Annotated in this window: 50 protein-coding genes; 19 read left to right on the top strand and 31 right to left on the bottom strand. The window is 58.3% G+C overall.

Features of this window, described 5'->3' with window-relative positions; translation table 11 throughout:
- Positions 1-11: 11 nt before the first annotated feature.
- From ACR0NW_RS03205 to ACR0NW_RS03190, 4 genes are all read right to left on the bottom strand, one after another.
- Positions 12-887 carry a LysR substrate-binding domain-containing protein gene (locus tag ACR0NW_RS03205; RefSeq protein WP_480448884.1) on the bottom strand — a complete coding sequence of 292 codons (876 nt, stop codon included), beginning with the start codon at positions 885-887 and terminating at the stop codon, positions 12-14.
- Positions 888-1,234: 347 nt separating this feature from the next.
- Entirely contained in the window at positions 1,235-1,579 is a 345-nt protein-coding gene (locus ACR0NW_RS03200; protein WP_170650746.1) for a DUF427 domain-containing protein, read from the bottom strand.
- Positions 1,580-1,641: 62 nt separating this feature from the next.
- Positions 1,642-3,432 carry an aminopeptidase P family protein gene (locus tag ACR0NW_RS03195; RefSeq protein WP_480448885.1) on the bottom strand — a complete coding sequence of 597 codons (1,791 nt, stop codon included), beginning with the start codon at positions 3,430-3,432 and terminating at the stop codon, positions 1,642-1,644.
- Between the two features lie 72 nt (positions 3,433-3,504).
- Positions 3,505-4,671, bottom strand: a complete 1,167-nt coding sequence (locus ACR0NW_RS03190) for an alpha/beta hydrolase (protein ID WP_480448886.1) — start codon at positions 4,669-4,671, stop codon at positions 3,505-3,507.
- 139 nt (positions 4,672-4,810) lie between these two features.
- Here ACR0NW_RS03190 and ACR0NW_RS03185 point away from each other — a divergent pair, with 139 nt between their 5' ends.
- Positions 4,811-4,969 carry a hypothetical protein gene (locus tag ACR0NW_RS03185; protein WP_170650743.1) on the top strand — a complete coding sequence of 53 codons (159 nt, stop codon included), beginning with the start codon at positions 4,811-4,813 and terminating at the stop codon, positions 4,967-4,969.
- Here the strand turns inward: ACR0NW_RS03185 and cobT are convergent.
- The 4 genes from cobT to ACR0NW_RS03165 all read right to left on the bottom strand — a co-directional run bounded on the left by cobT (position 4,966) and on the right by ACR0NW_RS03165 (position 9,378).
- Positions 4,966-6,843: a cobaltochelatase subunit CobT gene (gene cobT / locus ACR0NW_RS03180; RefSeq protein WP_170650742.1), complete on the bottom strand. Its 1,878-nt coding sequence runs from the start codon at positions 6,841-6,843 to the stop codon at positions 4,966-4,968. The genes ACR0NW_RS03185 and cobT overlap by 4 nt on opposite strands.
- Complete coding sequence (locus ACR0NW_RS03175) at positions 6,843-7,541, bottom strand: aspartate/glutamate racemase family protein (protein ID WP_480448887.1); 699 nt, start codon at positions 7,539-7,541, stop codon at positions 6,843-6,845. The genes cobT and ACR0NW_RS03175 overlap by 1 nt, the downstream gene beginning before the upstream one ends.
- A gap of 13 nt (positions 7,542-7,554) precedes the next feature.
- Positions 7,555-8,541 (bottom strand): cobaltochelatase subunit CobS, encoded by a 987-nt coding sequence (gene cobS, locus ACR0NW_RS03170; protein ID WP_170650740.1) that lies wholly within the window; start codon positions 8,539-8,541, stop codon positions 7,555-7,557.
- A 210-nt stretch (positions 8,542-8,751) separates the two neighbouring features.
- Positions 8,752-9,378: a dioxygenase family protein gene (locus tag ACR0NW_RS03165; RefSeq protein WP_480448888.1), complete on the bottom strand. Its 627-nt coding sequence runs from the start codon at positions 9,376-9,378 to the stop codon at positions 8,752-8,754.
- 306 nt (positions 9,379-9,684) lie between these two features.
- Here ACR0NW_RS03165 and ACR0NW_RS03160 point away from each other — a divergent pair, with 306 nt between their 5' ends.
- Positions 9,685-11,229, top strand: coding sequence for an arylsulfatase (locus ACR0NW_RS03160; RefSeq protein WP_480448889.1), 1,545 nt, complete (start codon positions 9,685-9,687; stop codon positions 11,227-11,229).
- 88 nt (positions 11,230-11,317) lie between these two features.
- Here ACR0NW_RS03160 and ACR0NW_RS03155 read toward each other — a convergent pair whose 3' ends face one another.
- The 3 genes from ACR0NW_RS03155 to ACR0NW_RS03145 all read right to left on the bottom strand — a co-directional run bounded on the left by ACR0NW_RS03155 (position 11,318) and on the right by ACR0NW_RS03145 (position 13,758).
- Complete coding sequence (locus ACR0NW_RS03155; RefSeq protein ID WP_480448890.1) at positions 11,318-11,914, bottom strand: hypothetical protein; 597 nt, start codon at positions 11,912-11,914, stop codon at positions 11,318-11,320.
- Positions 11,911-12,966, bottom strand: a complete 1,056-nt coding sequence (locus ACR0NW_RS03150; protein WP_480448891.1) for a S8 family serine peptidase — start codon at positions 12,964-12,966, stop codon at positions 11,911-11,913. The genes ACR0NW_RS03155 and ACR0NW_RS03150 overlap by 4 nt, the downstream gene beginning before the upstream one ends.
- Positions 12,967-13,134: 168 nt before the next feature.
- Positions 13,135-13,758, bottom strand: coding sequence for a DnaJ domain-containing protein (locus ACR0NW_RS03145; protein ID WP_170650735.1), 624 nt, complete (start codon positions 13,756-13,758; stop codon positions 13,135-13,137).
- A 107-nt stretch (positions 13,759-13,865) separates the two neighbouring features.
- On the opposite strand from ACR0NW_RS03145, the gene ACR0NW_RS03140 reads away from it, so the two are divergent.
- Together ACR0NW_RS03140 and ACR0NW_RS03135 are read left to right on the top strand one after the other, a co-directional pair.
- The gene (locus ACR0NW_RS03140; RefSeq protein WP_170650734.1) at positions 13,866-14,120 is read left to right on the top strand and encodes a BolA family protein; all 255 of its coding nucleotides are present in this window, start codon (positions 13,866-13,868) and stop codon (positions 14,118-14,120) included.
- 142 nt (positions 14,121-14,262) lie between these two features.
- Positions 14,263-14,520 (top strand): hypothetical protein, encoded by a 258-nt coding sequence (locus ACR0NW_RS03135; protein WP_480448892.1) that lies wholly within the window; start codon positions 14,263-14,265, stop codon positions 14,518-14,520.
- A 96-nt stretch (positions 14,521-14,616) separates the two neighbouring features.
- Here the strand turns inward: ACR0NW_RS03135 and ACR0NW_RS03130 are convergent, their stop codons facing one another.
- The 6 genes from ACR0NW_RS03130 to pepN all read right to left on the bottom strand — a co-directional run bounded on the left by ACR0NW_RS03130 (position 14,617) and on the right by pepN (position 22,613).
- Complete coding sequence (locus tag ACR0NW_RS03130; RefSeq protein WP_480448893.1) at positions 14,617-15,045, bottom strand: DUF4177 domain-containing protein; 429 nt, start codon at positions 15,043-15,045, stop codon at positions 14,617-14,619.
- A gap of 80 nt (positions 15,046-15,125) precedes the next feature.
- Positions 15,126-16,385, bottom strand: a complete 1,260-nt coding sequence (gene pepT, locus ACR0NW_RS03125) for a peptidase T (protein ID WP_480448894.1) — start codon at positions 16,383-16,385, stop codon at positions 15,126-15,128.
- Between the two features lie 150 nt (positions 16,386-16,535).
- Positions 16,536-18,047: an Asp-tRNA(Asn)/Glu-tRNA(Gln) amidotransferase subunit GatB gene (gene gatB / locus ACR0NW_RS03120; protein WP_170650730.1), complete on the bottom strand. Its 1,512-nt coding sequence runs from the start codon at positions 18,045-18,047 to the stop codon at positions 16,536-16,538.
- A gap of 155 nt (positions 18,048-18,202) precedes the next feature.
- Positions 18,203-19,291, bottom strand: coding sequence for a hypothetical protein (locus ACR0NW_RS03115; protein ID WP_480448895.1), 1,089 nt, complete (start codon positions 19,289-19,291; stop codon positions 18,203-18,205).
- A 302-nt stretch (positions 19,292-19,593) separates the two neighbouring features.
- Positions 19,594-20,055 (bottom strand): hypothetical protein, encoded by a 462-nt coding sequence (locus tag ACR0NW_RS03110; RefSeq protein WP_480448896.1) that lies wholly within the window; start codon positions 20,053-20,055, stop codon positions 19,594-19,596.
- Between the two features lie 5 nt (positions 20,056-20,060).
- Entirely contained in the window at positions 20,061-22,613 is a 2,553-nt protein-coding gene (pepN, locus tag ACR0NW_RS03105) for an aminopeptidase N (RefSeq protein ID WP_480448897.1), read from the bottom strand.
- 219 nt (positions 22,614-22,832) lie between these two features.
- Here pepN and ACR0NW_RS03100 point away from each other — a divergent pair, with 219 nt between their 5' ends.
- From ACR0NW_RS03100 to ACR0NW_RS03090, 3 genes are all read left to right on the top strand, one after another.
- The gene (locus tag ACR0NW_RS03100) at positions 22,833-24,968 is read left to right on the top strand and encodes a malate synthase G (RefSeq protein ID WP_480448898.1); all 2,136 of its coding nucleotides are present in this window, start codon (positions 22,833-22,835) and stop codon (positions 24,966-24,968) included.
- A 72-nt stretch (positions 24,969-25,040) separates the two neighbouring features.
- Complete coding sequence (locus tag ACR0NW_RS03095; RefSeq protein WP_170650725.1) at positions 25,041-25,466, top strand: heme-binding protein; 426 nt, start codon at positions 25,041-25,043, stop codon at positions 25,464-25,466.
- Positions 25,467-25,727: 261 nt separating this feature from the next.
- Positions 25,728-26,507, top strand: a complete 780-nt coding sequence (locus ACR0NW_RS03090; protein ID WP_170650724.1) for a gamma-glutamyl-gamma-aminobutyrate hydrolase family protein — start codon at positions 25,728-25,730, stop codon at positions 26,505-26,507.
- A 14-nt stretch (positions 26,508-26,521) separates the two neighbouring features.
- Here the strand turns inward: ACR0NW_RS03090 and ACR0NW_RS03085 are convergent, their stop codons facing one another.
- From ACR0NW_RS03085 to ACR0NW_RS03075, 3 genes are all read right to left on the bottom strand, one after another.
- Complete coding sequence (locus ACR0NW_RS03085) at positions 26,522-27,268, bottom strand: prephenate dehydrogenase/arogenate dehydrogenase family protein (RefSeq protein WP_480448899.1); 747 nt, start codon at positions 27,266-27,268, stop codon at positions 26,522-26,524.
- 222 nt (positions 27,269-27,490) lie between these two features.
- A complete protein-coding gene (locus ACR0NW_RS03080; RefSeq protein ID WP_480448900.1) occupies positions 27,491-29,731 on the bottom strand; it encodes a xanthine dehydrogenase family protein molybdopterin-binding subunit in 2,241 nt (746 codons plus the stop codon).
- Positions 29,732-29,734: 3 nt separating this feature from the next.
- Positions 29,735-30,199, bottom strand: coding sequence for a (2Fe-2S)-binding protein (locus ACR0NW_RS03075; RefSeq protein ID WP_480448901.1), 465 nt, complete (start codon positions 30,197-30,199; stop codon positions 29,735-29,737).
- A gap of 107 nt (positions 30,200-30,306) precedes the next feature.
- Between ACR0NW_RS03075 and ACR0NW_RS03070 the strand changes: the two genes are divergently transcribed.
- Entirely contained in the window at positions 30,307-30,876 is a 570-nt protein-coding gene (locus ACR0NW_RS03070; protein WP_480448902.1) for a TetR/AcrR family transcriptional regulator, read from the top strand.
- Here the strand turns inward: ACR0NW_RS03070 and kynU are convergent.
- Together kynU and ACR0NW_RS03060 are read right to left on the bottom strand one after the other, a co-directional pair.
- Positions 30,869-32,062, bottom strand: a complete 1,194-nt coding sequence (gene kynU / locus ACR0NW_RS03065) for a kynureninase (RefSeq protein WP_480448903.1) — start codon at positions 32,060-32,062, stop codon at positions 30,869-30,871. The two genes, ACR0NW_RS03070 and kynU, sit on opposite strands and share 8 nt — an antisense overlap.
- Positions 32,063-32,172: 110 nt before the next feature.
- Entirely contained in the window at positions 32,173-32,925 is a 753-nt protein-coding gene (locus ACR0NW_RS03060; RefSeq protein ID WP_170650718.1) for an SDR family NAD(P)-dependent oxidoreductase, read from the bottom strand.
- Positions 32,926-33,185: 260 nt separating this feature from the next.
- Here ACR0NW_RS03060 and ACR0NW_RS03055 point away from each other — a divergent pair, with 260 nt between their 5' ends.
- From ACR0NW_RS03055 to ACR0NW_RS03035, 5 genes are all read left to right on the top strand, one after another.
- Positions 33,186-33,635 (top strand): methyltransferase family protein, encoded by a 450-nt coding sequence (locus tag ACR0NW_RS03055; protein WP_480448904.1) that lies wholly within the window; start codon positions 33,186-33,188, stop codon positions 33,633-33,635.
- 131 nt (positions 33,636-33,766) lie between these two features.
- Positions 33,767-35,338 (top strand): Re/Si-specific NAD(P)(+) transhydrogenase subunit alpha, encoded by a 1,572-nt coding sequence (locus ACR0NW_RS03050; protein ID WP_170650716.1) that lies wholly within the window; start codon positions 33,767-33,769, stop codon positions 35,336-35,338.
- Between the two features lie 13 nt (positions 35,339-35,351).
- Positions 35,352-36,806 (top strand): NAD(P)(+) transhydrogenase (Re/Si-specific) subunit beta, encoded by a 1,455-nt coding sequence (locus ACR0NW_RS03045; RefSeq protein ID WP_170650715.1) that lies wholly within the window; start codon positions 35,352-35,354, stop codon positions 36,804-36,806.
- 100 nt (positions 36,807-36,906) lie between these two features.
- The gene (locus tag ACR0NW_RS03040; RefSeq protein WP_480448905.1) at positions 36,907-37,263 is read left to right on the top strand and encodes a VOC family protein; all 357 of its coding nucleotides are present in this window, start codon (positions 36,907-36,909) and stop codon (positions 37,261-37,263) included.
- A 107-nt stretch (positions 37,264-37,370) separates the two neighbouring features.
- Positions 37,371-38,660, top strand: a complete 1,290-nt coding sequence (locus tag ACR0NW_RS03035; RefSeq protein WP_480448906.1) for a DUF3422 family protein — start codon at positions 37,371-37,373, stop codon at positions 38,658-38,660.
- A 79-nt stretch (positions 38,661-38,739) separates the two neighbouring features.
- Here ACR0NW_RS03035 and ACR0NW_RS03030 read toward each other — a convergent pair whose 3' ends face one another.
- From ACR0NW_RS03030 to ACR0NW_RS03020, 3 genes are all read right to left on the bottom strand, one after another.
- Positions 38,740-39,720 carry an ABC transporter permease gene (locus tag ACR0NW_RS03030; protein ID WP_170650710.1) on the bottom strand — a complete coding sequence of 327 codons (981 nt, stop codon included), beginning with the start codon at positions 39,718-39,720 and terminating at the stop codon, positions 38,740-38,742.
- Positions 39,713-40,720: an ABC transporter permease gene (locus tag ACR0NW_RS03025; RefSeq protein WP_170650709.1), complete on the bottom strand. Its 1,008-nt coding sequence runs from the start codon at positions 40,718-40,720 to the stop codon at positions 39,713-39,715. Before ACR0NW_RS03025 ends, ACR0NW_RS03030 begins: the two co-directional genes overlap by 8 nt.
- 98 nt (positions 40,721-40,818) lie before the next feature.
- A complete protein-coding gene (locus ACR0NW_RS03020; protein WP_170650708.1) occupies positions 40,819-42,525 on the bottom strand; it encodes a peptide ABC transporter substrate-binding protein in 1,707 nt (568 codons plus the stop codon).
- A 284-nt stretch (positions 42,526-42,809) separates the two neighbouring features.
- On the opposite strand from ACR0NW_RS03020, the gene ACR0NW_RS03015 reads away from it, so the two are divergent.
- The 5 genes from ACR0NW_RS03015 to ACR0NW_RS02995 all read left to right on the top strand — a co-directional run bounded on the left by ACR0NW_RS03015 (position 42,810) and on the right by ACR0NW_RS02995 (position 49,402).
- Positions 42,810-44,630, top strand: coding sequence for an ABC transporter ATP-binding protein (locus ACR0NW_RS03015; RefSeq protein WP_480448907.1), 1,821 nt, complete (start codon positions 42,810-42,812; stop codon positions 44,628-44,630).
- Positions 44,631-44,634: 4 nt separating this feature from the next.
- Positions 44,635-45,804, top strand: coding sequence for an acetylornithine deacetylase (gene argE, locus ACR0NW_RS03010; protein WP_480448908.1), 1,170 nt, complete (start codon positions 44,635-44,637; stop codon positions 45,802-45,804).
- A 63-nt stretch (positions 45,805-45,867) separates the two neighbouring features.
- Positions 45,868-47,034 carry a M20 aminoacylase family protein gene (locus ACR0NW_RS03005; RefSeq protein ID WP_170650705.1) on the top strand — a complete coding sequence of 389 codons (1,167 nt, stop codon included), beginning with the start codon at positions 45,868-45,870 and terminating at the stop codon, positions 47,032-47,034.
- Positions 47,035-47,050: 16 nt separating this feature from the next.
- A complete protein-coding gene (locus ACR0NW_RS03000) occupies positions 47,051-48,214 on the top strand; it encodes a M20 aminoacylase family protein (protein ID WP_480448909.1) in 1,164 nt (387 codons plus the stop codon).
- 24 nt (positions 48,215-48,238) lie between these two features.
- Positions 48,239-49,402 carry a M20 aminoacylase family protein gene (locus ACR0NW_RS02995; RefSeq protein WP_170650703.1) on the top strand — a complete coding sequence of 388 codons (1,164 nt, stop codon included), beginning with the start codon at positions 48,239-48,241 and terminating at the stop codon, positions 49,400-49,402.
- A gap of 101 nt (positions 49,403-49,503) precedes the next feature.
- Here the strand turns inward: ACR0NW_RS02995 and ACR0NW_RS02990 are convergent, their stop codons facing one another.
- The gene (locus ACR0NW_RS02990) at positions 49,504-50,802 is read right to left on the bottom strand and encodes a 3-deoxy-D-manno-octulosonic acid transferase (protein WP_480448910.1); all 1,299 of its coding nucleotides are present in this window, start codon (positions 50,800-50,802) and stop codon (positions 49,504-49,506) included.
- Position 50,803: 1 nt separating this feature from the next.
- Complete coding sequence (gene moaA, locus ACR0NW_RS02985; protein WP_480448911.1) at positions 50,804-51,811, bottom strand: GTP 3',8-cyclase MoaA; 1,008 nt, start codon at positions 51,809-51,811, stop codon at positions 50,804-50,806.
- 91 nt (positions 51,812-51,902) lie between these two features.
- On the opposite strand from moaA, the gene ACR0NW_RS02980 reads away from it, so the two are divergent.
- The gene (locus tag ACR0NW_RS02980) at positions 51,903-52,325 is read left to right on the top strand and encodes a hypothetical protein (RefSeq protein WP_480448912.1); all 423 of its coding nucleotides are present in this window, start codon (positions 51,903-51,905) and stop codon (positions 52,323-52,325) included.
- Here ACR0NW_RS02980 and ACR0NW_RS02975 read toward each other — a convergent pair.
- The 4 genes from ACR0NW_RS02975 to glmU are packed head-to-tail and all read right to left on the bottom strand — an operon-like array spanning position 52,313 to position 56,734.
- Positions 52,313-52,999, bottom strand: a complete 687-nt coding sequence (locus ACR0NW_RS02975; protein ID WP_480448913.1) for a DNA alkylation repair protein — start codon at positions 52,997-52,999, stop codon at positions 52,313-52,315. The genes ACR0NW_RS02980 and ACR0NW_RS02975 overlap by 13 nt on opposite strands.
- A gap of 9 nt (positions 53,000-53,008) precedes the next feature.
- A complete protein-coding gene (locus ACR0NW_RS02970; protein ID WP_480448914.1) occupies positions 53,009-53,551 on the bottom strand; it encodes a pyridoxamine 5'-phosphate oxidase family protein in 543 nt (180 codons plus the stop codon).
- 3 nt (positions 53,552-53,554) lie between these two features.
- Positions 53,555-55,378: a glutamine--fructose-6-phosphate transaminase (isomerizing) gene (gene glmS / locus ACR0NW_RS02965; protein ID WP_480448916.1), complete on the bottom strand. Its 1,824-nt coding sequence runs from the start codon at positions 55,376-55,378 to the stop codon at positions 53,555-53,557.
- Positions 55,379-55,381: 3 nt separating this feature from the next.
- A complete protein-coding gene (gene glmU / locus ACR0NW_RS02960; protein WP_480448917.1) occupies positions 55,382-56,734 on the bottom strand; it encodes a bifunctional UDP-N-acetylglucosamine diphosphorylase/glucosamine-1-phosphate N-acetyltransferase GlmU in 1,353 nt (450 codons plus the stop codon).
- Between the last annotated feature and the right edge of the window lie 88 nt (positions 56,735-56,822).

Raw genomic sequence — 56,822 nt, 5'->3', positions numbered from 1 at the left:
CGGCAGCCAACCTACCCGTGCAGTTCTGCCTTCAGCCACTTGATGAACGTGGCGGCCTGCGGTCGTACCGGACCTATGGGGGTTACGGCATAATAGGTGACATTGCAGGTGGACGGCACGGGAACCCGGCAAAGTTCACCCGATGCCAGATCGTCGCGGACAAGAACCTCGGTCGCAAACGAGATACCCAATCCCTGCCGTGCCAGCGAAAGCTGTAGGAAAGGAACGCCCAGATCGACATTCCTTAGTTTGCTCGTATCCAGACCAAAGCTCTGAACGGCCCGTTCTTCATGTTCGATGCCCTTTGACCAGATCCATGGTAACTGATCCAGCGGGGGCATGTCCTCGTTGACCATGGATGGCGCGCCCACTGCGATCACCTCGCTTTCAAGCAAGGGTTCAGCGTTCAACCCGGGCCAGTCGGGCTCGTCAGGGGTTGCACGAATGCCCATATCAAATCCCATCGCGGTTATGTCCACGACCTCTTGCGATGGTAGGATCGAGACTTGAATGTCCGGGTGCAGCTGCCAGAAATCAACCAACCTCGGCAGGATCACGGCCTGTGAGATAAAAACCGTCGCAGCGATCTGAACCGGCTGTTTGTTCTGATCCTGACGCAGTTCCTGAACCCCCGACGCAATCGTTCCGAAACCTTCGGATAGGTGCCCGGCAAGCTGCGTGCCCGCATCGGTCAATGCAACGCTTCGCCCCGAACGCCGAACCAGCGCGACCCCAAGCTCAGCCTCCAGCGACCGCACCCTTTGCGCAATCGCCGCATGGGTGACGTTTAGCTCTCTGGCTGCCGAGGCAAAGTTGCCACCGCGCGCCGTCAGTTCAAATGCGCGCAGCGAAGACAGCGATGGCAAAGCTCTCCAGTCGATATTCAATATGATACTCCAGATATCATCTGAGAATATTAGTTGCTTAGCATGATGGGCGCAGAATTGCTATTTCTTGTGAATAGATCACCTGGAAAGACTTTCGACATGTTACAACATACATCACCCGACCTTCTCCGGACTTGTGCGCAATACACGCCCGACGGGCGGCCAACGGATCGGGATCGGGAAAACTTCAGACAGTTCCAAAGACAGACGGCCGAGCGCAAGCAAGCCGCACCCCCGAACGGGTGGCTGGACAGAACTGCTGCTCTGATCGAAAGACTTTCCGCGTTTCTCCGACTGCGCGCCGGAAACATCTGAATGCCGAAAGTGCGTGGCGCCGCAGCGCGCGGCTACAGTTGTTCCACTTTCACCGAATCCCCGGTGTAAAACGCCAGATAGCCCTTGATTTCGGCCACAGCGGGGATCGGCTCTTCATAGCTCCAAACCGCATTTTCTGTGGTGGAGGATTTGTTGACGATCGAGAAATGCGTCGCATCTCCCTTGTGCGGGCAGTGGGTCACCTTGTCGGAACGGTCCAGAAAGGCCATCGCGATATCCGCGCGCGGGAAATAGATTACCGGATCCAGATCGCCTTCGAGCAGTTCCAGCGCGGCGGTCGTTTCGCCCAGAATTGCACCGCCCGAACGGACGCTCCATTTGCCGGATGCTTTGCGGATCGTGATGTGATCGGACATTCCCACTCCTCCCTCGTCGTTTCAGGGCCTCTCCTTAGCCCTTATTATGTAACAGACCGGTGTCACACCGGCTCAGTTGCGGCATCCAACCACAGTCTCGCGTCAGTGCCCAGCCTTGGACCGACTTTTTCCGCGACGTCGCGATGATAAGCGTTCAGCCAGTCGCGTTCTTCGCGTGTCAGCATATCAACAGCGATCAGGCGGCGGTCGATGGGGGCAAAGGTCAGCGTGCGCCAGCACAGCATCGCCCGTTCATCGTCTCCGCCGGGCAGGGTCGGGGCCTCTTCGACGACCACCAGATTTTCGATGCGGATACCAAACGCCCCTTCACGGTAATATCCCGGCTCGTTCGACAGGATCATGCCCGGTTCAAGCGGCACATGGCTGACCCTAGACAGGCGCTGCGGACCCTCATGGACGCTCAGATAGGCGCCGACGCCATGGCCGACCCCGTGGTTGAAATCCTGCCCGGCCTGCCACAACGGCACCCGCGCCACGCATTCGATGTCACGCCCCGCCAGCCCGACCGGCCAACGCAGCATCGACATGGCGATCATGCCCTTAAGGACACGGGTGAAACAGGTCCGCTCTTCTTCCCCGACCTCGCCGATGGCGATGGTACGGGTGATGTCGGTGGTGCCATCCAGATACTGACCGCCACTGTCCAGAACAAGCAAATGCCCATCCTCCAGTCGGCTGTCCGTTTCCTCGGTCACCCGATAATGCATGATCGCGCCATTCGGCCCCGTCCCGGCAATCGTATCGAACGAGATTTCCTGCAGTGCGTTGTCCCGGCGGCGGTATTCCTCCAGCCGTGTCACCACTTGCGTCTCGGTGATGCTGCCCGGTGCCTGCCCATCCAGCCAGCACAGCAGCTCCACCACCGCCACTGCGTCACGCAGATGCGCTTCGGCACTTCCCGCTATTTCGGCCTCGTTCTTGCAGGCTTTGGGCAGTGCGCAGGGATCACCGCCATCAACCATCTGTTCGCCCAGCACATCCGCCACCACCTGCGGGACCGAGCCCGGATCGACCTGAACCTGTCCCTGCAGCCTGCCGACCGCGTCCAGAAACGCGTCCACAGAGTGCTGCGCGACCCGCAGCCCCAGATGATCCCCAAGCCCGGCCAGTTTTTCAGCCGCCATGAACAGATCGACCCGGCCATCGCTGTGCAGAATGGCAAAGCCATGCGCGACCGGGTTGCGGGCGATGTCCGATCCGCGAATGTTCAGCAGCCACATGATCGAATCCGGCAGGGTGATTACTGCAGCGCTGCATCCAGCCTCGTGCAGGTCCTCGGCCAGCCTGCTGATTTTGCTCTCGGCGCTTTCACCGGCAAATTCAATCGGATGGGCCGTGACCGGGTTCATCGGGGCAGGGGGCTGATCTTTCCAGATACGGTCCACCAGGTTGTCACAGCGCACCAATTCGATGCCGCTGCCCTTTAGTTCCTTGAGCGCGCTTTTGATCTGCCCCGCCGGATGCAACCACGGATCAAAGCCAACGCGCCCACCATCAGGCAACTGTTCTTTCAGCCACGCGGTCAGGCTTACATCCGGCCAGGGAACCGGCGTGTAATCCTCTGCGACCTGCGCCTTGACCTGCGTGCGATAGCGACCATCGATGAACACGCCCGCAACATCCGCCAGCGCCACGCAAAACCCGGCTGAGCCCGTAAATCCGGTCAACCACGCCAGACGATCATCCCGCGGCGCAACATATTCCCCCTGATGCGCATCCGCCCGCGGGATCAGAAACCCGTCCAACCCCTCCTGCGCCATCTCGGCGCGCAATGCGGCCAGCCGGGGGGGACCCTGTTCCGGGCGAGCGGTTACGTCGAAAGTCTGAAACATGATGGCCCCGTGCTTGTGTCCTGTCGGGGCGAAAAGTGCGGTGACGCGCGCCAAATGTCCATACGTGTCGGGTCACGTTTCCCCGGCCAAAAACGCCTGCAATGTTTGAATATAGGTGTCGTAAACTTCGTTTCCGGGCAAGGGGATGTGATTGGCCGTCTCAAGAATGGCCAACGAAGCCTCAGAAATTCCCGCAGCCAGCTTGCGCGCTTCAGACAAGGGATGAACAGCACTGTTGCGACTATGCAAAACCAGCGTCGGGCATTGGATCTGCGGCAGCAAGTGTAATACCGAAGCCGTGTTGCCGCTGTCACGCTGATACAGCTGTTCTTCCACCGAGTAGAGTGCCTGCAACTCACCCACGATCTCGCGCACTGTTTCAAGCGGACCTTCTGGAAAATAACTCAGCAGAGATCCGACCGCATAACCACTGCCCGGATCCTGCCATCCTTCGATAATCAGGTTGCGGATCGAATCCGACCCCTCGACACCATCACGATGGTCGCGTCCTTCTGCCCAGCCGCCGACAATGGCGAGGCGGCTAACCCGTTCCGGGAATTTGACGGCAAATCGCAGGGCCGAAAATACACCGCCAAACTCTGCGACGATTGCAAAACGGTCAAATCCTGCGGCGTGCGAGACCGCCAGAATGTCCTCTGTCACGCCGTCATAGTTTACGAACCTGGGATCACCCCAATTCGTCTGATGTCGTTTGTTGTAGCGCAGCAGAGTGAACTTCGATTCCATCGCTTCGACGTATGCGCGTTCTGACGGCAACCGCCATTCTGCTTCCAGATCATAAACGATCGATCCCACGCGCAGCACCGGGGGACCCTCTCCTGACACCGTGTACGCAATAGCCTGGCCATTATGCCCTCGCGCATATTTCAAGTGCTGCGTCCGCGGGTTTTCACGCAGGGTCGGTTTGCTTTCACAACTCACTTCCGCCGCCATCTGCAGACCACGCCGCACAATCGTTCGTATGATCCGCTGTGCCTTGCCGTCATCGCCCACAGCCTTGCGGGCCGCAGCGATCCGCGCACTGATCGTCGATTCCGAGACAAAGCGCCCGTTCCAGACACGCGCGATAATTTCCTCGCGCGCGACCAGTTTGCCGGGACTTTCGGCAAGTAGCTCCAGCAGATCAAAGACCTGCGGCTCAACCGGAACGGGCTGACCACCGCGCAGCAGCACGTGCCGCTCCACGTCCAGAACACAATCTGCAAACTCATAGCGCATGGGCCGAATACACTCCGTTTCGATTGGGGCCACAAGGTTCAATGGCTTTCCCAAAGGTTTCTCGGGGATTTCTCAGGATGGTCTTCAAGCGAGGGGGCGACGCTGTTGCCAGATTGGATGCAACAGACAGGAGATACCAATGATGCCGCCCTTCGACACCGCATTGCTGCGCCACACCGCCGTCAGGCACAGGCACAACGTAAACCTCGCCCGAATCGGAAAAGGTACCGGACCGATCATGTGGGGCGGGTTACTGAGGATGCTATTCCGCCCGACCGGGCGGGGTCAACGGGTTTAACTCGCCCGCTTCATCCCCATGACCCGGGCCCGCGCACGCGGGTCGCTGTCGAACAGGGCCGCAAGTTGTTCGGTCATCGCACCCGCCAGCTGTTCCACATCCGTGATCGTCACAGCGCGGTCGTAATACCGTGTCACGTCGTGACCGATGCCGATGGCCAGCAGTTCGACCATCTTGCGCCGTTCGACCATCGCGATCACGTCGCGCAGATGTTTTTCCAGATAATTCGCGGGGTTAACGCTGAGAGTTGAATCATCGACCGGCGCCCCATCCGAGATCACCATCAGAATCTTGCGCGCCTCGCGCCGTGCCAGCATCCGGCGGTGTGCCCATTCCAGCGCCTCGCCGTCGATGTTTTCCTTCAGCAGGCCTTCTTTCATCATCAGACCCAGATTGGGCCGGGCGCGTCGCCATGGCGCATCCGCACCCTTGTAGATGATGTGGCGCAGATCGTTCAGACGGCCGGGCTGCTGCGGGCGGCCATCGTTCAGCCACGCCTCGCGCGCCAGCCCGCCTTTCCAAGCGCGGGTGGTAAAGCCCAGAATCTCGACCTTCACGTTGCAGCGCTCCAGTGTTCGCGCCAAAACATCGGCACAGATCGCTGCAATCGAAATCGGACGCCCGCGCATGGAGCCCGAGTTGTCCAGCAGCAGCGTCACCACCGTATCACGGAACTCGGTATCCTTCTCGACCTTGAAACTCAGCGGAGTGGTCGGGTTCGCCACCACCCGCGCCAGACGTCCGGCATCCAGAATGCCTTCCTCGCGGTCGAACTCCCAACTGCGGTTTTGTTGCGCCTGCAGGCGGCGCTGCAACTTGTTGGCCAGACGACTGACCGCGCCCTTCAGCGGCTCAAGCTGCTGATCCAGATAGGCGCGCAGCCGCTCCAGCTCGGCGGGTTCCGCCAGATCCTCGGCGGCAATCTCTTCGTCATTGGTGTTCAGATAAACCTTGTAATCCGGATCGGCGTCGGATGCAGGTGGCGGGGCAGGCGGCTCCAGCGGCGCTTCGCCATCGGGCATCTCGGCCTCATCGCCCATCTCATCCTCGGCCATCTCGTCCATCGAGACCTGTGCCTGGGACTGATCCTGCTGTTCTTCCTGCGTCTGTTCGGGATTGGCGTCGGCGTCCTGTTCGTCCTGATCGTCCTGCCCGGTGCTGTCGGGATCGGGCTGCTCCTCGGCATCGTCCTCGGCCTGATCTTCCTGATCTTCGTCCAGCTCATCCGGGTCTTCGCCCAGCTGATCGCCGTACCCCAGATCCTTGATCATCTGCCGCGCGAACTTGGCGAATTCGGCCTGGTCCGAGAGCACCTCATCAAGGTTCTCCAGCACGCCACCGGCCTGTTCCTCGATGAAACCGCGCCACAGGTTCATGACATTCTCGGCCGCAGGCGGCAAATCGCGCCCCGTGGCCAGATGCCGGATCAGATAACCCGCCGCCACCGGAAGGGGCGTATCTGCCGGCTGTTTGCACTGGTCGTAGCCGCGCCGGATGGCCTCATGGCTGATCTTGACGTCGATGTTGCTGGCCGTGCCGGGCATATCCCGCGCACCCATCGCCTCGCACCGCGCGGTCTCCATCGCCTCATACAGATCGCGGGCCATGTCGCCCGGCGGCGCATAACGCGCGTGTGTCGCATCGTCGTGGTACTTGCGCTGCAACGCCAGCGCATCCGCAGTGCCCCGCGCCAGCAGAACCTCTTCGCGCGTCATTCGGCGGCTGACCTGAGGCAGCCGCATCGAGTCCCCCGACACGCCCGAAGGATCGACCGTATAGCTCACCGACAGTTCAGGATCGTCGGCCATCACCTTGGTGGCCTCGGCCAAGGCCTTTTTGAACGGATCGGCGGGGTTATCGTTTGGTTTGCTCATCAGTCGGCCCCCGCTTCTTCAAGCGTCATTTCATCACTTGCAAGACGTGCCAGCACGTCCACATGCACATCCAGCGCATCCACTACAGTATAGCCCGGGTCTTGCCCGTCAAAGGCCAAATTCAGATCGGTTCCGGCCAGCACGACCGCGTCGGCGCCCAGATCATCTACCATGCGGCGACCGGCGTCCAAGAACCGAGTGCGATCCTGATCGGAGCAATGTCCGGCAACGGCCATGTCCTGATAGGTCTGTCCCAAAGTCTCAATCTCGTTTTCCAAGGCAACTGCGCGGGTCAACGAAAGCTGGCCATAAAGTTTTGTTCGCATGACAACCCGTGTTCCCAGCAGCCCCACAGTCCCGAAACCACGAGAGGCAAAATATGCGTCCAGAGGTTTAACGGCTGAAACGAGGGGCAGTGAAGTACGCGTCACTGTCTCATCGTAACAAAAGTGCCCCCCCAGAGAGGTGATCGCCACGCAATCCGCCCCGGCAGCGCCAAGGCGATCAATCAGTCCGGCATAGACCTCGGCCTGCGCGTCACGCTCATCCGCCAGATTGTTGCGTATCAACTCCTGCACATCCGCGTGGACGATCGTAAGTTCCAACGGAGTGCCGCGCGCAGAAACAGCTGCGCTTAGCCTCTGGTAATAGACTACAGTTGCTGCAACCCCGATCCCGCCAATCAATCCGATGTGCATGGCGGTACCTCAATTACCCCAAGCTGGCGCTGGCCGCGCTCTCCGGCAGTTCCTCGTCGAAACAGCGCTGATAGAACTCGGCCACGGTCTGGCGCTCAAGTTCGTCGCACTTGTTCAGGAAGGACAGGCGGAAGGCATAGCCCACATCGCGGAAAATCTCGGCGTTCTGGGCCCAGTTGATCACGGTCCGGGGGCTCATCACCGTCGACAGATCGCCGTTCATGAAGGCGGTCCGGGTCAGGTCGGCAACGGTGACCATCTGGCTGACCTGCTTGCGGCCCTTCTCGGTATTGTAATGCGGCGCCTTCGATAGAACGATCATCGTTTCGGCATCGTGGCTCAGGTAGTTCAGCGTCGAGACCAGCGACCAGCGGTCCATCTGCGCCTGGTTGATCTGTTGCGTGCCATGATACAGCCCGGTGGTGTCACCGAGGCCCACGGTGTTGGCGGTGGCGAACAGGCGGAAGTTGGGGTTCGGCGTGATGATCTCGTTCTGGTCCAGAAGGGTCAGCTTGCCGTCATGCTCCAGCACACGCTGGATCACGAACATCACATCCGCGCGGCCCGCGTCGTATTCGTCGAACACGATGGCAACGGGGTTGCGCAGCGCCCAGGGCAGGATGCCCTCGTGGAATTCGGTGACCTGCTTGCCATCGCGCAGTTTGATCGCGTCCTTGCCGATCAGGTCGATCCGGCTGATATGGCTGTCCAGATTGACGCGCACGGCGGGCCAGTTCAGGCGGGCGGCGACCTGTTCGATATGGGTCGACTTACCGGTGCCGTGATAGCCCTGAATCATCACCCGGCGGTTATGGGCAAAGCCTGCCAGAATCGCCAGCGTGGTTTCTGGGTCGAACTTATAGGTGTGGTCGATCGCCGGTACGCGGTCGCTGGCCTCGGCAAAGCCTTTGACGGCCATGTCGGTGTCGATTCCGAACACGTCACGAACCGAGATCTCTTCGGTGGGTTTTGCGTTGATGTCGATCGATCCGTCAGCCATTCGCCTCGTCCTTATCCTTTGCCCCGGTCGCCGGGTTTGAACCCGTGTGTGGTGCAACATATTGCGGGTAAGGGCAAGGGAAAGCCGCGTGCTCCGCCACGTGACAAGACGTTTCTTTGAAACTGGCCCTATTGGCCGGCCCGGTACGCGTTGGCACGAAATCCCACCACGCGCACAATCAGGGCCAAATTCATCCGGAAAATGCGGCTTTTAAATCACGATGTTGATGGTCGCTTCGAGACCGGTGTCGCCTTTGACAAAATCCATCGACACCGTATCGGCTTCTACGTCAGACATGCGATTGAACAGCCCGTCGCGCGCATTGTTTGGATCATCTTTGATATAGAACTGGGTGGTCAGAACTTCGCGATTACCGTCAAATACCTTTACGTGAATGTGCGGGGTGCGTCCCGGATAGATCACCGGTTTAATCGTGCGAAACACATAGCTACCTGACTCATCCGTAATATCGTGTCCAAAACCCTGAAAGGCGCGATCATATGGAACGGCGCGATTATCGCCCGGATGCAGATACTTGCCGTTCACGTCGCATTGCCAAATCTCGATACGGTATCCGACAGATGGTCGCCCGTTGCGATCCACGATGGTGCCACGCAGCATAAAGATTTCGCCGCCAGCTTTTTTAACCTGACCTGCAATTTTCACCAGGTCATTGTCGATATCAGGCATTCGCATGTTGGGTTTTGGATAGAACGGCCCTTCAGCGGCGCGTGGAGTCAGGGCAGCAGCAGCGGCCTTGCCTGCCAAGGTGCTACTTCCGACCAGACCTGCAATTCCAGCAAGCAAGCTGCGGCGTGAATTCTTTGGTGTCGTCATAATTTGCTCCCTTCGAGCCCATGAGAGACCCACTCCCACATGTTATGTCCAACGCGTGTTACAACTAGCTCAGAGTGTATCAGTCTCAATGAATGTCTTCCCCGGTTCGATAGATTCTGATCACCCTTAGGTATTGATAAACAACGGCTCAATGCCGCCATTCGTCAAAAGACCTAAGTCCGGCTTTTCACCAAACTTAACAAACACCGTGTGATTTCAGGTTATACTGGCGGCGGTCTCAGCCTCACGCGCGCATTGGCGCTAGGCCTGAGGCCGTATTTTCAAGGCAACAATTGAGGGAAAGAAATGTCGAATTTCGGTAATATGAAACACCTCATTGCCGCTGGGATTGTGGGGGTCGGTCTGGCCCTGCCGGCGGTTGCTCAGGAAAAGCCGCTGAACTTCCTGATCATCTGGGGAGATGACATCGGCTATTGGAATGTCAGCGCCTACAATCAGGGCATGATGGGGTATGAAACCCCCAATATCGACCGCATCGCCAACGAGGGGATGTTGTTCACCCATGCCTATGGCGAACAATCCTGCACCGCAGGCCGCGCCAGCTTTATCACCGGCCAGTCCGGATTTCGGACAGGTCTTCTCAAGGTCGGACTGCCCGGCGCAAAGGAGGGGATGAGCGAGAAAGATCCCACCATTGCCGAATACATGAAGTCCAAGGGCTACATGACTGGCCAGTATGGCAAAAACCACCTTGGAGACCGGGATGAACATCTGCCGACCAATCACGGCTTTGACGAATTTTTTGGCAACCTTTACCACCTCAATGCCGAGGAAGAGCCGGAAAATGTCGACTATCCCAAGAACCCCGAATTCCGCGAAAACTTCGGCCCGCGCGGTGTCATCAAGTCCAGCTCTGATGGCAATATCGAAGATACCGGCCCGCTGACCCGCAAGCGGATGGAGACCATCGACGAGGAAGTGACCGCAGGTGCGCTCGACTTTATCGACAGGGCGGCCGAACAGGATAAGCCGTTCTTCCTGTGGTACAACACCACCCGTATGCACATCTTCACTCACCTGAAAGAGGAAAGTCAGGGCGTGACCGGTCTGGGCGTCTATCCCGATGGCATGGTCGAACATGACAAGATGGTTGGTCAGATGCTGGACAAGCTGGATGAGCTTGGCATCGCTGACAACACGGTCGTCATGTATTCAACCGACAACGGAGCCGAGGTGTTCAGCTGGCCCGACGGCGGCACCACCCCATTCCGGGGTGAAAAGAACGACAACTGGGAAGGCGGCTATCGTGTTCCGCTGCTTCTGAAATGGCCCGGTGTCATCGAACCGGGGCGCAAATCAAGCGAGGTCATCAGCCATCTGGACTGGTTCCCGACCTTCATGGCGGCGCTGGGCGACGCCAACATGAAAGAAGCCATGCTGACCGAGGCTCCGTTTGGCGAGGCCAACGAACCCGTTCACCTCGACGGCTATAACTTCCTGCCATATTTCAAAGGCGAAGCCGAGGAAGGCCCGCGTCACGAGTTCCTCTATTTCTCTGACGGCGGCGATCTGGTGAACCTGCGCTATAATCGGTGGAAGGTCGTCTTTGCCGAGCAGCGCGCCCACGGGTTCGACGTCTGGCAAGAGCCGCTGACCTTCCTGCGTCTGCCGAAAATCATCGACCTCTATTCCGATCCGTTCGAACGTGCCGAACACGAATCCATCGGATATCCGAAATGGCGGCTGGACCGCACCTATCTGCTGGTTCCCGCGCAGGCCTTCGTCGCGCAGTTCCTCCGAACCTTCGAGGATTATCCGCCAAGGCAGAAACCGGCGAGTTTCTCGATCGATCAGGTTCTGGAATCACTCCAGCGCAATCAGGGGGGCTAGGCGACCAAATACACTTACAAGGGCGGTCTGCGCGTTGTGACCGCCCTTGCAAAAATTCGTGTCTCCGAAGTCTCTTGGCGGTTTTGCCCTATCTCAGAACCAATTCGCGCTCGGCAACTGCTCCGTTTGAAAACGTAAGGCGGGCGCGAGTCTTCTTCAGGTCTTCGCTCAGAAACGTGCGATCCTCGAAGATGACAAAGAACCGGGTGCTTTCCGTATCTTTCAGACGTTCCGCCGTTGGGATGTCCACCTTGAGAAAACTTGAGTTGGCATAAGGCTTGTTGATTGTCAGCTCAACGGGCAGGGGCGCGCCGTCGCCCGATGTGGCCACCATTCCGTCTTCGGTGGCGCTGATCCGATAGGTCGCGTCGATGCCCTTGTTGCTGAGAAACCCGCCTTCAGGCTCTTTGTCTTCATACCAGGCTAGTTCAAGATTGGTGATTTGCTCTGTCTTGTCGGTGTTGTTGATGACGGTCAGAACAAAACCGATTCCGGTGTTTCCATTGCCCGAACCCACCTCACGAAACTCGGTAAAATCCAAAGATACTGCGGGCGCCGTGACCTTGGGTGGAAACGCCTTGAGATAACCATATGCGGCAATCCACAGAACTGCGCTGGCATACATGAACAGCCTCAGACCGTAAGGCCACGCTTCGGGCAGAGAAAAGTCGGGCAACTTGATCATTCCTCACTCACAGACGAAAAGAAAACACGCAATGCACCCGGCAGATCCACGGGCTTGCTCCTGAGCAGCTCCAAAAGTGCGGCTGCGTTCGGAAATTCCGGGGCAATCCCCAGCAGTTTCTCCAACGCCGCTTTGGCCTCGGTGGATCGGCTAAGGTTTGCCTCGGCAAGCGCCAGCAGCCACCGGGCATCCGCAAGATCGGGCACCAGCTCGACCGTGGTTTGTGCCGCATCACGCGCGGTTGGCGTTTTCCCGATGGAAAAAGCGGCGACTGCAAAGGCATAGTGAACCTGCCCATCCTGCGGTGCCAGCTTCGCCAGTTCTTCAAGGATCGGGTAGGCGGCCCCGTAATCCCGGTTGTTGATGGGGGCTTGAACGGAGTTCCTGAGATACGCCTCCCGATTCATGATTTTGGGTAAAGGTGCGATCACGTCGCCCTTGCCGGATGTCGCTTCGGGCGAGGCCACGGCGACCACGCCCTCTTCGCAAGCCGCCGGCAGCATTGCCTGATCCGGGCCACTGTTCCCGGCGGCCGCGGAAATGATAAAGTCATAACCCTCGGCGCGCAGGTCGCTGATCTTTCGGCAGATGTCAGACGCGCCATCTGTTTCCGGCGTGAAACCCAGTGAAATATTGATCACAAAAACTTTCTGTTCCCGGACCAACCAGTCAATCGCGCTGATCACCGGGTCGACGCGCAGGCCAAAGTCCATATCCATGACATTGGCTGAAACGACCCGAATCGAAGCATAGGCCGCCAGAACAATCGCCACACCGGTGCCATGCCCAAAGCGGTCTTCGGGCGGGGCGTCCGTAAAGCTGACCATTTCAGCAATTTTACCGGCAAGCTGAGGGTGATCGGGGTTCACGCCCGTATCAATAAGGCCCACACCGACCGTTCCGGGCGATGCCGCCCCCGTTTCCTGACCGAGATGAATAGGGGCAACTTCAAGATACCTGAGCTTTGCCGGGTCCGATCCCAGGAACAGGCCGATATCCTGATCTGCTGAAAGGGCAACGCCCGGTCCCGGCAATGAAACGGTTTTGCCCATGGCAGCCGTTCCCCCAATACACAAACAAAAACCACCCACTCAATGCTGGGCGCAACGCGAGTTCCAACAACTCGCTAAATCAATGCCATACTGTAACACGTTCAGACCGCACCCGAAACAAATTCGGAATCGGGGCGGTGACCAAAGCGAAAATGCCTGCAGAACCGGTTACTTGAAGTTCCGGCTGTCCTTGATCTGATCCCAGGCCCAGACGACCTCCTGCAGCTGTTCTTCCTGGCTGCGGTCGCCCCCGTTCATATCCGGGTGCAGCACCTTGATCAGCTTCTTGTAGGCCTTGCGCACCTCGGCCTTGGACCAGCTGTCCTGTGCCTCAAGAATTTCGACGGCGCGGCGCTCGGTCGGCGGCAGGCGGCGTCCGCCCGTATTCGCGCGGCCCGGATTTTTGGTCGCGTTCTCGCCCAGCACCTGATGCGGGTCCTCGATGCCCAGCCGCGCCCAGGCCCGCGCCTCGGGATCGCCCATCGGCTTGGTCTCACGTTCCCACACCTTGTCCTTTGACCGCTGCGCGTTCAACTCGGCCTCGGTGGTGCCGTCGAAGAAGTTCCACTTCTGGTTATATTCCCGCACGTGCTGCTGGCAGAACCAGAAGAAATCATCCAGAACGTCCGGCGCCTTGGGCGCACGGAACTTGCCCGCCTCTTCGCATCCTTCGTGGTCGCAGATTCGCACTGACGTCTCCGACGCGCCCGACATGCCCCGACGCCCGCGCGGGTTTTTCTTTTTGGCGCTGGATACGGACATATCGAATCCGAAGGGGTCTGATTTCACCATATGCTCATCCTCACGAACGCGTCTTTCCGACTCGGAGGCAGCAGTTTAATCTAAGTGGCCGAAAGTAGAAGAGGGCAGCGGTAAAATTTTTGTCGCTGAGCAGAAAAATGAGCGTTACTGAAGAAATCCGCGAATGCCTGCAAACGGCGTTCAACCCACGCGAGCTTGAGGTTGTCGATGACAGCGAAAGCCACCGCGGCCATGCCGGGTACCGGGATGGTGGCGAAAGCCACTTCAACGTCCGTATCCGCGCCGCCGCGTTTCAGGGCCAGTCCCGCGTCGCCCGTCACCGTGCGGTGCACGCCGCATTGGGGGATATCGTGCCGCGCATCCACGCGCTGGCGCTGGATATTGACGCATAAGTGTTGCGGTGCGGGGACGTTGGCGGGTACCTGGTGCGCCGCTGATTGGCCTTTTCAACCTTTGCTGGTATGGAACATCGCGCAGGTGCCGCCTGTTTCGCGCTCCTCGTTAATGTCCCTTTTTGTCTGGTGAACACATCCCATGAGAATTTCTTTTCTTTTGCCACTGATCCCGCTGCTTGCCGCATGCACTCCGGTCTCCGACGACACACCCGGGGTTGTCACCAGCGCAGGCGCCGGTGAGGTAATGATTGTCGGTCCTAAAAAACACGGCAAGGTTGCCAAACCCACGCAGCGCATGGTCGAGCAGGCACAGGAAGTTTGCCCAAGCGCGATCTTTCATTCCACGCAACCGTCGATGAGTGGCGGCGACCGGTTCGAATACCTGTTCAAGTGCTAAGGCGCCGCCTCATGTCAGCAAATACGGGCTATCAGGCAAGGCTATAGCCCGGTGATCACCCCCCCGGGGGAGGGGCAACCTGTCGGTCTGATCCAATCAGGGCTGGGGCGTTTTATCCTTTTCGGGCTCCTGATCGCCTTCGCCGTCTTCCGTTTTCAGCGATAGCGGCGGGTCTTTGGGTTCTTCAGCGATAGGGGCAGGGGCCAGAACCTCGGCGGGGCCGGGAACCGGCCGCGCCTGCGGCGCGTCTGCCGCCTCATCGACCGGCACGGCAATGGCGGGTGCAGCGCTTTCAAGCGCGCGGCGGAATACCAGTACGTTGCGCCAGTTCACGGTCGATCCTGTCAGACCGGTGCGTTCCTCGCTGGGCAGCAGTTCGGCCCGCTGATATTCCCAGCCGTCCTGACCCATCTTGTTCAGCATCTGTTCGACCGACAGTGCAAACCGTCCCTCGGGTGTTTTCGTGCCCTTGGCCTTGGTGCCTTTTTGCGGTGCGGGGACAACCTTGTATTCGTAGCGCTGCATCAACGGTTCCTAAAAGCAATTTGCGGGCAACTTACCATGTTGCCCGTTGGGGGAAAGAGGTGTTCGCCGGGTGGCGGAATTCAGCCCCGACTGTTGCCCTCAACCTCACCCACTGCCAGCGCTGCGACCGACAGGCACATTTCGGTCGCCACGGCCATATCCTGAACCGAGACCCACTCCAGCGGCCCGTGAATGCATTGCATCCCGGTGAAAATGTTGGGGCAGGGTGTGCCGAATTCGGTCAGGCGCGACCCGTCAGTGCCGCCCCGGATCGGGACCGAGATTGGCTCGATGCCAAGGCCACGGCAGGCCTTGCGCGCCAGTTCGACCGGCGTCATGTCCTTTTCCAACCAGTACCGCATGTTGCGGTATTGCGGGTAAATTTCGCAACTGACCGAGGCCCGCGGTTCCGAGGCCTGAACGGCCGCACAGACCTGCCGCACCAGATCGCCCTTGGACTCCAACCCGTCCAGTTCGAAATCCCGCAGGATCAGCTTGATTTCCATCTCCGAGGAACCGCCATTCATATCCGTCACATGAATGAACCCCTCGCGGTCGTCCGTCACTTCGGGCGTCATGGTTGCCTGCGGCAGAGTCTGGACGATTTTTGACGCCAGATGCGCGGCATTGACCATCTTGTCCTTGGCCAGTCCGGGATGGATCGACACGCCCACGATCTTTATGACGGCACGATCCGCCGAAAAGCTCTCGTACTCGATCTCGCCCACTTCCTGACCATCCAGAGTATAGGCAAAATCGGCGCCAAGATCGCCGGGCAGCTTTTCACTAACACCGCGCCCGATCTCTTCATCCGGGGTAAAGGCAATGCGAATCGGCCCGTGGGCGATGTCCGTATTCGTCAGCAGATGCCGCGCCATCGTCATGATGATCGACACTCCCGCCTTGTCATCGGCCCCCAGCAGCGTCGTGCCCGAGGCGGTGATCAGATCATGCCCCACCTTGCTGGCCAGATAGGGATGCTCGTCCGGTGACAACACCAGTGACGGATCATCAGGAAATGTGATCTCGCCGCCATTATAGCCCTTGATCACGCGCGGCTTGACACCGGTTGCGTTGAACTGCGGGGCGGTATCCACATGTGCCAGAAAGCCGATGGTAGGGCCGGGCGCGGTGCCCGGAATGGTCGCCACGACGACGCTGTCATCGGTCACTTCAACATCCTGCGCACCGATCTCGACCAATTCCTGCCTGAGCAGGTTCAACACGTCGAACTGAATTTCCGTGCTGGGGGTCGTTGGTGAATTCTCGTCGCTCTGACTGTCTATGGCCGCATATCGGACAAGCCGGTCTTCAAGCTCCTGATCAAATCTGTTCTGCATGATACCTCACCTCTCTGGCACGGAAGAAAGAGTGCAAACATTCCCGGTGTCAAGCACGCGGCCCGACTCCCAAAGTGTTAAGAAAATGGAAAATTCAGTTTTGTACAAACCGGACAAACCCTGCTGTCCGGCCTGTACAAACCGAAAGATTCAGAGGCTCAGCTTGGAACTGACCAGTTCGTTGACCGCCTTGGGGTTGGCCTTGCCACCGGTCGCCTTCATCACCTGACCGACGAACCATCCTGCCAGTTTCGGGTTCACCCTGGCCTTTTCGACCTGTGCCGGGTTGGCGGCAATGATCTCGTCCAGTGCGGCCTCGATGGCGCCGGTATCCGTCACCTGTTTCATGCCGCGTTCCTCGACGATCTGCGCCGGATCACCACCTTCGGTATAGACGATTTCGAACAGATCCTTGGCGATCTTGCCCGAGATGGCGTCCGAGGAAATCAGGTCGATGATCCCGCCCAGCTGCGCCGGAGAAACCGGAGACTCGGTGATGTCGTGATCTTCTTTCTTCAGACGGCCGAACAACTCGTTGATGACCCAGTTCGCGGCCAGCTTGCCATTGCGCCCTTTGGCCACGTCTTCGAAATAGGCGGCCGATTCCACCTCGGCGGTTAGCACCGAAGCGTCATAATCTGTCAGCCCGAACTCACTGATAAAACGCGCTTTTTTGTCGTCCGGCAATTCGGGCAGCTTGGCGGCGATATCATCCACCCACGCCTGCTCGATCTCCAGCGGCAGCAGGTCGGGATCGGGGAAATAGCGGTAATCATGCGCTTCTTCCTTGGACCGCATCGAGCGGGTTTCGCCCTTGTCCGGGTCGTACAGGCGGGTTTCCTGATCGACCTTGCCACCACCTTCGACGATGGCGATCTGACGGCGGGCTTCAACCTCGATCGCTTGCTGGATAAAGCGCATCGAGTTCATGTTCTTGATCTCGCAGCGCGTTCCCAGATGCGAAAAATCCTGTGTTTCCTGATACTTCTCGTAAGCACCGGGCAAACAGATCGAAACGTTCACGTCCGCGCGCAGGTTGCCGTTCTGCATGTTGCCATCGCAAGTGCCCAGATAACGCATGATCTGGCGTAGCTTTGCGATATAGGCGGCGGCCTCCTCCGGCCCTCGAATGTCGGGGCGGCTGACGATCTCCATCAGGCAGACACCGGTCCGGTTCAGGTCGACAAAGGACATATGCGGGTCCATGTCGTGGATCGATTTGCCCGCGTCCTGCTCCATGTGGATGCGTTCGATCCGCACCATGCGTGCAGTGCCGTCACCCATCTCGACCAGAACTTCGCCTTCACCGACAATTGGTTGATAAAGCTGGGAAATCTGGTAGCCCTGCGGCAGGTCGGGATAGAAATAGTTCTTGCGGTCGAACGCCGATTTCAGGTTGATATCGGCCTTCAGGCCCAGCCCGGTCCGCACCGCCTGCTCCACGCAGAACTCGTTGATTACCGGCAACATTCCCGGCATCGCCGCATCCACGAAAGCCACGTTCGAATTCGGCTCGGCCCCGAATTGGGTCGACGCGCCCGAGAACAGCTTGGCATTGGACGAGACCTGCGCATGCACCTCCATCCCGATTACCAGTTCCCAGTCGTGCTTGGCACCGGCAATTGTCTTGGGTTTGGGCATTTCATAGGTCAGGTCGAGCATGGCGCGCCTCTTATCCGCAGAAGTCTAGGCCTGCGTATTATTCCTGCACGAGCGAGGGGGCAAGGGGCAATGAGCCTTTGCAGGGTTGAAATAAACCGATGACATCATGCCGTTCCGCACAATCGGATCGCAGACCCAGTCGAACCTTTTTCCGATCAGTTCGGACTGAAGCGCGGCCCCGAGGGCGTAAAGGTAATGCGTTGGCCGCGCCCAAGTTCGTCCCGGAACAGGTTGGTGATGACCCGTAACGCGTCGTGGCGCCCACGTGCGGCAAAACGGTCGGGGGAGTTGATGCGGACACCATTGTCGAAACCGTCTGCCGCATGCGCCCAGATGAGGGGATGCAGTTCGGTCAGGTGATCGCGGATCAGCCAGTTTGTGGCCTCGCAGATCTGAACCCGCGCAAGGTCTGCCTCTTCGTGGAAGCCCAGTCCGTTCTGCAGCGTGATCGAGCAGTAGGCGGCCAACAGGTTGACCATCTCTTGATCCGGGCGGCGCTGTACGATGTCGCGCAGACCTTCCAGAAAGAACTCGACGTCCACGCGGGCGCAGGCCTCTTCATCAAGTGCGATGGCATCAAACTGAACCCAGGTGTACCCGCCCGCGCCCCAGATGTTTTGGGTGATCGACGCATTGCGTAGCGCCTGAAGCTCCAGTTCTTCGTAGCTGCCGAACCAGCGTGGCAACAGATGGTTCCCCATGGCCCGCATGTTACGGTAGTTGTGCGGGTCGAGCGAAATCAGTCGCTCGTATTCATCTGCAACGCGGATACCTTGTGTCCGCTGTCCCGCCAGCAACGCGCAACATGCCGACGCCACGGCGGGGCTGTCAGGCGCCGCCGTCCTGCAGACCGGCAGAATTTCGGCGGCACGGTCAAAATGGGCGGCACATCGGGTTCGATTGATTTCGGGCATGATCGTTTCCCATCCGGTGCCGCGCCAGGCCCAGGCCAGATCGATATGGGCCAGCGCCACGATCAGCCCGATCATGGGATCATCCCGGTATTCGGACAAAACGTTTTCAAGTTCCGCTATGCCTCCGTCTACCGTGTCCGCTGGCGGGCTATTGCCTTCGGACAGGGCATGTTCGACGGCAAACACCACATCCGACCGGGCACCAAAGGCCATGAGGTCGGCAACCGGCAATCCATCCGGCGACGTTTTGCGTGCTTTGTCGGCCGAACGCATTTCGTCGGCCAGTTCTTTCCACAACTCCTGCCGGGCCAGATGGCGTCCATGCTCCATAGCTGAACGCCCGATCAGATCACCGGCACCAAGTTTGGCAACCGGAATGATCAGTCTGTCCTCGGCGTTTATCGCGCGCGGAAATTCTTTGCTTGGAAGGGGCGCTCGGGATGCGCGCCGGTGATTAAAACCCGAAAATGATTGGGCGAATGCCCTGAAAACACTGAACATAACGTAAATCGGACCGATTTGAACTCGTAACAACTGTGTATCGGTTTGACGAATTATTGCGGCCAATTCAAGGCCGCGACGGGGTCTAATACGTTCACAGGTAGGTGAAATGTGGCATGAGCGGATGGGTTTCAGAAAATTCTGAAGTGGTGACGTTCCACCCTGAAACCTCGTTCGGTCAGTGTGTTTTCAAACAAGCGATGTGCTGGCACGGATTCATCGGGCAGTCGCACTTTTTTTCCGTTGGTCAGAACGGCGGATACACGCACCGAGAAATCCCAGCGGGTGTCAAAACGGAAATAGTCGATATCGCCAAGCGGCAAATGGCCGTCGCGCTTGCCGGAAAACCAGCGCAAGTCGGTCCCATTCAATTCCAGCCCGGCAGTGGAATCCGAAAACACATCCCAGATCGCCGGAAGCGTGGTCAGCGCCATGAGGCCAATCAGCCACCATGCTGCATCAAACAGGATGATCAGGCTGAGCAATACAGCATAGACGACGATCAGTATTGTCACCGTCCGTGAATTGCGGCTTGGCCGCGTAAAGCTGTAGGCCGGTGGTCTTTTGCCAGCCCTGTCCGTATCGGTTTCCATATGCGTCACGCGCCGAGAATGCGCGACACCATTTCCGACGTGTCGCGTGACAGACCGGGCGTCGAGGCGATGCGTTCCAGATTTTGCCTCATCAGGTTCTGGCGGTTCGTGTCATAACGTTTCCAGGTCTGGAATGCGGAACACATGCGCGCCGTTGTCTGGGCGTTGACGGGATCAAGCCGGATCAGCCAGTCGGCAAGCAATGTATAGGACGCGCCGCTTTCGTTGTGGAAACCTGCATGGTTCATTGCCAGCGCACCCATCAGCGACCGAAAGCGGTTCGGGTTCTTCCAGTTGAAATCCGGATGCTCGCTGAGAGTCCGGGCAAGTTCCGGTGCTTTCTCGGGCGCTGCCAGCGACGTCTGTAACCCGAACCACTTGTCGATGACCAGTCGGTCGTGCTGCCACTGCTGGTAAAAGGCCGCAAGCTCGGTTTCGCCCTTGCCGGTCCTCAGCAAACAGGACAGCGCTGTCAGTTGCAGGGTCATGTTGTCGGCATTGTTGTATTCCCCGGCAGCCTTTGCGCCCCCGTCCAGCCGCGACGTCAAAGCGAGTGCAGCGCTGCCTAACGCGCGTTTTCCGGATTGCGCGGCATCGGGTAGGTAGGGGCCGTCAACCACAGCCTCGCTGTGCAGACGGGGCAGAAGATCCTGCATGTGTTGCGCGGTGGCCTGCCGCAGGGTCTCGACCGCAGTCCAGATTGCCATCGGGTCGGGCGTAACGCCACGCTCATGCAAAGCTGCGGCAAGTTCAGACTGGGTTGGCAGCCCCAGCATCAGCGCACGGTATGCTGGATCAAGATCACCATCCCGCAGGACTGCTAGCAAACCGTCCAGATAATCAGCGTCGGGTGCAGCATCGCGGGTGATCATGTTCAGCAGCGTATCCTGCGCCAGTGCCCGACCGGCCTCCCACCGGTTGAACGGATCGGTGTCATGGGCCAGCAGGAAGGCACGATCGGCGTTAGATGTGTCACGCTCGAGGATGACCGGTGCAGAAAACCCGCGCAGGATCGACGCGACCGGCTTGGCGGCAAGCCCCTCAAAGGTAAAGCTCTGCGTTTCTTCGGTGAACTCCAGCACTTCGGTTTCGCGCACCTCATCACCGTTTTGCCCCAGCAGCCCGACCGCCACAGGGATCACCTGCGGCTGCTTGTCGGACTGGCCCGGCGTGGCGGGGGTGCTTTGGCTCAGGGTCAGGGTATAGGTGCCCTCTGCCCAGTCTTCCTGCACCTTGACCCGGGGTGTTCCGGCCTGACTGTACCAGCGTTTGAACTGGCTCAGGTCGCGACCGGTTGTGTCCTCGAACACCTTGATCCAGTCTTCGATAGTGCACGCCTGACCATCGTGGCGGTCAAAGTACAGGTCCAACGCGCTGGCATAGGCATCATCACCCACCAGCCGCTTGAGCATCCCGATAAGCTCGGCGCCTTTTTCATAAACGGTGGCGGTGTAAAAGTTGTTTATCTCTTGAAAGCTCTCGGGCCGAACCGGGTGGGACAGGGGGCCGTTGTCCTCGGGAAATTGACGGGCACGCAGGTCGATTACGTCGTGAATGCGTTTGACCGAGGCAGATCGTATGTCGGATGTAAACTGCGCATCGCGGAATACGGTCAGCCCCTCTTTCAGGCATAGCTGGAACCAGTCGCGGCAAGTGATGCGGTTGCCGGTCCAGTTGTGGAAATACTCATGCGCGATGATCGCCTCGATCCGTTCGAAATTGGCGTCGGTCGAGGTTTCCGGGCTGGCCAGAACGGCGGAGGAGTTGAAAATGTTCAGCCCCTTGTTTTCCATCGCGCCCATATTGAAATCGTCGACTGCAACGATATTGAACACGTCCAGATCATACTCGCGGCCATAGACATCTTCGTCCCATTTCATTGACCGTTTTAGAGCTTCCATGCCAAAGGCGCATTTGCCCTCGTCACCGGGACGCACCCAAAGGTTCAGTTCCACGTCGCGGCCCGAGCGGGTGGTGAATTGGCCGGGATGCGCGATCAGCTCGCCCGCCACCAGAGCAAACAGATAGGCCGGTTTGGGCCATGGGTCGGTCCATTCCGCCCAGCCATCTCCTTTAGCCGTGGGGTTGCCGTTCGACAACAGCACCGGCAAGTCACCGTTGACGCGCACGGTGAAAGTGGACATCACGTCAGGCCGGTCCGGGTAATATGTGATCTTACGGAACCCTTCGGCCTCGCATTGCGTGCAGTACATGCCGTTCGACATGTACAGCCCTTCGAGTGCGGTGTTGTTGCCCGGATCAATCTCGACCTCCGCCTGCCAGATGAAGGGCTGGTCCGGGGCGTCAACAGTCAATCCCTTGTCTGTGACATCCGGCGTGACCTTGGCGCCGTCAATACTTGCGCGGATCAGGTTCAGGTCTTCGCCATGCAGGAAAAACGTACGATCCGTTGCCTCCGGGTTCGGGCGAAACGCGATGCGCGATGTCACTCGGGTTGCATTCGGAGCAAGATCAAAGGTCAGATGCACGCTGTCCACAAGGAAGCCGAACGGGGTGTAATCCTTTAGGTGGATTGTAATCGGGGCGGCGTCGCGCATCTTTTGCCTCATCTCATCTGGTGTCGGCGCGACGTTATGGGTTGCGGCGTTGGGCTGCAAGCGGTGCCGGATGGCTATTCACCTGACCATCGGGCGCGCGATGATTTCGATGTGACCCTACGAACCCGCCTGAAACAGCGCGGGGCCTGTTGCCTATCGGAAACATCCGCCCTAATTGGGTGCTGCATACAGTGGCGTACAATGCAGGAGATGTCGAACATGAGCAGCAGGGAAACCCGGAACGGTCTGCAGATCGCTGTCGAACTAGCGGATTTTATCGAAAACCGGGCGCTGCCGGGAACAGGCGTTTCGTCCGAGACGTTCTGGTCCGGCCTGTCCCGCATGGTAGATGAGCTTGGGCCAAAGAACAGGGCGTTGCTTGCCAAACGGGCCGACATTCAGGGGCGCATCGATGGCTGGCATCTGGCCAACAAGGGTCAGGACCACGACGCCGCCACTTATCAGGCCTTCCTACATGAGATCGGGTATCTGGTCGATGAAGGCGATGACTTTCAGATTGAAACCACCAACGTCGATCCCGAGATCGCTCTGATTCCCGGCCCGCAACTGGTTGTACCGATCACCAACGCCAGGTTCGCCCTGAACGCCGCCAATGCCCGCTGGGGCAGCCTGTATGACGCGCTTTATGGCACAGATGCCATGGGCGATCTGCCGGACAGCAGCGGATATGACGTTGAACGTGGTGCGCGGGTGATCGCATGGGCAAAGGCGTTTCTGGACGACGCCGTGCCGCTGGCCGAAGGGTCTTGGTCCGATGTCTCTGGCCTGAGTGTCGAAGAGGGTGGCTTGGTGCCGGCGCTCGCCGATCCGGCCGCTTTCGCGGGTTTTGGCGGCGCTGCGGACAAGCCCGATTTTGTGCTGCTTAAGAACAACGGCCTGCATGTACAGATCATGATTGATCCGACCAGCGATATCGGCGCGTCGGATCCGGCTGGTATCGCCGATGTGCGATTGGAATCTGCGCTGTCCACGATCATGGACTGCGAAGACTCGGTTGCCTGCGTTGATGCCGCTGACAAGGTTGTGGCCTATGGCAACTGGCTGGGCCTAATGAAGGGCGACCTGACCGAAGAGGTCTCGAAAGGTGGAAAGACATTTACCCGCAAGCTGGCGGGGGATGTCGAATACACCACGGCGGATGGCGGGCAGGCCACGCTGAAAGGCCGTTCGCTGATGCTGGTCCGAAATGTCGGTCACCTGATGACCAACCCGGCCGTTCTGGATGGCGCAGGCAATGAGATCGGCGAGGGGCTGATGGATGCGCTCTGCACTACGCTGATTGCCATGCATGACCTGAAACGGGACGGGGGCAATTCGGTTCAGGGCTCGGTCTATGTGGTCAAGCCCAAGATGCACGGGCCGGAAGAGGTAACGTTCGCGGTCGAGATTTTCGACATGGTCGAAGACATTCTTGGCTTGCCGCGGAATACGGTGAAGCTGGGCATCATGGATGAGGAACGCCGGACGTCTGTGAACCTCAAGGAGTGCATCCGCGCCGCGAAATCCCGTGTAGCCTTCATCAATACCGGATTTCTGGATCGTACCGGCGATGAAATCCATACCTCGATGGAAGCTGGGCCGATGCTGCCCAAGGGGGACATCAAGAACACGCCCTGGATCGCCTCGTATGAGGACCGAAACGTTGATATCGGGTTGGCCTGTGGCCTGCAGGGCAGGGCGCAAATCGGCAAGGGCATGTGGGCAATGCCCGACAGGATGGGGGATATGCTGGAGGCGAAGATCGGCCACCCGATGTCCGGCGCGAATTGCGCTTGGGTTCCGTCGCCGACTGCTGCCACGTTGCACGCGACCCACTATCACAAGGTCGATGTGTTGGCGCGGCAGCGCGAAATCTCTGCCGGCGGAGCCCGCGGGACGCTTGACGATCTGCTGACCATTCCTGTGCTTGGTGGGCGCAATCTGAGCGACGAGGAAATTGGCCGCGATACAGAAAACAACGCCCAAGGCATTCTTGGATACGTTGTGCGCTGGGTCGATCAGGGTGTCGGATGTTCGAAAGTTCCGGACATCAATGACGTCGGCTTGATGGAAGACCGTGCGACATGCCGGATTTCGTCTCAGGCGCTTGCGAATTGGCTGCATCATGGTGTGGTTGACGAAGCGCAGGTGATGGCTGCGTTGCAAAAGATGGCAGCGATTGTCGATCAGCAGAACGCAGGCGACCCGGAGTATCAACCGATGGGGCCGGGTTTTGATGGTATTGCCTTTCAGGCTGCTTGTGATCTGGTGTTCAAGGGGCGGGTACAGCCGTCGGGCTATACTGAGCCTGTGCTGCACGCACGTCGGCTGGAGTTGAAAGCAAGCCGCACGTAACGGGTTTTGGAGCGAGGGGGCTGTCTGCTCTCTCGCGCTCCCCGAGGATATTTTTGGCAAGAGGAAGAAAGCATGTCGGTATCATTGCGCAAGGCGCGGACGATCATTCGGAAGGCGCTGGAAAAAGGGCGCGAGATGGAGCTGAAGCCGCTTTCAGTCGTGGTGCTGGATGCCGGCGGTCATGTGATCGCGTTTGAGCGCGAAGATGGTGCTGCACCGGGGCGGTTTGCGATTGCGCATGGCAAGGCCTATGGCTCGGTCATGCTGGGTATGGCCGGGACCGCGCAGATGCAGCGGGCCGAAGGGCAGGCCTATTTCATGGCAGCAGTTAACGGTGTCTATGGTGGGCAGGTTGTACCTGTGCCGGGCGGTGTTTTGTTGCGGGACCGGAAGGGCGCCGTGATGGGGGCCGTTGGTGTAACAGGTGACACATCAGACAACGACGCCGTGGCCGCCATGGCCGGAATTGATGCTGCCGGTCTGAACGGTGAGATCTGAATTTCGAGGTTTTGATTGCCTTGCCGGCGCGAAACTGTCTTGAACGACCGTCGGCGGGGAAGGATTTCTGGTCGATGAGGGAGATTTTTCCAAATCATCACCTAAGATCGGGATGAAATTCCAAAATACATGCTCCGATAGGAACGATGTGTGCGATTTCGAACAAGTCCCTGCGCTGTTACGCAGAGCGTGTGTGGTTGCAGGGCGAGGCATGCGTGGTTACGTTTGTTCTCAGTTCAATGAAGAAACAAGGGAATAAACATGTCGCGGCCTATCGTCGGAATAATCGGTAACTCGTATATACTGAACGATCAGTACCCGACGCATGCCGGTGGAACAATGAATTCGGACGCGGTTGCGAACGTTGCGGGCTGCCTTCCCTTGCTTATCCCTTCGGACCCCCGATTTGTCTCGGTTGAGGAGCTGCTGGAGGTGTGCGACGGTTTTTTGCTGACCGGCGGCCGTCCTAATGTTCATCCCGAAGAGTATGGCGAAGCAGAAACGGATGCACATGGCGAGTTCGACCGTGCCCGCGATGCGATCGTGTTGCCGCTGGTGCGGGCCTGTGTCGAACGCGGGCAGCCCTTTTTCGGCATCTGCCGGGGCTTTCAGGAGGTCAACGTCGCGATGGGCGGAACCTTGTATCCTGAAATCCGCGACCTGCCGGGGCGGATGAATCACCGAATGCCACCTGATGGAACGCTGGAGGAAAAATTCGCCTTGCGGCACGTTGTCAAACTGAACGAGGGCGGAGTGTTTCACCGGGTGTTCGGCGCCAGCGAGGTCATGACCAACACGCTGCACGGGCAGGGGATCAAGACGGTGGGGCAAAGGATCGTCATAGACGGTCACGCGCCTGACGGAACGCCCGAGGCTATATTTGTGAAAGATGCGCCCGGCTTTACCCTTTCTGTACAATGGCACCCGGAATGGGATGCGGCAAACGATCCTGTTTCCCGCCCGCTTTTTGAGGCGTTTGGGGATGCCGTGCGCGAGTGGTCGGAATGTGGCCGTTCGCGGTTGTTCCGCAAATCGGCCTGATTGACCAATCCCTTTTAATTTGCGCCCCGAGATAGCTCCAGAGCCAGCGCATTGGCGTGATGCATAAAGCGGTCGCGGGCTGCAGGGGTGAAGGGGTTTTCGTGTTCGATCGCGTCAAACACGCCAGGCGGATCGTTTCGGACCATGTTGGCGGCTTCCACCAGCAGATCGAAGCTGGTGGTTGTCAGGCTGCGGGGAAGCGGCCCAAGCCGGGTGAGCGCCTTCGAGATGAAGTGGGTAAGTCCCTGCACCACGGCCGCTTCCTGATCATGCGTTTCGGGCGTAACCAGAAACGGGCGCAATCCCAATCTGGTTTTCAGAAATGCTGCCAATGTCAGACAGGCGTCTCCTCGTACACGGCAGATTGCAATCTTGTGGCCGAACACACCGTTGGCTGCACTTTGAGGGCCGAACAAAGGGTGAGTTCCCACGATCTCAACGTGGTCCGGTAACAACCGCAGCATGGTGCGGACCGGGTTTATTTTGACCGAACCGACATCCACGACAATGGTTCCGGGTCTCAAATGTTGTGCGATTGAGGAGATGGCGTTCTCAAGCATACCGACGGGGACGGCGAGGATGACAAGATCACAGTCAGCGATCCGGGCCGGGTCTCCGGCGGACAGCCCGTCAGGTATCGCGTTCAGTGTTGGGTCATGAACGAATACAGGCGCAAAGGGCGCAATATGCTGGGCAATTAGGCGTCCGAAGGCACCAAAGCCCATCAGGCCAACAGATTTGATTTCGGGGCGGTTTTGCATCGGGGTACTCCGGGGTAGGCCGCGATGCAGGTGATTTTGTTGGTCCAATCCGCCTGACGCGGCGGTTGAACATGATTGAGCACCCGCCGTTATTTGGGCGGGGTATAATAGAAATTGCAGATGATGGTCAGTCGTTTGCTCATGGGATGAGCCCTAGCTGCCGCGATCAGTCAGGTCAAGCAAGGAAAGGGCCCGCAGCGTTTGCGGGCCCATGTGTGGCAGTTACACCAAAAGATCGAAGCTTTGGTTCAACGGCAGCGTGCGGGCGCGCTTTCCCGTCAGGTCGAACAGCGCATTCCCCAGTGCGGGCATCGAAGGCGGTGTGCCCGGCTCTCCGGCGCCGCCCATGTGGCGGTTGGTTTCCAGAACGCGGACCTCAACCTCTGGTGCGGTGTGCATGCGGATCGCGTCATAATCAGGGAAGTTGTACTGTTCCACTTCGCCATCGGCAAAGGTGATCTCGCCATAACAGGCGGCAGACAGGCCGTACATCATGCCGCCGAACATCTGTGCCTTGACGGTTTCAGGATCCAGCGCCAGCCCCATGTCGCAAGCGATCCATGCCTTGTTGATGCGAATGGTTCCATCTTCGTCCACGACTTCGATCACCTGTGCGACCGGAGTGCCGAAACTGTAGGTGAACGCAACGCCACGGCCTACGCCATCTGGAGTTTTGCCCGTCCAGCCGGACATCTCGCGCACGGCCTCCAGACAGCCTGCTGATGGTGCGTGCTCGTCTTTCATCAGTTCAAGACGGAACTCCAGTGGGTCACGACCGGCGGCATGGGCCAGTTCGTCCAAGAACGTTTCGTGGAAAAAACCGTTGTGACTGTTGCCGACTGACCGCCAGAACCCGACAGGTATGTCCAGGTCTGCGATATGGCCACTGATGCGGTAGTTGGGGACCGCGTAGGGCTGATTGAAAATGCCCTCGACCAATACTTTGTCGGGGCCACCTCCGGCCATGCCTGTCATCCGCGTAACCGCCTGATGGGTACAGGATTGCGAGGCGACCTTGCCATCGATCAGAACGGCCTTGCCGTCCTTGATTGCACCTTTCATACGAGCCATCGCGCCAGGCCGGTAGAAATCGTGGCGCATGTCCTCTTCACGACTCCACGTGGTTTGCACCGGAACATTGGGCATGGCCATGGCGACCTTGGTGGCGATGACGCCAAAATCGAATTCACCACGGCGCCCAAATCCGCCGCCCAGATAGGTGGTGTGGACGTCCACTGCTTCGGTATCAAGGTTCGCCTCGGCCGCGATCTTCATCTGCATGAAGGTAGGCGCCTGATTGCCGCCCCAGAATTCCAGCTTTTTGCCTGAGAACAACGCGGTCGCGGTCATTGGCTCCATTGTGGCGTGGGCCAGATAGGGAACCGTGTATTCCGCTTCGATCTCGGTCGCGCCTTCGGGGGTCGTGGTGACGTCGCCATCGTCGCGCATGGTTGAGTTCGGATCGGTGTCGAATGCCTCCGCGATTTTCGAGAATATCGCCTCGGTTTCAGGCGGGTATGGTGCCTCTTCCCATTCGACATCGATGGCTTCTACAGCCTGAATGGCCAGCCAGGTGTTGTTGGCGATGACGGCAACGCCGTCGCCAAGATCGACGACTTTTTCGACACCCGGCATCGATTTTGCCGCGCTGTCGTCAAAGCCTTTCATGCCGCCGCCCAGTTTGGGGTTTACGCGGACACTGGCGAATTTCATGTCTGGCAGACGCACGTCGATTGCGAATTCCGCCGTGCCGGTTGCCTTTTCCACCATATCCAGACGTGGTTGGTTCTGGCCCAGATACCGCCATTCGGACGGATCACGCAGATCAACCTCAACAGGGTCGAGTTTGGCTGCATCTGCCGCCAGATCGGTGTAGGCGATTTTGTCGCCATTCGGCGCAATGACATGGCCAGCCTCGGTTTTCAATTGCCCGCGGTCCACGCCAAGCCTGTCGGCCGCAGCCTGTTTCAGTGTCTCGCGGGCCGATGCCCCGGCCTCACGCATCCGTTCAAAGCCGTCCTTCATTGAGGTCGAGCCGCCAGTAACCTGCAGGCTGAGCACTTTGCCGATGACACCCAGCGCCTCACCGAGATTGTGTTGGAAGTCCGAGATGTCATAACCCTTATTGGGCAAGCCTTCACCGATCATTGCGGTGTTGTAATAGGCAGCGGCGGCGGGGCCATGCAGTACCGTGACCTGATCCAGTTCCACGTCCAGTTCTTCGGCCAGCAGTGCGGCCCATGTCGTTTTGACGCCTTGCCCCATTTCAGCGCGCGGGGCGAACAGGGTCACGCCGTTCTGGTCGATCAGGACAAAGGGGTTGAGTGCCGCTTCGCCTTCACGCGGCTTGAGCGGGTTTGGTGCGGGGCGATTCACATAATAGACACCAAACGCGACCCCGCCGATGATTGCGGCAGAGCCGATCAGAAAGGTGCGGCGTACGATTTTACCAATACGTGCCATTGCTTACGCCTCCTTCAGTTTGGCCGAGGCCGTGTGGATCGCGGCACGAATGCGGGGATAGGTTCCGCAGCGGCACAGGTTGCCCTGCATCGCCTCGTCGATTTCGGCGTCTGTTGGTGTCGGATTTTCTGCCAGCAAAGATGCCGCCTGCATGATCTGGCCGGACTGGCAATAGCCGCATTGAGCGACCTGATGTTCGACCCAGGCTTGCTGAATGGTGGCCATGGCCTCGGGGGCGCCGATACCTTCGATGGTGGTCACATCTCCCCAAACGTCCGACAGGGTTACTTGACAGGAGCGAACGGCCTCGCCGTCGATGTGCACAGTGCAGGCGCCACAGGATGCGACCCCGCAACCAAACTTGGTACCTGTCAAACCGATCTCGTCCCGAAGCACCCACAAGAGGGGCACGTCGTCAGGCAAATCCACCTGATGTGCTTTGCCGTTGATTTTGAGTGAGGTTGCCATGGCGCGTTTCTCCTGGCTGGGCTGGTTTCTGACATAATTATCTTAAAGTGTCAGCGTGTCAATTGACAAATATTACAAGAACTGTCAATGGTCGGGAAATGAAAGACATGAACCTCGATCCAAGGCAGCAAGCCATTTTGACCTCTGCAATGCAGGCCTTTGCGACCTATGGGTTCCGCAAGACCTCAATGGAGGACATAGCGCAGGGGGCGGGGATGTCCCGACCTGCCGTGTATTTGCACTACAAAAACAAGGTGGCCATCGTGCGCAGCCTGACCGAGGCGCATTATCAGGAGAAATTCCAGCAAGTGAGGGACGCCCTGTCTGGCGATGGATCTATTCCCGAGATTCTTGCGCGCGCGATGGCGGCGCAAAGCGAGGGCATGGCGGTGCTTCTGTCCTCGCCGCATGGCGCTGAACTTCTGGATGCCGGGTCATCCAGCGCACCCGATATCGTCGAAGAGGGCGAGGCCAAACTCTCCGCGATCTATGCCGACTGGCTCAACCGAGAGGCTGAAAAAGGTCGCGTCAAGCTGACCGGCGAGGCCAGTGAAATCGCAAGAACGATTACGTCTGCTTTGAAAGGGGTCAAGATGACCCTGACCGATCCAGCGACCTTTGACGTCAGGGTTTCGCAACTGGCGGCATTGTTCGGGGCGGGGCTGGAAGTCAGGTGACTTTTTGCCGGATCTTGTATTCCGGCTTATCCCACAAATCGTTGCACATCACGTCCGAGAGAATGTTCGCCGCCTGCTTTACATCGTTTTCGTCGATGTAGAGTGGCGTGAACCCAAAGCGCATGATGTCAGGGGCCCTGAAATCTCCGATAACGCCGCGGGCGATCAGCGCCTGCATGGCGGCGTACCCTTCACCAAAGCGGAACGACACCTGACTGCCGCGCTGTTTCGGGTCGCGTGGGCTGGCAAGCTCCAACTGGGGGCAGTTGGTTTCAACTTCTCGGATGAACAGTTCGGTCAGTTCGATGGATTTTGCGCGCACGTCCTTCATGTCCGCCAGATCCCAGATATCCATGGCAGAGGCCAATGCCGTCATCTGAATGACCGGCGGCGTACCCACGCGCATCCGTTCGATCCCCGATCCCGGGCGGTAATCCAGATCGAAGGCGAAAGGCGATTCGTGTCCCAGCCAGCCGGAAAGGGCGGGGCGGACCTCGGGCGCAAGACGGGGTGTGACATAGATGAATGCGGGCGCACCGGGACCGCCATTCAGATATTTATAGGTGCAACCCACTGCAAAGTCGGCATTGCATCCAGCCAAATCCACCGGCACGGCTCCGGCGGAATGCGCCAGATCCCAGACCGTCAAAACGCCATTCGCATGCGCCAGTTCTGTCAGCGCCTTCATGTCGTGCATGCGACCGGTGCGATAATCCACCTCGGTCAGCATCAGCACGGCAACGTCCTCGGTCACATGTTCCGCAACCTTGTCCGGGTCAACGACGCGCAACTCATAATCCGGCCCGAGTGACCGCAGTAGACCGTCAACCATGTAAAGATCAGTCGGGAAATTCCCGTTGTCCGACAGGACAATCTTGCGCCCGGGGTTCAGTTCCAGCGCCGAAGCAACCGCTTGATACACCTTGATTGAAAGCGTATCGCCAACAACGACCATGCCGGGTTCAGCGCCGATCAACCGGCCGATCCGATCACCCAGCCCGGTTGGCATGCCCATCCATCCGGCTTTGTTCCAGCCGGTAATCAGAAGGTCGCCCCATTCTTTGGCCATCATGTCCTGTACGCGGGCCTTGGCGGCCGTGGGAACGGGCCCCAGCGAGTTGCCATCAAGATAAAGGATGCCTTCAGGCAGATCGAACATGGCCTTTGTCGCAGCAAAATCGGTCATGGGGGCCTCGCTTAGGTATTTTAAGTTTGAACTATCTGGTCCGACGTAACCGACCCGAGCGCAAAAGTCCATAATCCTGAGGGATCGGCTTGTGGCGGTCACGTGGCCATTCAGATCTGACCGCCGGAAATCTGGATGCACTGACCATTGACGCTTTGTGAACCGGGCCGCACAAGCCAAAGCGCAGCGGCAGCGACCTCATCTGCTGCTATCAGGCGCTTGTGGCGATTGGCTTCGACCATGACCTTAAGCGCTTCGTCCTCGCTGATGCCCGCCCGTTGCGAGATCGAGGCCTTGTTGCGATCCACGATCGGCGTGTCCACATATCCGGGGCACAGCGCATTGAATGTATAGGGCGATCCCATGAATTCCTCGGAATAGCTGCGGGTCAGGCCGATCACCCCGTGTTTCGAGGCGGAATAGGCACCCGCCCCCGGAACACCGTGCAGCCCGGCAATGGACGCCACCGAGATTACGCGCCCCCAGTCGGTTGTCAGCATCGAGCGCAGGCTTTCGCGCATGGTCAGAAAGGCGCCGTCCAGATTGGTTGCCATGATGTCCCGCCAAAAATCCATATCTGTCTTTTGCAGGGTTTTCCCGACGGCGATCCCGGCATTTGCCACGCAAATCTGAATTGGCCCTCTGGCCTCGACGGCAGAGGCAACGCCCTGCACGACGCTTTGCTCGTCCCGGACATCCATGGCCAGACCGGTCATTCGATCTCCCGCCACCTCATCCAGAACTTCTTGCCTGCGACCGGTAATGGTAACCTGCGCACCTTCATCGGCCAGTGCCTGCGCTATGGCCAGCCCGATGCCGGTTCCCCCGCCTGTAACCAGCGCATGCTTTCCGTTCAACGACATGAGGCCACCTCCCTTTTGGATTTCGGTGAACTCTATCCTCAACCCATCGTCTGGCAAGAGGGTCCGTTCCGTCAATTCACGGACTTCCGTTCCGAAATGGTGAATTAATCAGAAGGTTGTCCCGCAGCGGCCACTAAGCTGGCGCGATTGGTCTTTTCTTTGCTGCGACAACCTGAGGTTTTGCCAAATTTGCCGGAAAGCGGTAGGACATCGCTCGGAAACGACATGACGCACGGCATGTTATCGGAAAGAGGGGACGAATGCGCCGGATCGACGTTCCGCCAGTTTGGCTTGTGGGCTTTGCAGTACTTGCCTGGCTGCAGGGCCGATATCTGTCCTTTGACCTGTCACTGGAAAGTGGCCTGACGGATTTGCTGAGCGGTGTGATGATCGGAGTCGGCGTGTTGTTGGCCGTGCTGGCCATCGTCGAATTTCGCCGCCACCGTACAACTGTCATTCCGCATGAGACGCCGACAGCCATGGTGCAGACCGGAATCTACAAACGCAGTCGCAATCCGATCTACCTTGGTGACGTTCTGATCCTGGCGGGGCTGATCCTGCGCTTTGATGCAATTCTGTCACTGATCCTGATTCCAGTGTTTGTCTGGGTACTGGAGCGTCGCTTCATTTTGCCCGAAGAAGACCGTCTGCGACGCAGATTTCGGGCAGATTTCGCGCGATATGAACGCAAAACACGTCGCTGGGTATGATGGAACGCAAAACATGACCCAAAGTATTAAATTGCTGCGCTTGCGAAATAATGTTGCGCAGGATACATGTTTGCTTGTCAAACAATACCGACCACCCGCTCGACTTGAGTGATAATTAGGGGGAAATGCCGGTGAAAATAGGCACACCAAAGGAAATACTGGATGGTGAGAACCGGGTCGCGATGACTCCGGACTCGGCAGCGCAGTTGCAGAAACTGGGCTATGAGTGCGCCATCGAAACCGGAGCCGGCGCTGCTGCGGGCTTTTCGGACGAGGCATACAAGGCCGCAGGTGTCGAGGTCGTGAAAACCGCGGCTTCGTTGTGGAAGGCGGCTGATATCATCGCCAAGGTGCGCCAACCCAATGCGACCGAGCTGAAGCGTCTGACCAAGGGCAAGACGCTGATCTCATTCTTCAATCCCGCAGGCAACGAAGAAGGGATGGAGCTGGCGAAATCCAAGGGCGCCAATGTGATCGCCATGGAAATGGTGCCGCGTATCTCCCGCGCCCAGAAGATGGATGCGCTGTCCTCGATGGCCAATATCGCGGGCTACCGCGCTGTGATCGAGGCGGGCAACAACTTTGGCCGTTTTTTCACCGGTCAGGTGACGGCGGCCGGTAAGGTTCCCCCTGCAAAGGTGCTGATCGTGGGTGCCGGTGTGGCCGGTCTGGCGGCCATCGGAACTTCGACCTCGCTGGGTGCTATCACCTATGCGTTCGACGTGCGCCCCGAAGTGGCCGAACAAGTCGAATCCATGGGGGCTGAGTTCGTCTATCTGGACTTCGAAGATGACAGCCAAGACGGTGCGGCGACCGGTGGCTATGCCTCGGTCCAGTCCGACGAATTCCGCGAGGCGCAGCTGGCCAAGTTCCGCGAACTGGCGCCCGAAATGGATATCGTCATCACCACGGCGCTGATCCCCAACCGTGAAGCGCCCGAGCTTTGGACCAAGGATATGGTCGAGGCGATGAAGCCCGGTTCGGTCATTGTTGACCTTGCTGCGGAAAAGGGCGGCAACTGCAAACTGACCGTAGCGGATGAGAAAATCGTGACCGACAATGGCGTGACGATCATCGGCTATACCGACTTCCCCAGCCGGATGGCGGCGCAGAGCTCGTCGCTCTATGCGACCAACATCCGTCACATGATGACGGATCTGACACCCGAAAAGGACGGTCAGATCAATCATGACATGGAAGATGACGTGATCCGCGGCTCGACCGTGACGTATGAGGGTGAGATCACTTTCCCGCCGCCACCGCCCAAGGTGCAGGCGATTGCGGCGCAGAAAAAGCCCGAGGTCAAGGAACTGACGCCCGAAGAGAAACGGGCGCAGGAGATTGCCGAATTCAAAGCGCAAACCAAACAGCAATTCACCCTGCTGGGTGTCGGCGGTGCGCTGATGCTGCTGGTGGGCCTGATTGCTCCGGCCAGTTTCATGCAGCACTTCATCGTTTTTGTGCTGGCCATCTTTGTGGGCTTCCAGGTGATCTGGAATGTATCGCATTCGCTGCACACGCCTTTGATGGCGATCACCAACGCGATTTCGTCGATCATCATCGTTGGGGCGCTCATGCAGATCGGATCGGGATCGTTCCTGGTCATCCTGCTGGCGGCGTTGTCCGTCTTCATGGCCGGGATCAACATCTTCGGCGGCTTCCTCGTAACCCGGCGCATGCTTGCCATGTTCCAGAAATCTTAAGGAGGCCGGGCACATGGAATTTGGCTTCACCACTGCCGCCTATGTCGTTGCGGCTGTCCTTTTCATCCTTTCGCTCGGCGGCCTGTCGAACCAGGAAAGTGCCAAGCGCGCGGTCTGGTATGGCATCGTCGGTATGGCGCTGGCGGTTTTTGCCACGCTGGTCGGCCCCGGTTCCGGCCTGTGGCTGCTGTCGCTGTTGCTGATCGCGGGCGGCGGTTTCATCGGTCAATACGTGGCGCAACGCGTCCAGATGACCGAGATGCCGCAGCTGGTGGCCGCGATGCACTCGCTGGTTGGTCTGGCGGCTGTGTTCGTGGGTTTCAACGCGCATTTCGAAATCAGGAATGTTGCCGAAGTCATGGCGATCGTCGACTCCGCCAAGGATGCCGACCTGTCCAACCTCGGAGCGTTTGCCAAGCTGATTGCCAAGAAAACGTCCGCAGAGCTGTCGATCCTGCATGTCGAACTGTTCCTGGGCATCTTCATCGGTGCGATCACCTTTACCGGTTCGGTCATTGCCTATGGCAAGCTTGCAGGCAAGGTGACCTCGGCGGCGACCAAGCTGCCCGGCGGTCACGCGTTGAACGCGGCTGCAGCGGGTTTGTCGCTGATCTGCCTGTTCTGGTACACCGCATCCGGCAGCCTGCTGCCCCTGGTCCTGATGACTCTGGCGGCGCTGTTCATCGGCTATCATCTGATCATGGGTATCGGCGGGGCCGACATGCCGGTGGTTGTGTCGATGCTCAACTCGTATTCGGGCTGGGCCGCGGCGGCGATTGGCTTCTCGCTTGGCAATGACCTGTTGATCGTCGTTGGTGCGCTGGTCGGCTCGTCCGGTGCGATCCTCAGCTACATCATGTGCAAGGCTATGAACCGTCACTTTGTCAGCGTGATCCTGGGCGGCTTTGGCGGCCCGCAGGGTGAGCAGATGGCGGTCGAGGGCGAGCAGGTCGCGATCGATGCCGATGGCGTAGCTGCGGCGCTGAACGATGCGGACAGCGTGATCATCGTGCCCGGATACGGCATGGCGGTGGCGCAGGCACAGCAATCGGTCAGCGAACTGGTTCGTAAACTGCGTGCCAAGGGCAAAGAAGTACGCTTTGCGATCCACCCTGTTGCCGGTCGTCTGCCGGGTCACATGAACGTGCTGCTGGCCGAGGCGAAGGTGCCTTATGACATCGTTCTGGAAATGGACGAGATTAACGATGATTTCCCCGAGACGGATGTGGCTATCATCATCGGCTCGAACGACATCGTGAACCCGGCCGCGCAGGACGATCCAAACTCGCCCATTGCCGGGATGCCGGTTCTGGAAGTCTGGAAATCCAAGCAGGTCTTTGTCAGCAAGCGCGGGCAGGGCACCGGGTATTCGGGCATCGAAAACCCGCTGTTCTTCAAAGAGAACACACGCATGTTCTATGGCGATGCCAAGCAGTCGCTGGACAAGCTGCTGCCCATGATCGACTGATTAATCGCTTCATGAAACTTAGGAAGGCGCCCCAGCGGGCGCCTTTTCTTTTTGTGGCTCGTCAAAGCCGGACTAACCTTGCATGTGCAGGAGGCTTCTTATGGAAAAGGTAAATGGCATTGGCGGAGTGTTCTTTCGGGCCAGAGATCCTGATGCATTGGCGCTTTGGTACGAAACGCATTTGGGCGTGGATCGGATTAACCCGACCCCATGGCGTCAGGCAGAAGGGTATACGGTCTTTGCCCCCTTCGCACAGGATACAGAGTATTTCGGGAACCCGGCGCAACAGTGGATGATCAATTTTCGGGTGGATGATCTGGATGCCATGATTGCACAATTGCGGGCTATCGGAATTGCCGTCGAAACCCGCGAGGAATGGAACAGCGAGATCGGTCGGTTCGCCCGGTTGCATGATCCTGAGGGCAATCCGGTTGAGCTATGGGAGCCACAACAATAGAAGAACGGCCTTTGTATGCCGAGGTATTCCGTTAAGTGCATGAAATAAATAAAGAATTGATGTGTCTGTGACCTAACGTATAGTGGCCGCAAGTCACGGAGGCCCCAATGACCCCCATTCAGGATCACCCCCTGCGCTTTGCGCTGGCCAATGAGTTGCACGCACGGCCCTTTCCGGCGACGTTTGCGCCATGCACTGTCGTTTTTCTGGCGATCAAGAAACCGAACGAGGCTGCTGCACGTGACCGTGGTGAAGATCTGGTACATTTGACCAATCTGCTGGATAGGCACGGCGCGCAACACCCACAGCCGGGTGCCACGCATTATGCGGGCCAGATTGGCCGCCACTGGCTGAAATGGGAGCAGCATACAGAGTTCGTCACCTACACCGCCATTTCACCGAACGTCAGCGAACGGGCCTTCAACCCCGCGGATTTTGAGGTGTTCCCCCCGGACTGGCTGGATGCGAGTCCGGGCCAGAGAATCTCATCCGCGATGTTACGTGTCGTGGATCGTCCGATGGATGACGGGATCGACGGCGCGCTGGCCGATTGGTTTGAATCCGAAAGTCTGGCCGTGGCGCATGTGCTGGATGATGCCGCAATCGCCGCCAGTGATTTCAGGATAGACCCCGCCGGGCACATGCGATTTGCCGTCTTTGTAACCAAAGGCACAGGGCGACGCAGGACAGGCCGCATCATTCAGCGGCTGTGTGAGATCGAGACCTACAAAGCCATATCCATGCTGGGGTTTGCCCGCGTCAAGAACCTCATGCCGCGCATTGGTGAGCTGGACAAGCGGTTGACGGATCTGATGGTTGAAATGACCGATGACGAAACTCAACCCGATGACCTGCTACCACAGCTGCTGACGGTTTCGACGGAACTGGAAACGCTGTCGGCCCGATGCTCGTTCCGCTTTGGTGCGACCGGAGCTTATGAAGCGATCGTAAACCAGCGGATCGAAGCCCTGCGAGAAGGGCGGTATCAGGGGCGCCAGACATTTGCCGATTTCATGATGCGCCGTTATGAGCCCGCGATGCGGACCGTGAAATCCACCGAAGGGCGCCTGCAAGTCTTGTCCGACCGGGCAATTCGGGCCGGGAACCTTTTGCGGACGCGCGTGGACGTTGTTCGCAGCGCTCAGAATCAGGCCTTGCTGGAAAGCATGGACCGTCGAGCTGATATGGCGCTGAGATTGCAGCACACGGTCGAGGGGCTGTCAGTGGTCGCGATCAGTTATTACGCCGTGTCGCTGGCGGGTTATCTTCTGTACCCCCTGACGGCCATGGGCATAAGCAAGGGAACTTTGACTGCTCTGATAACAGTGCCGGTTATCGGGCTGGTCTGGTGGTCGGTTCGCCGGATCAGAAACCGGCTGGAGAAATCACACGGTTGACCGCCAGTTGCTTCGAAAGGGAAGGGGCAAATGAAAAGGCCGCCCGGACAGGCGGCCTCTTTTGACTTTTTCAGCGGCGTCAGCGTCCCCGGATGCGGGGGTCGAGCGCATCTCTTAGGCCATCGCCCAGATAGTTGACGCTCAGCACTGTCAGCGAAATAGCCAGCCCGGGCCAGAACACGCGTTCCGGGTACTGCTGAAGATAGTCGACACCGTCGAACAGCAACCGCCCCCAAGTTGGGAAGTCAGGCGGGAATCCAAGGCCAAGGAAGGACAGGGCGCTCTCCGTGATGATTGCGGTTGCGATGCCCAATGTTGCCGACACCATGATCGGCGACAGAACGTTGGGCAGGATATGCCGAGTGATGATCTGCGAATTGCTTGTCCCGATGGAACGGGCGGCCAGAACAAACTCACGCTCTTTGATGGCCAGCACGTCGCCACGCACAATGCGTGCAGTAGGCATCCAAGAGGTAACTCCAATAGCGGCAACGATCAGGATGAAAATCCCGCGTTCCAGTCCGAATGCAGCCGACAGAGGCTCACGAAACAGCAGCATCATGACCAGCAACAGCGGTAGCAGGGGCAGGGCCAGGAACAGGTCGGTCAGGCGCATCAGAGGTCCGTCAAGACGTTTGAAGAACCCGGCAACAACCCCGATGAACGATCCCAGAAACAGGGCCAGCAACATCGCGGTGATGCCCACAGATACCGAGGTTTGTCCGCCAGACATCATGCGGGCCATGATATCGCGGCCCAGCTGATCTGTACCAAAGGGATGCCCCCAGCTTGGGCCCTGATTGCGCGAGCGGATATCGATCTGAGTTGGATCAATCGTCCAAAGGTACGGACCGATATAGACGGCTGCCACGATGAAGATGAACAGCACCGCGCCCAGCATCGCGCCTTTGTGGGTTTTGAACTGGTCCCACACATCGCGCCATTGGCTGCGCGGTGGGGTTGCCAGTTCTTCCATCACATCCGCGGTTGGCAGCGCGGTCGAGGCTGGCGCAATACCTTCGTCCGGGACCAGCGTATCGGTACGATCATGATCAGTCATAGCGAATCCTCGGGTCCAGAATGCCATAGAGAACGTCGGCGATCAGATTGAACAAAACGATCAGCACGGCGAAAATGAAAGTCAGGGTTTGTACCATCGGCAGGTCATTTGCCTGGATGGCGCCGATCAGCAATTGGCCGATTCCGTTTACCTTGAACACCTGCTCGGTGATGATGGCACCGCCGAAGATGGCCGGAATACCAAGGGCAATCACGGTGACAACGGGGATCATCGAGTTGCGCAGGACGTGCACCATAACCACGGTATATTCGCTAAGGCCTTTGGCGCGGGCGGTGCGAACATAATCCTGATTGAGGTTGTCCAGCATCGAAGCCCGCATGAACCGGCTCAGTTGTGCGGTGATCTGAAGGGCCAGCACCATGACCGGCATGATCATCTGTTGTAGCTGCACAACGAAACTATCCCAGTCGTTGACCACATGGGTCGTATCATAAATCGACGGGAACCAGCCCAGTTGAACCGAGAAGATGACGATCACCAGCACCCCAGAAAAGAACGGCGGGACCGAAAAGCCGACCATCGAAACAAATGTCCCCATCTGGTCGAACCATGAATACTGGCGATATGCCGAATAGATGCCGATGGGCAGGGCGATTATGATGGCAACGACATAAGCGGTGCCAACAACCCAAAGCGTCTGTGGAATACGCTGAACCACGATGTCCATGACGGGTGAGCGGGTCTGCCACGAGATCACGCGCAAATCACCCTCGGAGAACGTCGTTCCGAACATCGAATCGATCAGAACCTGCGGTTCGATCCAGAAGAATTGCACGATCCACTTCCAGAATCGGATGTGCATCGGCTGGCCGAGACCCAACGCCTCGCGCATCTTTTCCTTGACCTCGGGTGGGACCGTTAGCGGCACCTGTGCCATGGGGTCGCCGGGTGCAAGTTCGAGCAGCAGGAAGATCACGAGACTGATGAACAAAAGCGTCGGGACGGCCAAAACCAATCGTCGGATGGTAAAGTTCAGCATTCAGAGGGCGCCTTAGTTTATGAGTCTTTTTCTTGGGGCATTATGCCAGAGGCCGCGCCCCGATAAAGATCGGAGCGCGGTTTTGCAAGTATAACCGATCAGGAACCGGTTTTGCGGTGCCAGTCGGCTGCGTTCCACAGCTCGCTGTCCCACACGTTCAGGACCACGCCACCCAGCGTGTTCGAGTGTGCCGACAGACGGCCACGGTGCACCAGCGGGATCATGCCGCCGTTTTCGACCATGATGTCGTTCAGACGACGGGCGATTTTCGCGCGTTCCTCTGCACCGGCGGTTTCGGCCAGCTGACCATGCAGCTTGTCGAACTCTTCGTTGCAGAAGCGGCTGATGTTTTCACCCTGCCACTGCGATTCCGGCTTGGGTGCTTTGTCGCACAGGCCGTTGCCCAGATAGGACTGCGGGTCGGTGCCGTTGAAGGTGTTGGCGTACATTTCAACGTCCGCATAGAACTTCTGGAAGGTGTCGGGCGAACCCGGGTCACCGCCGAAGAATACCGATGCGTTGATGTTGCGCAGTTCGGTTTCAATGCCGATCTGGCTCCACCATTCCTTGATCAGCGCCTGGAAGTCCTGACGGACGGCGTTGGTCGAGGTCTGATAGACGATCTTCAGCGGTACACCATCTTTTTCGCGCACGCCGTCGCCGTTGGTGTCGACGATACCTGCGTCATCCAGCAGTTTCTTCGCACCTTCGATGTCCTGCTTGTCGCAGGTGAACGTGTCCGAATTCACTGCAGCAGGGGCCGGAACCCAGTTACAGGTGACCTGACCGGCCTGACCATAGCCGATTTCCACCAGCAGCGGACGGTCGATGGCCAGCGACATGGCTTTGTAAACCGCCGGGTCCTGCAGGAACGGGTGCGGATGCTTGGCCGTCGAACGCTCGCCTTCCGGCAGGTCGGGCGACGGGTTGGTCTGGTTCAGCATGATACGCTCGACCAGCGGGCCAAAGCCTGCGACCGGAGTACCTTTGCCACCTTCCTGCATTTGCTGGATCACCTCGGGTGCCAGCTGCAGGTTCCAAGCATAGTCGAACTCGCCCGTTTCCATGACGGCACGACCAGCTGCGGTTGCATCGCCACCACCTTTGAAGGTCAGCGTCGCAAAGGCGGGTTTCGCCGGATCGCGATAGTTGTCGTTGGCCTTCATGGTGATCACGTCGTTCGGCTTGAACTCGGTGACAACAAACGGGCCGGTGCCGATCGGGTTAAAGTTCTGCTCGGTGCATTCCGGGGCTTTCGCGCCCATGCAGTCGGCGAACTGTGCTGCCTGAATGATCGGGCTTTCGCCACCGACAAACGGACCGTACGGGAACGGGGTCGGCGCATCGAACGTGACTTTGACAGTCAGATCATCCACCGCCTCGACCGAGGTTACGCCTTCGAACTTGGTGACCTGCGCACAGCCACCTTCGGGGTGCATGCAGTAGTCAGCCGTGAACTTCACGTCCGCGGATGTGAAGGGCGAACCGTCAGACCAGGTGATTCCAGGCGCGATCTTCCACGTGATCGAAGTCAGATCTTCGCTGACGCCACCGTTTTCGACGGTCGGGATTTCGGCTGCCAGATAGGGCACCATGTTGCCGTCCTGGTCGTAGCGCGCCAGAGGTTCGATCACCAGCGAGGCCGATTCAACGTCCTTGGTGCCGCCCGAGAGGAACGGGTTCAGGATCGATGGCGCTTGCCAATAAATGATGCTGACATTGCCATCCGAGCCACGCTCGGCAAAGGCCATCGGGGCCATGGCCGTGCTGGCGATGGCGCCTAGCAAAAGAGCTTTGACTTTCATTCTACACTCCTTGTTGGACACGTGTGTGTCTCTCGTTTCTCCGCTCTGCCTGCGGATTAGGCGTTGCCGTTTTGGGGTAAGATTCTGATTTTTCACCAAATCGCATCTTACGTTTCGCGAAATACGTTCTCTCCCCAGGAACGGTTACGAGGCGTATCGAAACAGAGTTTCCGAAAATTGCAAGTCTTGCCGTTGGGAAAATCAGCAATGCGTTTGACTTTCCCCGCCTTGCCGCCTTAGCGTTTGGCCCTCAAGAACAACAAGCCGCCAAGGGGAGCGCGCGCGTGCTGGACCAGCCTATTGCACAGATCAGGAAACTGCGGGTCGAATTCCAAACCAAGGACGGACCCGTGGTTGGGGTCGAAGATGTTTCCTTTGAGGTAAATCCCGGCGAAACCGTATGTATCGTTGGCGAATCCGGGTCCGGAAAATCGGTGTCGTCGCTGTCTTTGATGCGCCTTGTCGAGTTTGGCGGCGGTGAAATTGCCGGTGGCCAACTGCTGTTTGACCGGCGTGATGGCGAGGAATTGGACCTTTCCGGGGCTGATCAGGATCTGATGAAACAGATTCGCGGCAACGAGATCGGAATGATCTTTCAGGAGCCGATGACGGCGCTGAACCCGGTCTTTACGGTTGGCCGCCAGTTGACTGAAGGGCTACGTATCCACAAGGATTTGTCCAAGGCGGCTGCCGAGGAGCGCGCGTTGGAACTGTTGCGGCAGGTTCGTATCCCCGAGCCGGAGCGGCGGTTGAAACAGTACCCGCACGAATTGTCCGGTGGCATGCGTCAGCGTGTCGTGATCGCGATGGCCATGGCGTGTGAGCCGCGTCTGCTGATCGCGGATGAACCGACGACGGCCTTGGATGTGACGATTCAGGCAGAGATTCTGGCGTTGATGGACCGGCTCAAGCGGGAAACCGGCACTGCAGTCATGTTCATCACCCACGACATGGCGGTGGTGGCCCAGATGGCGGACCGTGTGGTCGTCATGTTCCGGGGCAACAAGGTCGAAGAGGGCACCGTTTCCGAAATCTTCGAAAACCCGAAGCACGATTATACCAAGGCTTTGCTGGCTGCGGTGCCGAAACTAGGCGAGATGCGTGGAAAATCGGCGCCTGAGCCGATGAAGCTTCTGGGAGTGGAAGGGCAGAACATCGCGCCGATTCCCGGAACCGAAGACCCCTTGCTGACCGTCAGAAACCTGACGACACGCTTTCCGGTCAAAGGCGGTTTGCTGCGCCGTACCATATCAAATGTTCACGCGACCGAAGATGTATCGTTCACCCTGAACAAGGGCCAGACGCTGAGCCTTGTGGGCGAATCCGGTTGTGGCAAGTCGACGGCAGGCCGTTCGATTCTGCGCCTAGTCGAGCCGTTGGCTGGTGAGGTCGATCTGGATGGCGTCGATATCATGAAGCTGGATCAAAAGGGTTTGCGCAAGGCGCGTCTGGACATGCAGATGATCTTTCAGGATCCCTTTGCCTCGCTCAATCCTCAGATGCAGCTGGTGGATCAGGTCGCTGAGCCGATGCGCAACTACGGCGTGGCGTCGGGATCTGAATTGCAGGATCGGGTGGCCAACCTGTTTGACCGTGTGCATCTGCCGCGCAGTTTCATGCGCCGCTTCCCGCACGAAATGTCGGGTGGACAACGGCAGCGTATCGCCATTGCAAGGGCTCTTGCGCTGAACCCGAAACTGATCATCGCGGACGAAGCCGTCTCGGCGCTGGACGTGTCGGTGCAGGCGCAGGTTCTGAATCTGATGATGGAACTGCAATCCGAACTTGGCCTCAGCTATCTGTTCATCTCGCACGACATGGCTGTGGTCGAACGGGTCAGCCACCATGTTGGCGTCATGTATCTGGGCAGAATCGTTGAGCTTGGGCCCCGGGCGCGCGTTTTTGAGAACCCTCAGCACGCCTATACCCAGGCACTGATGAAGGCGGTTCCGATCGCTGATCCGAATAAGCGAAAGTCCGAAAAAGACTTGAACTTCAAGCCCATCCCGTCGCCCATTCATCCAATTGGATACAAGCCGGAGCCGTCGGAATACCGAGAAGTCGAACCGGGCCACTTCATCCTGACGACCGATAGCGGATATTGAACCAATGCCTGTGCGTCTGACGCCTTTGGAGATCATGACCAAGCTGATCTCCTTTCCAACGGTGAGCCGCGACACCAACTTGCCGCTGATTGACTGGGTCGAAGGATATCTTGAAAGCCACGGGATCACACCGCATCGCTGGCCGGACCCGCAGCAGCCGCACAAGGCGGCGCTGTTCGCTCATGTCGGCCCTGTGGAAGAGGGCGCAGTTGTCCTGTCCGGGCACACGGATGTTGTTCCCGTGGACGGGCAGCCCTGGGATACCGACCCCTTCACTGTGACTGAACGCGATGGCAAGTATTTTGGGCGCGGCACCTGTGACATGAAAGGATTTGATGCGCTGGCCATCTGGGCACTGGTCGAGGCGCAGTACAAAGGCGTCAATCGTCCACTTCAGCTGGCGCTGAGCTTTGATGAAGAGATCGGATGTACGGGTGCCCCGCCGATGATCGATGCGATGCAGGACGTGCTGCCCAAAGGATCGGCGGTGATTGTCGGCGAGCCGTCGATGATGCAGGCGGTGACAGGGCATAAGGGTGGCTTTGGCTATGACACCCATGTTGTCGGGTTCGAGGTTCACAGTTCGATCATGCATACTGGCGTTAACGCGATCATGTCCGCCTCGCCCCTGATCGAATGGGCCAATCGACGCAATGCCGAGAATATGGCGGCAACACCATCGGAAATTGCGGCGATGTTCGATCCGCCCTGGACAACCTGTCATGTGGGAATGATTCAGGGTGGCACGGCGCATAACATTACTGCCAAAGATTGCCATTTCATGATGGATTTCAGGGTCGTTCCTGGAGAAGAGGCCGACCAGTGGCGCAATGAATATTTTGAGCAGGTGAACCGCATTGAGGCCAGGATGCAGGCGACTCACCCTGATGCCCGCATCGAGTTGTCTGAAAACTTCTCGATCCCCGGTCTGGTGCCCGAAAAGGATGGCGAGGCTGAAGCGCTGGTGCGGTCCCTGACCGGGGATAATGCCTCGCATGTCGTCAGCTACGGTACTGAGGCCGGACAGTTTCAGGAGGCGGGATATTCCGCCGTGATTTGTGGTCCCGGGGATATCGCTCAGGCGCATCAGCCAAACGAGTTCATAACCGTTGCGCAGTTCAACGCCGGACAAAAATTCATGGAAGGCCTTCTGGAAAGGCTAGTTGAGCAATGACGCGTAAGGCTTTGCGACGAAGACACTAATTCTGCAGGTGGTCCAAAAAGGGGAGAGTTGGATATGCCGATCAAGAACAGACTGGCCGAAATGCATGGTGAGATCACCAAATGGCGTCGGCATCTGCACGCACATCCCGAACTGATGTACGATGTGCACGAAACAGCAGCCTTCGTTGTCGAGCGCCTGAAAGAGTTTGGCGTCGATGAAATTACTCCCGGCGTCGGAAAAACCGGGGTTGTTGCGGTGATCCGGGGAAAAACCGACACAACCGGGCGCGTGATTGGATTGCGCGCGGATATGGATGCATTGCCGATCGAAGAGGCCACGGGGTTGGATTATGCATCGACCGTTTCGGGCAAGATGCACGCCTGCGGGCATGACGGGCACACCTCGATGTTGCTAGGTGCCGCCCAGTATCTTTCGGAAACCCGCAATTTTGACGGCACTGTTGTTCTGATTTTCCAGCCGGCCGAGGAAGGCGGAGCAGGCGGGCTGGCCATGTGTCAGGACGGCCTGATGGAGCGCTGGGGCATTCAGGAAGTCTATGGCATGCACAACATGCCGGGATTGCCGGTTGGAGAATTTGCCATTCGGCCCGGTGCATTGCTCGCTTCATCCGATGAGTTCGAGATCGTGGTGACGGGCAAGGGTGGCCACGCTGCTGCCCCGCATGATGCGGTGGATACAACGTTGGTTGCTTCGCACATTGTTGTGGCACTTCAGTCGGTTGTTGCGCGTACAGTCGATCCGGTCAAACGCGTCGTTCTGACCGTGGGAACATTTGTGACAGACAGCGTTGCGTCGAATGTCATCGCCCATACGGTCCGGTTGCAAGGTACGGTCCGGACGCTGGATCCCGAATACCGCAGCATTGCCCAGGAGCGGGTGCGGCGTATTGCCGAGGACACCGCGTCGGCTTTCGGCGCGAGCGCCGAGATGATTTGGACGCCCGGCTATCCGGCGACTGTGAATTCCGAGGTTGAAACCGGGTATGCCGCCGAAGCCGCCGAGGCTATTTCGGGAAAGGTGAATGACAACACCGACCCCATCATGCCGTCAGAAGATTTTGCCTACATGCTTGAAGAACGGCCCGGAGCATACATCTTCATCGGGAACGGGGACACGGCGATGTGCCATCACCCCGAGTACAATTTTGACGATGACGCCATTCCGGCCGGCTGCAGCTGGTTTGCTGAACTGGTGGAACGACGAATGCCTGTGGCGTGAAAAAGGGGAGAATGACATGCCGATCAAAAACCGTCTTGCAGAGATGCACCAAGAAATCACCGGCTGGCGGCGTGACATTCATCAACATCCCGAAATTCTCTACGACACACACCGTACCAGCGCCCTTGTTGCCGAAAAGCTGGCGGAGTTTGGTTGCGATGAGGTTGTGACCGGGATCGGAAGAACCGGCGTTGTCGGGGTCATCAAGGGAAAGGCAGATACGCAGGGCCGCGTTATCGGGTTGCGCGCCGATATGGACGCGCTGCCCATGCAGGAGCAGACGGGGCTGGACTATGCCTCTAAAACTCCGGATGCGATGCATGCGTGTGGACATGACGGGCATACCGCGATGGTGTTGGGGGCCGCAAAATATCTGGCCGAGACACGGAATTTCGATGGAACCGCCATTGTCATCTTTCAGCCTGCTGAAGAAGGCGGAAACGGTGCAGAAGCCATGGTCAAGGACGGCCTGATGGATCGGTTCGGGATTCAGGAAGTCTATGCGATGCACAACGTGCCCGGCGTTCCGACTGCGCAATTCGCGATCAGGTCCGGTCCGCTGCTTGCAGCCGCTGACGAGTTTGACATTCAGTTGGAAGGTCGCGGCGGTCATGCCGCCAAACCGCAGGAAACCGTGGATACGACTGTCTTGCTTTCGCAGCTGATTGTCGCGTTGCAAACCATCGTTTCGCGGAATGCCGATCCTATCCATCAGGGTGTTTTGTCGGTGACGTCGGTTGAAACCTCGTCCAATGCTTTCAACGTGATCCCGCAATCCGCGCGGTTGCGCGGAACGGTCAGGACCCATTCGAACGAGATGCGCGATCTGATCGAAAACCGTTTGAAGGATGTGGTGCAAGGCATAGCGGGCACATTTGGAGGAACTGCAGAGGTTACCTACACACGAGGCGTTCCGGTCACGATCAATGCCGAAGAGCAGACGGGCTATGCTACCGAAGCCGCGCTTGCGGTGGGCGGCAGTTGCGATGAGGCGCCGATGGTGATGGGGGGCGAAGATTTCTCGTTCATGCTGGAGGAACGTCCGGGCGCCTTCATTATTCTGGGCAACGGCGACAGCGCAGGGCTGCACCATCCCGAATACAATTTCAATGATGAGATCATCCCGATGGGATGTTCATGGTTTGCCGAAATGGTCGAGCGCCGGATGCCGGCTGCTTGAGTGGAAACAGGAGAGAGAGAAGAAATGCCAGTTAAGAACCGATTTGCAGAATTGCAGGACGAAATCACCGCGTGGCGCCGTGATATTCACGAAAATCCGGAAATCCTGTTTGATACGCATCGGACCAGTGCTCTGGTAGCCGAGAAGCTGAACGAATTTGGTTGTGACGAGGTTGTGACGGGGATTGGCCGCACCGGGGTTGTCGGTGTGATCAAGGGCAAATCTGACACCAAAGGCAAGGTGATCGGGCTGCGTGCCGACATGGATGCGCTGCCGATTCTGGAGGCGACCGGGTTGGATTATGCGTCGAAAACTCCGGGTGCGATGCATGCCTGTGGTCACGATGGGCACACGGCGATGCTGCTTGGTGCCGCCAAATACCTGTCCGAGACCCGCAATTTTGACGGAACAGTCGTCGTTATCTTTCAGCCTGCCGAAGAAGGCGGCGGCGGTGGCAAAGAGATGTGTGATGACGGCATGATGGGTCGCTGGAACATTCAGGAGGTTTACGGAATGCACAACTGGCCCGGTAAGCCGGTTGGCAGTTTCTCCATCCGCCCCGGAGCGTTCTTTGCCGCGACAGATCAGTTCGACATCACTTTCGAAGGGCGGGGCGGTCATGCCGCCAAACCGCATGAGACCGTAGATACCACCATTATTGCCGCAAAGGCCGTACTGGCCCTGCAGACGATCGCATCACGCAACGCAGACCCGATCGATCAGGTCGTTGTGTCCGTGACGTCGTTCGAAACCTCGTCCAAGGCCTTTAACGTGATCCCGCAGCAGGTGCAGATCAAAGGTACCGTGCGGACCATGAGCAAGGACATGCGTGATCTTGCCGAACAGCGTATCAATGAAATCTGCAACGGTATCGCGGCCACTTTCGGCGGTACGGCGGACGTGAATTACATTCGTGGGTACCCGGTTATGGTGAACAGCGACGAGCAGACCGATTTCGCGGCACAGGTTGCGCGTTCGGTGTCCGGCGATTGCGAAGACGCACCTTTGGTCATGGGGGGCGAGGACTTTGCCTTTATGCTCGAGGAAAGGCCGGGTGCGTACATTCTAGTCGGGAACGGCGATACTGCGATGGTTCACCATCCCGAGTACAACTTCAACGACGAAGCCATCCCGGCCGGGTGTAGCTGGTGGGCAGAAATTGTCGAACAACGGATGCCAGCTGCGTGATATTTGACGGGGCGGGGGCGCTGCCCCCGTCACGCATTGCGCGACTCCTCCGGTGTATTCTAGGTCCGATGAAGCTGAATCCCCTTTGCAAGGGGCAAATGTCAGGCGAGATCAAGGCGGGTGCAGAGGGTGCCGACAACGGCGTCCAAGGCTGAGCTTTGATCGGCAACGCAACCTTGTGACGCAGCGCGCGCTGTAGCAAGGGCTGTGTCATCAGTTAGCCAGTGGGCAACTGCATCGGCCAGATCCTCGGAGGTCCGCACCTCTTTGGCGCCGCCGCTATCGACTAACGGAGCAAAGGTTTCCCTGAAATTGAAGTACCCGGGCCCGGTGAGAATCGCCGCCCCCGCCTGCGCTGGTTCGAACGGGTTGTGGCCACCAATTTCCTTCAAGGACCCGCCGAGGAAGACGATAGGGCACACTGCATACCATGTGCCGGTTTCGCCGAGGGTATCGGCCACATATACCTGTGTGTCCGCTTCGATGGTTTGCCCGGCGGTGCGCAATGCAAAGGATTGACCGGCAGCTTCGATAAGGCTGACGACGTCGCCGCGCCGTTCGGGGTGGCGGGGAATGAGAAGAAGGAGCAGATCCGGCCAGCGTTTGAGCAAAGTGGAATGCGCGGCAAGGATGACATCTTCTTCGCCCGCATGCGTCGAACTGGCAATCCAGACTGGTCGTTCGCCGATCTGAGTGCGGATGTCAGCAAGGGTTGCCTGGTCGATCGGAAGCGGGTCCGACATGGCTTTGAGGTTTGTGCCGGGCTGAACGTGTGCTGAATCAGCCCCCATCTCGATCAGGTTGGAGGCGGTTTTGTCGTTCTGCGTGAGGAACAGGCGGAACCGGCTGAGGATGAAACCAGCAGTCTTGCGGCGCTTTTTCCAGCCGGCGACTGATTTTTCGGACAAACGCGCATTCAGCAGTGCCAACGGGACACCTTTTCCAGCGCTTTCAACAATGAGGCGCGGCCAGATTTCACTTTCGACAAATATCCCGGCATCGGGGCGCCAATGGTCGAGAAACCGGCGAACCGGGGCAGCGGTATCCAAAGGCGGATACTGATGTCGGGTTCGTGGCGGCAGGCGCTTTGCAATGAGCTCAGCCGAGGTAGGCGTTCCGGATGTGATCAGGAATTCTGCATCCGGCAGGCGCTGGCCCATTCGCTTAATGAGGCTCAGGACCGAGAGGCTTTCGCCGACGCTGGCAGCGTGAAACCAGATTAGTCGGCCCTCGGGCCGGGGCAGGCTGGCATGGCCAAGACGCTCCTGCTGTCGGTTTTTGGAAACACCGGCGGTTTCCAGTTTGCCGCGCACGGTCTTCCAGGCAATCGGGGCCAGCAACGATGTTATCGCGCAGTACGATTTGTAAAGCAGCGTCGGGTGGCCGCCCGGGTCAGACATGTCAGCCGCCTGTATGGCTCATGTGGCGGGTCATCTGACCGTCAATACGCTGGCGGGAATAGTCGAAATCGTGGCCCTTGGGTTTGTGGGAGATGGCAGCGCGGATCGCGTTCTCAAGCGGCTCTTCCGTGTCGGGGTGATCACGCAATGCGCCGCGCAGGTCGGCCATATCCTCTTGCCCGAGGCACATGAACAACTCACCGGTGCAGGTCAGGCGCACGCGGTTGCAGCTTTCGCAGAAATTGTGGCTGAGAGGTGTGATAAACCCGATCTTCTGACCGGTTTCTTCCAGCCGTACATAGCGTGCCGGACCGCCGGTTCGCTCGGCCAGATCGGTTACCTGATAGTGGTTTTCGTACTCGGCACGCACATCCTTGAGCGACCAGTACTGATCCAGACGGTCCTCATTGCCAATGTCGCCCATCGGCATGACCTCGATCCAGGTCAGGTCCATGTCGCGTTCGGCGCACCATTCGGTGATCCGGGGCAGTTCCTCTTCGTTGAAACCTTTGAGGGCCACGGCATTAATCTTGATTCTCAGCCCGGCTTTCTGCGCAGCGTCAATTCCGCGCATGACCTGCGGTAGACGCCCCCATCTGGTGATCTGGCTGAACTTGTCATCGTCCAGCGTGTCGAGGGATACATTTACGCGGCGAACACCCGCGGCATACAGATCGTCCGAAAACCGGGACAGTTGAGATCCGTTGGTGGTCAGCGTCAATTCTTTCAGGGCGCCGCTTTCCAGATGCCGGGTCATCGAGTTGAAGAACGTCATGATGTTACGACGCACCAATGGCTCGCCACCGGTAATCCGCAGTTTTTCCACGCCCAGATGGACAAAGGTCGAGCACATGCGATCCAGCTCTTCCAGCGTCAGCAGTTCTTTCTTGGGCAGAAAGGTCATGTTCTCGGACATGCAATATACGCAGCGGAAATCGCAGCGGTCCGTAACGGAGACGCGGAGATAGGTGATAGCGCGGGCAAACGGGTCGATGAGCGGAGCAGTCATTCGCAATACGTAAAGCGGCAGGGGGCCAGCGGCAAGGGTGATCTGCCGATTTTGACTGGCAAGCCCGCATAGGCAACGGTAGGGTTCGGTTATGAAACACACCCTTTTGATCTTTTGCGTTTTCCTTGCTGGTTGCGACGCCATCCGTTCAACATCGAGCCGTCTGTTCGATGGTGGCGAGAAGCAACCGGAACCCGTTGTCGAAGAGCAGGCTGTCGAGGATCAGGTTGAGGAACAGCCTGTCGCGGCCGCCATTCCGGGATGGCAGGGGGCCAAAAAGACAATTGCAGGATTGGGCGATCCCAATACGCCCGGGCGCTGGCTGGAAACACCATTGGTTCAAAGCGAGATCAATGGAAGGATAGTCGTGCCCAGGACGGGTGCGCAGGCCTACGTTACGCTTGTACCCGCACCGGGCCCGGAAGGCGGCGGAAGCCGCTTGTCAGTTGAGGCGATGCGCGCATTGCTGGTACCGTTTGATGAATTGGTCGAACTGGAAGTTTATTCCAACTGATCCCTGAGGTATTTGCCCGCTTCCTTGCGGGCAAAGGGTTTCATGCTTTCCCCGTGCCGGTCCAAAAAAGCCACGACCCGGTCAGCGTCGTGTTTGGACAGTTCCCGTAGCCACCATGCCACCGCCTTTTGGATAAACCAGTCGCGATCTGAAACGTAAGTGGCGGCCCAGCCCAGAATGCAGGCGCGTTGTTTCAACTCTGCAGGTTTTGGGTGGTTTTGTTTGGTCCAGGGCAGGGTCGCAACAAGTACGGCACGCCTTGTCCACATGTGATCTGAAACAGTCCAGTCTGCGACCTGATCCAGACGCGAAGGATCGGCGGTCAGACGTTTCTGCATTGCCATGCAGGCATGATCAGCAATTGCCCAAGCGTCGAAATCCGGTAGCCAGCTTTGCAGCAGGTCCCAAACAGCCTCATCAGGGCGGATGCGCGCCTGCGTCAGTACCTTTGATGCGGCAACACGCGCCTCGTGAATGTTCGTTTTCCACAGAGCATCTGCCAACTCAACCCGTTGGTTAACATCCAGTGATTGCCGCCACGATTTGCTCAGATCGTTGAGAACCGGGTTGGAAACGCCAAGGTAAGGGCGGCTGACTTTGTGATAAGCCTCCATCTGGGCAGCTTTTTCGGGATCGGAATGGGCTTTGATCTGGTCGAGGTATTTGTTTGCCATTCTGAAGCCTCAGACGGGAACGCCGGTGGGCTTGCCATCGATTGTCGTCTGGTTTTTTTCAGCCCAATAGGTGCGAATATCCTTGTCGGACTTGCCGTCCACCCATTTCTGCATCGTGTCCCGATCCTCCCGGAAGTCCATGAAAGGCACTGCATAGCCGCAAGAGGTCTGAACCACGTCGATGGCTACATCATAGATTTGTCTAGCGCTGCGATGGTTCGGGAAATGTCCTGACAGTTCCTGCCAGTCGGTGTCATCGGCGTGCACGGTCCGAGCTGTACCGTATGCGCGCAGGATGAGCGGCCGAGTGGTGAACGAACACCACATCAGCGTCATTCGGTCATTTTCCAGCAAGTGCCCGGCAGTTTCATTCCCACTGCCGGTCAGGTTCATCCACAAAATTCGGTTAGGCCCCATGACCCTCAGGCTGTCCATTCCCTTGGGAGAGATGTTCACCCGACCGTCAAACCCGGCCGATCCGGTAAAAAAGAGGTGCTGTTCCGAGATGAATTTAGTGTGCGCCTCTTCCAGAGAAGGGAATTGTTTGGCCATTTCCTATTCCACCGTAACAGATTTTGCCAGATTACGAGGTTGATCGACATCGGTGCCTTTGGCAACCGCGGTATGATAGGCCAGTAATTGGGCAGGGACCGCGTACAGGATCGGCGTCAGGCTGGGGTGTACATGCGGCATTCGGATGGTTGTCCATACGCCGTCTTCGGCATCCGCAATCCCTTCGTCATCGGAAACCAGAATGACCTTGCCCTTGCGCGCCATCACCTCCTGCATGTTCGACACGGTCTTGTCAAAGACCGTATCACGCGGTGCCATGACGACGACCGGCATGTGTTTGTCGATCAGGGCGATGGGGCCGTGTTTCAACTCGCCCGAGGCATAACCTTCGGCATGGATATAGCTGATTTCCTTGAGTTTCAGCGCCCCCTCCAGTGCGAGCGGATACATCAGCCCGCGCCCAAGGAACAGCACATCGCGCGCCTCGCTCAGTCGTTGTGAGGCCTTGCGGATCGCACGATTTTGATCCAGCGCTGCATTCAGCGCGGATGGCAGGCCGCGCAAGGCGGCGGCGTGATCTGCCAGTTCCTCATCAGACAATGTGCCGCGATCTGCGGCGGCCTTGAGCGCTAGCATCAACAGGACGCTTAACTGGCAGGTGAACGCCTTGGTCGAGGCAACTCCAATTTCGACACCGGCATGGATGGGCAATGCGATATCGCTTTCCCGCGCGATAGAGCTTTCGGGTACATTGACCACGGATACGATTTTGTCCGCTTTGCCCTCACAATAGCGAAGCGCGGCCAGCGTATCGGCGGTTTCGCCGGATTGACTGACGAACAGTGCAAGCGTACGGCCCGGGATCGGGGGTTCACGGTAACGGAACTCGCTTGCAATATCGACTTCGACCGGCATCCCGGCAAGTTGTTCGAACCAGTATTTGGCGGTGAGGCAGGCATAAAACGCCGTCCCGCAAGCCACCATTGTCAGTCGGTCCAGCTTGGTGAAGTCCAGATCCACATCCGCAAACTGAACCCTGTCGGTTCCCGTCGGCAGATAAGACCGGATCGCCTGGGCGACCACAACCGGTTGCTCCGCAATCTCCTTGGCCATGAAGTGTTTGTGGCCACCTTTGTCGGTGCGCGACTGATCCAGCTTGATCTTGCGCATCTCGCGATTGGCCAGTTCACCCTTTTCGTTGCGGATTTCCAGCGAAGTACGGGTCAAAACCGCGCGGTCGCCTTCCTCAAGATAGGTGATCCTGTCCGTCAGAGGTGCCAGCGCGATCGCGTCCGACCCCACGAACATTTCACCATCCCCATGCCCGATTGCCAGCGGTGAGCCCTTGCGGGCGGCAACGATCAGATCATCCTCGGCATCGAACAGAAACGCCAGCGCAAATGCGCCTTCCAGACGGTCGATTGTGGTAAAAGCCGCCTCGACCGCAGGCATGCCAGAATTCATGTAATGCTCGGCCATCAATGCGACGGTTTCGGTATCCGTCTCGGTCTCGAATCCGATCCCGTTTTCAGCAAGCTCAGCGCGCAGTTCGCGGTAGTTTTCGACAATACCGTTATGCACGACGGCTACCGGCCCGGCGCGATGGGGATGCGCGTTTGTGACCGATGGCGCCCCGTGTGTAGCCCAGCGGGTGTGCCCGATCCCGGATTTTCCGGGCAGCGGGTCGTGAACAAGCAAGTCGCTCAGGTTGACCAGCTTGCCTACGGCCCTGCGTCGTCCCAGCGCCCCGTCATTCACGGTTGCGATACCTGCGCTGTCATAGCCGCGGTATTCCAGCCGTTTCAGCGCTTCGACAAGAATGGGCGCGGCTTCGTGCTGCCCCAGTACTCCGACAATTCCACACATCGTTCAGGCCCCTTTATCGCGGCGAGCCTTTTTCGCCTTTAACATATCAAACAATTTACGCGCATAGCCCGGTTTGTTTTCCTGCCGTGGACGCGCGACCGCCAAAGCGTCGGCCCCCACATCCTTGGTCACCACAGTTCCGGTTGCAGTCATTGCACCGTCGCCCAGCGAAACCGGGGCGACCAGCATGGTATTCGAGCCGATAAATACGTTCTGCCCGATCTCTGTGCGGTGCTTCATGACGCCGTCATAGTTGCAGGTAATAGTGCCCGCCCCGATATTTGTTGCAGCACCAACCGAGGCATCACCTATATAGCTGAGGTGATTGACCTTTGCGCCTTCGCCAATTTCTGCGTTCTTGATCTCGACAAAATTGCCGATACGCGCACCTTCGGCCAGTTCTGCACCGGGGCGCAGGCGGGCATAGGGTCCGACAATTGCCTCACGGCTGACGTGGCATCCTTCAAGGTGCGAGAACGCCCGGATCGTTGCACCGCTTTCGACAGTGACGCCGGGGCCGAACACCACGTTGGGTTCGATAACCGTGTCTCTTCCGATAACGGTGTCTGCGGCCAGATAAACGGTTTCGGGGGCCATTAGTGTAACGCCCAGTTCCAGCAGTTCGGTACGCGCGCGGGATTGAAACACCGCATCAGCAGCCACCAGATCGGCACGCGAATTGACGCCCAGCGTCTCGGCCTCGTCGCACGCGACGGCCGTGACGTTCAATCCGCGGCTGCGGGCGATCTCAACAACATCGGTCAGGTAGTATTCTTCGGAGGCATTGTCGTTTCCAACCGCATCGATCAGAGAAAACAATGTTGCTGCGTCGCAGGCCAAAAGGCCGGAATTGCAAAAGGTTATCCGGCGTTCTTCGTCCGTTGCATCCTTGAATTCTACGATCCGCTCCAGCGTGTCACCCTGCATTACAAGTCGCCCATATCGGGCGGGGTCAGCCGCTTCGAAACCGAGAATGACCAAATCGTCCCGAGAACGCGCCGCAATCATGCGTTCCAGTGTTTCGGGTTGCAGGAATGGCGTATCCCCGTAAAGGACGACCACGTCGCCTTCAAAACCTTCCAGCGCTGCACGTGCTTGTGCGACCGCATGAGCGGTGCCCAGCTGTTCCTCTTGCCGAACGACCTGTGCCGTCTCGTCCTCGGACATCGCAGCCTTGCCGACGGCATCGGCGCCGTGTCCGGTTACTACAACTGTGCGCTCCGGCGACAGAACGGCACCAGCCCGCATGGCATGCACCAGCATGGGGGCATGGGCAATGGGGTGTAGAACCTTTGGAATTTCCGAATTCATTCTTGTGCCTTTTCCGGCGGCCAGAATGACAAGGGCAGTACTCATGAAAATGATTTCTCTTTTGTTTTGTCGCTGTCCGTTTTATCCGCTGGGGGCAAAGTCGCAAGCGGTTCGGCGATCAAACAAGATTGCC

The sequence above is a fragment of the Ruegeria sp. CF5 genome (genome assembly GCF_056537325.1).
Note: the sequence above shows the minus strand (reverse complement) of the source record. Positions and strands in the feature narration are given on the sequence as shown.

Excerpts from the sequence above, each read along its gene's own strand:
- ACR0NW_RS03200 (WP_170650746.1), bottom strand. The coding sequence starts at position 1,579 with ATGTCCGATCACATCACGATCCGCAAAGCATCCGGCAAATGGAGCGTC.
- ACR0NW_RS03195 (WP_480448885.1), bottom strand. The coding sequence starts at position 3,432 with ATGTTTCAGACTTTCGACGTAACCGCTCGCCCGGAACAGGGTCCCCCC.
- ACR0NW_RS03190 (WP_480448886.1), bottom strand. The coding sequence starts at position 4,671 with ATGCGCTATGAGTTTGCAGATTGTGTTCTGGACGTGGAGCGGCACGTG.
- ACR0NW_RS03185 (WP_170650743.1), top strand. The coding sequence starts at position 4,811 with ATGATGCCGCCCTTCGACACCGCATTGCTGCGCCACACCGCCGTCAGG.
- cobT (WP_170650742.1), bottom strand. The coding sequence starts at position 6,843 with ATGAGCAAACCAAACGATAACCCCGCCGATCCGTTCAAAAAGGCCTTG.
- ACR0NW_RS03175 (WP_480448887.1), bottom strand. The coding sequence starts at position 7,541 with ATGCACATCGGATTGATTGGCGGGATCGGGGTTGCAGCAACTGTAGTC.
- cobS (WP_170650740.1), bottom strand. The coding sequence starts at position 8,541 with ATGGCTGACGGATCGATCGACATCAACGCAAAACCCACCGAAGAGATC.
- ACR0NW_RS03165 (WP_480448888.1), bottom strand. The coding sequence starts at position 9,378 with ATGACGACACCAAAGAATTCACGCCGCAGCTTGCTTGCTGGAATTGCA.
- ACR0NW_RS03160 (WP_480448889.1), top strand. The coding sequence starts at position 9,685 with ATGTCGAATTTCGGTAATATGAAACACCTCATTGCCGCTGGGATTGTG.
- ACR0NW_RS03155 (WP_480448890.1), bottom strand. The coding sequence starts at position 11,914 with ATGATCAAGTTGCCCGACTTTTCTCTGCCCGAAGCGTGGCCTTACGGT.
- ACR0NW_RS03150 (WP_480448891.1), bottom strand. The coding sequence starts at position 12,966 with ATGGGCAAAACCGTTTCATTGCCGGGACCGGGCGTTGCCCTTTCAGCA.
- ACR0NW_RS03145 (WP_170650735.1), bottom strand. The coding sequence starts at position 13,758 with ATGGTGAAATCAGACCCCTTCGGATTCGATATGTCCGTATCCAGCGCC.
- ACR0NW_RS03140 (WP_170650734.1), top strand. The coding sequence starts at position 13,866 with ATGAGCGTTACTGAAGAAATCCGCGAATGCCTGCAAACGGCGTTCAAC.
- ACR0NW_RS03135 (WP_480448892.1), top strand. The coding sequence starts at position 14,263 with ATGAGAATTTCTTTTCTTTTGCCACTGATCCCGCTGCTTGCCGCATGC.
- ACR0NW_RS03130 (WP_480448893.1), bottom strand. The coding sequence starts at position 15,045 with ATGCAGCGCTACGAATACAAGGTTGTCCCCGCACCGCAAAAAGGCACC.
- pepT (WP_480448894.1), bottom strand. The coding sequence starts at position 16,385 with ATGCAGAACAGATTTGATCAGGAGCTTGAAGACCGGCTTGTCCGATAT.
- gatB (WP_170650730.1), bottom strand. The coding sequence starts at position 18,047 with ATGCTCGACCTGACCTATGAAATGCCCAAACCCAAGACAATTGCCGGT.
- ACR0NW_RS03115 (WP_480448895.1), bottom strand. The coding sequence starts at position 19,291 with ATGGAGCATGGACGCCATCTGGCCCGGCAGGAGTTGTGGAAAGAACTG.
- ACR0NW_RS03110 (WP_480448896.1), bottom strand. The coding sequence starts at position 20,055 with ATGGAAACCGATACGGACAGGGCTGGCAAAAGACCACCGGCCTACAGC.
- pepN (WP_480448897.1), bottom strand. The coding sequence starts at position 22,613 with ATGCGCGACGCCGCCCCGATTACAATCCACCTAAAGGATTACACCCCG.
- ACR0NW_RS03100 (WP_480448898.1), top strand. The coding sequence starts at position 22,833 with ATGAGCAGCAGGGAAACCCGGAACGGTCTGCAGATCGCTGTCGAACTA.
- ACR0NW_RS03095 (WP_170650725.1), top strand. The coding sequence starts at position 25,041 with ATGTCGGTATCATTGCGCAAGGCGCGGACGATCATTCGGAAGGCGCTG.
- ACR0NW_RS03090 (WP_170650724.1), top strand. The coding sequence starts at position 25,728 with ATGTCGCGGCCTATCGTCGGAATAATCGGTAACTCGTATATACTGAAC.
- ACR0NW_RS03085 (WP_480448899.1), bottom strand. The coding sequence starts at position 27,268 with ATGCAAAACCGCCCCGAAATCAAATCTGTTGGCCTGATGGGCTTTGGT.
- ACR0NW_RS03080 (WP_480448900.1), bottom strand. The coding sequence starts at position 29,731 with ATGGCACGTATTGGTAAAATCGTACGCCGCACCTTTCTGATCGGCTCT.
- ACR0NW_RS03075 (WP_480448901.1), bottom strand. The coding sequence starts at position 30,199 with ATGGCAACCTCACTCAAAATCAACGGCAAAGCACATCAGGTGGATTTG.
- ACR0NW_RS03070 (WP_480448902.1), top strand. The coding sequence starts at position 30,307 with ATGAACCTCGATCCAAGGCAGCAAGCCATTTTGACCTCTGCAATGCAG.
- kynU (WP_480448903.1), bottom strand. The coding sequence starts at position 32,062 with ATGACCGATTTTGCTGCGACAAAGGCCATGTTCGATCTGCCTGAAGGC.
- ACR0NW_RS03060 (WP_170650718.1), bottom strand. The coding sequence starts at position 32,925 with ATGTCGTTGAACGGAAAGCATGCGCTGGTTACAGGCGGGGGAACCGGC.
- ACR0NW_RS03055 (WP_480448904.1), top strand. The coding sequence starts at position 33,186 with ATGCGCCGGATCGACGTTCCGCCAGTTTGGCTTGTGGGCTTTGCAGTA.
- ACR0NW_RS03045 (WP_170650715.1), top strand. The coding sequence starts at position 35,352 with ATGGAATTTGGCTTCACCACTGCCGCCTATGTCGTTGCGGCTGTCCTT.
- ACR0NW_RS03040 (WP_480448905.1), top strand. The coding sequence starts at position 36,907 with ATGGAAAAGGTAAATGGCATTGGCGGAGTGTTCTTTCGGGCCAGAGAT.
- ACR0NW_RS03035 (WP_480448906.1), top strand. The coding sequence starts at position 37,371 with ATGACCCCCATTCAGGATCACCCCCTGCGCTTTGCGCTGGCCAATGAG.
- ACR0NW_RS03030 (WP_170650710.1), bottom strand. The coding sequence starts at position 39,720 with ATGACTGATCATGATCGTACCGATACGCTGGTCCCGGACGAAGGTATT.
- ACR0NW_RS03025 (WP_170650709.1), bottom strand. The coding sequence starts at position 40,720 with ATGCTGAACTTTACCATCCGACGATTGGTTTTGGCCGTCCCGACGCTT.
- ACR0NW_RS03020 (WP_170650708.1), bottom strand. The coding sequence starts at position 42,525 with ATGAAAGTCAAAGCTCTTTTGCTAGGCGCCATCGCCAGCACGGCCATG.
- argE (WP_480448908.1), top strand. The coding sequence starts at position 44,635 with ATGCCTGTGCGTCTGACGCCTTTGGAGATCATGACCAAGCTGATCTCC.
- ACR0NW_RS03005 (WP_170650705.1), top strand. The coding sequence starts at position 45,868 with ATGCCGATCAAGAACAGACTGGCCGAAATGCATGGTGAGATCACCAAA.
- ACR0NW_RS03000 (WP_480448909.1), top strand. The coding sequence starts at position 47,051 with ATGCCGATCAAAAACCGTCTTGCAGAGATGCACCAAGAAATCACCGGC.
- ACR0NW_RS02995 (WP_170650703.1), top strand. The coding sequence starts at position 48,239 with ATGCCAGTTAAGAACCGATTTGCAGAATTGCAGGACGAAATCACCGCG.
- ACR0NW_RS02990 (WP_480448910.1), bottom strand. The coding sequence starts at position 50,802 with ATGTCTGACCCGGGCGGCCACCCGACGCTGCTTTACAAATCGTACTGC.
- moaA (WP_480448911.1), bottom strand. The coding sequence starts at position 51,811 with ATGACTGCTCCGCTCATCGACCCGTTTGCCCGCGCTATCACCTATCTC.
- ACR0NW_RS02980 (WP_480448912.1), top strand. The coding sequence starts at position 51,903 with ATGAAACACACCCTTTTGATCTTTTGCGTTTTCCTTGCTGGTTGCGAC.
- ACR0NW_RS02975 (WP_480448913.1), bottom strand. The coding sequence starts at position 52,999 with ATGGCAAACAAATACCTCGACCAGATCAAAGCCCATTCCGATCCCGAA.
- ACR0NW_RS02970 (WP_480448914.1), bottom strand. The coding sequence starts at position 53,551 with ATGGCCAAACAATTCCCTTCTCTGGAAGAGGCGCACACTAAATTCATC.
- glmS (WP_480448916.1), bottom strand. The coding sequence starts at position 55,378 with ATGTGTGGAATTGTCGGAGTACTGGGGCAGCACGAAGCCGCGCCCATT.
- glmU (WP_480448917.1), bottom strand. The coding sequence starts at position 56,734 with ATGAGTACTGCCCTTGTCATTCTGGCCGCCGGAAAAGGCACAAGAATG.